Source organism: Neorhizobium huautlense (assembly GCF_002968575.1).
GTDB classification, from domain to species: Bacteria; Pseudomonadota; Alphaproteobacteria; order Rhizobiales; family Rhizobiaceae; genus Neorhizobium; species Neorhizobium huautlense.
In genome coordinates this window covers 57672-115342 of the sequence record NZ_PVBM01000016.1, presented here as the reverse complement: position 1 = coordinate 115342, position 57671 = coordinate 57672, and the positions used below count along the sequence as shown (strand labels likewise).

Below are 57671 nucleotides of genomic sequence, written 5' to 3'. Positions count from 1 at the left end.
CGCGATTTTGCGCGACAAGGTTGGCCCGGAACGTTTGACGCGAGGGCCTGGAAGGACAGGTATGCAACACGCAAAAATCGTAAGGACCCAACACTCCGTAGGCCATGGTGGGTTCCATACAGGGTCAATCACCACGACCGAAATCTCGGCTCCGCACACGATGTCGGCGTTCGACCGCCCGACAGGCGTTTTCCATTATGTTTATGATTGCGGATCCGAACAAAGCGAAGCCTTCAACGCAGAGCTTTCGCTTTTTCGCGAGCAGTCGGGCGGTGCGACGGGCATTCTTTTCGTTTCCCACCTTCACGCCGACCATATCAACGGAATTGACCGGTTACAGGCAATGGCGCCGGCCCGAAAGGCCGTGGTGCCCTATCTCGATGATATTGAGCGACTGCTCTTCGTCCTGTCCGACTTCGAACGAGGGCAGCGTCGCGCTCGTCTCTTGACTATTTCAGAGATCCCATCGCCTGGTGGCTCGATCGCGGCGTGGAGCAGGTCATCTTTCTGCAGCAGGGCGGACCAAACGACACACCCCCGCCCCGTCCAGCAGATCCCGACTTGCCGCCCGACGATCCGGGAGAGCGGCGCCGCGCGCTCCACTTGGAGGATAGGGATAAAAGGAAGCGCCCCGCCAGTCGATTGAAAGATCATCTCAAACCGCCCCATGGCGGAGGCAGCGAGGGGCTTACTCCCGCTAATACGACAGGTGTAGAACAGGAACGTGCTATACTCGCAGCGTCCGGATCCTTTTTTCAGCTGGAGTGGCGAACTTACGCCGACGAGCCCTGGTACAGCGCCGACTGGATCCTTCTGCCTTATGTCCACCCCGTCGATGACGCCAGCCGCAAGCGTTTTGTGAAAGACATGAGAGCCGCGTTGGGTGCTCGCCGAACTGGCAACACCAAGCTAAGAGAGGCGCTCCTTGCACGGCTAGGCTCGATGAATACGATAAAGGAGCTTGTTGCTATCTATCAGCGCCACTTTCCCGGCGGTCATAACGCAGTATCGATGTCACTTTACTCCGGCGCACTCGCCCAAAGACCCACCGCCCCCGGCCGGCCCACAAGCAGGTGGGCGACGTCGATCGGCTATCCGGAATATCGACACCATTTCTGGCAAGACGATGGCATGGGGTGGCTGGGCACTGGAGATGCCGCTCTTCTTCAAGATAAATGGCGAAAGCCGTGGCGTGAATTTTACGAGCCATTCGGCGATTGCGTTGGGATCATGACGCTTCCTCACCACGGATCAGCCCACAATTTCCATCCCGACATATTGGAGTTTGGCGACATTCGCTATGCACTTGCAACGACCGTAGAAGCCCGCAACCGCGTAGCTCGCTTGAGGGAGACACTCAGCTCGGTAGATGCGAAAGGGATTCGCACCCACGTGGTTGACGACTTGCGTCATAGCCGGTTCCGCGTCACATGCGAGCGCGTAATGCCATAACGGGCTCGTTGTGGAAACTGGGCCGAAAGGTGCCATCGTTGCAGTGTCGAAGTTTTAGAAAGCAAGGAACTTCAATCGCTTCCTTCGATGACCACGGTCAACGCTTCGTGGAGACTCAGAAAGCGGGGTAGGGCCGAGATCAACACTGTTGCGGACGTCGGCACGGCATGATCTTCATCTCACCCTGCCTTCATATCTGTTTGAGTGTTCGCTTTTAGCGCCGCCATTACCATCGGACCGAGGGAAAACTCGCCTCGTGTCGAACGTCGGGTGAGGTCGCGCAGATACGCTCCTGGCGAATTGATCAGGTTGGCGCGTTCGAGGATGCATGCGATTGCCACTGCTGCACTCTCCGGCCCCATAATTTCGCAGGCCTCTTGGTAGGCCGACGGACTGACACCGAGCATCGATCTGATCACCACAGCGGCTGACATCAAGTCGCGCCAGCTGTCGACCGTGCTGCCAGGGGCATAATCCGACACCTGCGGGCAGGCTTTCAGCACCATGGAAAGCGGGAAAGTCTTTAGCGGCTCGCTTAACTTTCCGGTCTGCCTCGCCTTCTCGCCTTGCTCCTTTTCAAAGCGAGGTTCAAGTTCAGTAATGAATTCTGGTTTTGAATTCTGTATGTGGCGCTCAGTTTGGACACCATTGGTGCTAGAATTTTCGATATTATGATTGTTTTCGAGGAGGTTGAGTATTTCGTCCTTCAGCATTTCCATTTCATCGAGAACGTCGGTCAATTCTGCCATCGTAGGTGTTCTGGACAGCCGTCCGACAATGCCGATATAGGCCTCTTCGATCACTTGCCAGTCTCCTGCGGCGCTTTCTTCCATCGCAGCCGTGATGAGCTTTCGGGTGTCCCGCCGGCAGATAGTCAGCTTTTCTTTCGTTTTGCGATAGGCCATGCGCGCCGCAATGACGTCCTGTGCAAGCATGGCAAGCTCTTCCGCCCGAAGGAGGAGAGGGGAAAGATCAAAACCGAAAGCCTGTTCAAGAGAGCCAGTCTCGTCCTTTCTGGAAAAGCGCTTACCGTTTGCGCTGTCCCGTCGGACGATAAGTCCCGCCTCAACTAGGATGGAAAGGTGCCGTCTCAGAGTGGAGCCTGGCATTGAATGGGCGCGCAGCGACAATTGCAAATTGGATGGAAAGACGACCATCTGCGCATCTTCACGCAGTTCGTTTTCCGGATAGAAACTCAGAAGGGCATCCAGGACGGCAAGGCTGTTCGATTGGATCTGGAGCGCTTCCTTTGCTGCGGACGCGTCCCGGAAAACCTTCCACTTATCGACGGTTTTGCCTACCCGAATGAGCTTTGTCGCTTGTTGACGCCTCATCAACGCGAGCGTCATCGGCCGCCGCCCGAAGGGCGTCGTCACACTTTCCGTTTGCATCGTCTTTCACCTTTCAGCAGGCAAAAGAAATTCGTTCGCCAAAACGACGCCTGGACTCTTGACGATGATTCCCGGAAATGCGATTCTATCTTTGCTTAAGAGATAGGGGGCTTCCGAGGCGGCGACGTTTTGGGGCCTCTTTTCTTTTGCGGTTATGCTTCCTTCTTACGTTGACTGATGGCGCGGCGCTCCTCGAAAAGGGCCACCGCATCGTTTAACAGGAATGCCGCGAAATCGGCCGCTTCTGTCCGATCGATCGTGATTTCGAGCTTGGTCTTGCTCTGCCTTATGTGGGCGAGACGCTCCCCGGACTTTGCCGACAGCACATTTGGCAAGCGGGCGGCTCGACGCGGCTTGAGCTTGGCGACAACGGCCTTGAAACGATCTTGCGAAGGCAATTGCTGAACACTTTCGCTTCGAACGATCGCGATCGCATCCTCGCCGGACGATTTTTGGACGAGTTCCGCCAATTCCTGCCAACTGCGCCGACCCACGCCCGGAGCCGGGCCAATTGCGTCAATCAAATCCGCCGGAAGTTGGTCGATGATGGCAAACATGCGAGAGATTTCTGCCTTGTCCAATGACATGGCGGAGATGATGACCTCACGCGGGAAGCGCTCCTTGAGATAATGCGCAAATCGAGATTTCTCGATGTAGGAAAGATCCTCGCGCTCGTTGTTTTCCTGTCCCTGAGCGATCACCAGTTCTTCGTCAGTCAGATTCCGAACGATTGCCTTGATCTGCTGACCAAGCTCTTGAACCGCGCGCAAGCGGCGATGACCAAAAGCGACCTGGTAACGGCCGGCATCCGTCGGATGCGGACGAACGAGAATCGGGACTTGCTGACCCTGGTCGCGGATCGATGCAAGAAGGCCGGTAATGTCGCCAGGCATACGATCGCGTACGAAAGATGATTCCACCAATGAAGGATCGAGCTCGATGACCGCCTGACCCTCAGCAAGGCGCCGCTCGATATCATCAGCACGGGCCTGGCGGGCCTTCTCTTCACGCACGGAGCTCGCAACTTGGCCGACCAGCTTGTTGTCAGATGCTGGCGCTTTGTTGGGCATGTCTGCGTCAACCTGAATGAGGTTTAAGAGGTTCTTCCTGCTCATGTCGGTCTACCCCAAGCTTTTTTGATGAGCGTCTCGATTTCGTCATTCACGCTATTCATGGACTCAAGTGCCCGATCATAGGTGCTGCGGGTGAATTGGCCGCGCTCGACTTCATAAAGGGTCTGATTGGTTAGTCCCGCGTCGGAAACCGCCGTCGATTTCAACATCGGGAAGTTCAATACGTGTGCGCCAAAAATGGATCGGAGGTATCCCACCATCTGGTTCTGTGGGCCGTCCGACGGTTCAAATCGGGTTACGAGATATCGGAGCCAGGCGAAATCGACGTTTCCACCGGCGGCGGCTACTTCCCGAAGCAAATCCGCGACCATTGCCAAGAATTGGTTCATCGACATAACGTCCAGCATCTGAGGATGCACGGTGACGAGAACCGATGTAGCTGCTGTGAGGGCAGAGAGCGTTAGGTAGCCCAGTTGGGGAGGGCAATCGATAATCACGACGTCGTAGTCTGCGCTCACCTCATCGATCGCATCGCTGACACGCTGGAAGAACATGACGTCGCCGACTTTTCGGGTCATGAGCGCGCGCGGGGTGTCGTGCTCGAATTCCATAAGTTCGAGGTTGCCGGGAACGAGGTCCAGGCCTGGAATATAGGTGTTCCGGACGAGTTCCCTGAGTGAGCGACGCCGATCATCGTAGCGGATTGCGCCGTACATCGTCTCGTTGTCTTTAACATCGAGCTCCGGCTGGTGTCCGTAGAGCGCCGACAAACTGGCCTGCGGGTCGAGATCGACTGCGAGGACTCTATAGCCGCGCAACGCGAGATATTGAGCAAGGTGCGCGGACGTCGTGGTCTTGCCAGATCCTCCTTTGAAATTCATGACGGAGATAGTCTGCAGTTCCTCGCCATCCCGTCGATGGGGGAGGTAACGGCGATCCGCTCGCCCAACCTTGTCGAGATGCCGGCGTATCCTATCGATATCCTCAACGGAGTACGATCGGCGACCGCCCGGCGTCGTGCTGACTTCAAGTCCATCAATATCGTTGGAAACCTGGCGGAGGTAAACTTCCTTCACGCCAACCAGCTTTGCCGCTTCCGATGGCTGAAAATGGCGTATACCCTTCTGCGCGGTTGGTGGAAAAGTACTTAGATGGTGAGCCTGAAGCTGCACCGCGAGTGCTGATGAGTGCCTGTCGATAAGGCTCACCAAAGTCTCGCGAGGTGATGTAATGGCTTCAGCCTTCTTCTTCATATTCAGCCCAAAAATCACAAACAGCGTTTTCTTGCGGCGAAATCAGTATCGTCCGCTGTTGCAATAAGACCCGATTCTGAGCGTTCGGCAAGCTATTTAAGGTTAACAGATGCTTAACGCGGACAATGCGATACATGATGAGGAGGCGAAGACTCCTTGTAGAACAGCCCTTTGATGCCAGAAGGCCCACCTCAGAGCGAGTAAACGGCCGACAAAAAAAGAGTCGATAACCTTCGGTATCGTTCGGAAAAGCATGGCTTGGACCATTTGGACCGAATCGCCGAGGGGCTGTGGTCGCCCAGCGTGCGCTTAATGGAATTGGAGGCCTGCTGGACAGAGCGATGCCGCAGTCGCTCCAATGCCTCCGGCAGCCAACACAGGCGCGGGCGGAAATTTCTGCGTGCTGGCGCAGCGTTGGTCTGACCGTCATGGCCCCGGCCGACTCCAGCCACTACAAAAAACGTGCTGCCCGGCCGCTTCTGCGCGTCGCGCTGTTGTAATAACTAGAGGCTTGTTGAACGGAGCGATGCCTTGACTGCTCCATTGCCTCTAGCAATGAGATGTTGCGAATGGCAGCCTCGGTTAGATAACCCGACCGCAATCCATGCGCGGAAAAATCTTTCACCTCCAGCCCGGCCATCTGGACCCGCTGCTTGATGATCGCATTGACCGACTGCGGGTCGAGCGCCCGCTTTGATACCGTTCCGAACCGACCAATCGCTCTGAAGATGCTGCCCTTGTCGATTTTTGCGATCGACAACCAGGCATTCAGCGCTTCCACCGGCCGACCGGTGAGATAGACGACGTCATCCTGCTCGCCGGTCGTCGTTTTGGTGCGGCCAAGATGGATGGCCAAAGAGGGGAGGGGAGGGCCGTCGGGCACCTCGATCGGTGGCTCGACCGTCAACTCCTCGCGTCGCAGTCCGGCAATCTCGCTGCGCCGGCGACCACCGGAGGCAAACGCGACCATCAGGATGGCGCGATCCCTGACATCACGCAGGCTGTCGGTTGCGCAAGTGGCGAGGAGCTTTGCCAAAATATCGCCGGTCACGGCTTTCGCGCTCTTGCGGCGCCGGGTCCGGGGGACCGCGCGCACGGCCAGGCGGATGGCGGATTTGAGGGCAGGGGAGGCGAAGGCGGCATCGAGCCCACGCCATTTCGTCAGCGTCGACCAGTTCGCCAGCCGCCGGCGTACCGTTGATGGCGCGTGCGGACCAGCGGATCTCAGAAAACCCTGGCGCCGAAGGTTCTCGTCGACATCATCAGGCATGCCGTGATCGGGATCCGTCTCGCGCCGCTGCGGGTCCCAGAGGTGATGGGCGACGAATTTCAAAAGCAGCGCCTCGGGCGCCGGCCAGGGCAGGGAGCGTCCGGTGGCGGCCATGCCCCAAGCTTCGAGATAGGCGAGATCCGAAGTCAGGGCGCGCAGCGTATTGTCACCCATGCCCTGGTTGACAAGATGGCGCAGCGTCTCGACATCCTGGTCGGTCAAAAGTTCGGCCAGCTCGTCGCGCCGCTCGATCGGCAGCACGGCGGCGATGGTGTCGAGTTCTTCGGCGCGGCGCTCGACGGCGGTCAGTGGTGTCTTCGCTTTAGCCACAGGCGCTCCAAAAGGACGGTTTCGGCGGCCTCTGAGACCGTGATTTGCCCCGATTCTTGCTGATTTGCGAGTCCAGATCAACAACCATCGATAAGCGATACTTATCGGATGTTAGAACGCCAACCACCAATCATACCATGTGGCGAACCACAATATTCTCATAGAGTTCCTTTGAGAAATCATTTACTATAATTTCAATGGCTTACGATCTTGCTAAAATCAGCATAAACGCCCTGATGCGGCCGGCCTTCGAGGCCGGTACCGCGCTTACGCGTCTGGACGAGCGTATTGCCCGTTCAGCGGTCGGGAGTGGGTGGATCGAACGTCAAAATTTCGCTGACGCCTGCGCCTCCCTTTGGATCGACGGCGAGCTCGTCCATCTCGAAGACCTCGTCCTCCATGACGCCACCCGCGATATTCGCACACCCACCCATGAGCTGACCATCGCCCGCGACGTGCTGCGCACCCGCCGGCGCATCGCCGCCCAACTCCCCGGCTGGGCGTTGTCGAGCGACGGTCTCCGCGCGCTGCGGAAAACCTCGGAGATCGGGTCGGGAGGCGGGGACGAGGCGACGATGGCCGGAAGTATTCGGGCGGCGGTCGCGATCGACGCGGAAGGGGAGAGGGATGATGGTGACGACGTCAAAGATCTGCCAGGTGTCGACTATGCCGCCATCGATGCGATCCTTGCGCGCTCTGACGCCGCGATCGAACGAGCCAAAAAGCCCGGCCGGGCTCCGGCCGATCCATTGCTCTATGATCTCGACTGGGACGAAGATGCTCGGCTCGACGAATGGCGTCGTGTGCTGCGCGAGGTCGAGCATCTGCCAGCGGTGCTGCAGGCGATCGTCGCTCTCGATGCCTGGAACGAAGTTTCGGTCCTCCAGCACGCGCCCTGGCTCGGCCGGCTACTTGCCGCCTCGATCCTGCGCCAGGCCGGCATCACCACCGGCGGCCACCTCGCGGCGATCAATCTCGGCCTGAAAACCATTCCGGTCGATCGGCGTCGGCACCGTGATCGGGAGACCCGGCTGCTCGCCATCGCCCACGGCTTTTTGGCGGCAGCCGAGATCGGTATGAAAGAACATGACCGGCTGACGCTGGCGAAGTCGATGATGGACCGAAAACTGGAGGGGCGGCGAACCTCCTCGAAATTGCCGGAGCTGGTCGGGCTGGTCATGGCAAAGCCATTGGTGTCGGCCGGGATGGTGGCCAAAGCGCTGGACATGACGCCGCAGGCGGCGCGGCGGATCGTTTTGGAACTGGGGCTCAGGGAGATGACCGGGAGGGAGAGGTTTCGGGCGTGGGGGGTGGTTTAGCATCTGTGAATGGAGCGACTCAGCCCGATGCTGAGTTTGGACAAGTTAGGAAAAACAGCCGCCGGTCACCGCTTGCTTCGCGTATAAATTGGTGGCTTCTTCACCTAAACGGGGTTTGAGGACCGATGTTATTTCCGGATCAGCTTGAAGAACTTGGAAGAAATCCGCCCGGAGAAGCCGTCGCCCGAGCTCTGGCGGAGCTAATAGAGACAGACGAACATCTACTCCGCATCGACGCCAATGAGCGCTCCATTACGTTCCGCTTCGCTCTCTATCTCCAAGCGCATCTGTCCGATTGGACGATAGACTGTGAATATAATCGTGACGGGGTAGAACCCAAGAAGCTCGGGCATCTCAGACTGTATCCCGACAGCGAGGACGATGATGCCAAGACAGTGTTTCCCGACGTTATCGTCCACCGTCGGGGTAGTCGAGAGAACTACTTGGTGATCGAATTTAAGAAGTCCACCAGTCGCGTTGACCGAGAGATCGATCTCGCTAAGCTGAAAGGTTACAAGGAGCAGCTTGGCTATCAGTTTGCACTGTTCGTTGAAGTTGGGACATACGAGCAAGCTGTTGTTACTCAACTTCGATGGATATAATCCCTAGTGCGACGTAGCCCTTCGATTCACGCTTGGGGATTCCCCTTCCCCCATACTTGTAAACTCGCGCACAGCGTGCTGAATCTCTAAAAACACGTTGAGGGATTGCCCTGGCTGAACTGCGCCCCATCTCTGACGATTACGAACGCGTGAACCTCCACGTCGTGTTTGTCCATGGCCTTTCCGGACATCCGAACACAACTTGGCAAAGTTCGGATCCTATGGAACCGATGTGGCCCAAATGGCTTGAGGGCGACATTCCAGGGGTCGGTCTATGGGTTGTGGGCTACCCCGCAGCAAAGACCAACTGGGGTGGCCATAGTATGCCTCTCGCCGACCGCGCGGGAAACATTCTGGCATTGTTGTTGGCAGAACCGCGGCTGGCTCAGGGAAATATTGCGTTCGTGACTCATAGCCTCGGCGGGCTGGTCGTTGAGCAGACCCTCCGAACGGCGGAACGGGACTCCGAAACCGACCGTCGGGCGCATAGTTTTCTTTCCCGTGTCAAGAAGGTCGCCTTTCTCGGTACTCCCCACCGAGGCGCGCTTCTGGCGAGCGTTCTCACAAAAATAGGGTCGATCGTCCGTGCATCGGCATCCACTCGAGATCTCATCACGAACAATCCTCAGCTCCGGGACCTGAACCTGTGGTATCGCGCCTTCAGTGCCAACAACGGCGTTGAAAACCTGCAGCTCGCCGAAGGTCGTCCTGAGACGATCATGGGGATCAGGCTTCCTGATGTGATAGGTACAATTGTTCAGCCGAATAGCTCCGATGCCGGTTTACCCGAACTTCCCATTTTCGTTGACGAAAGCCATCGGACGATTTGCAGCCCGGCAAGTCGCGGCAGCGAGGTGTACATCCACGTCCGCGACTTCTTAGGAAGATCGCCTGCGCCCGCGCGCGGCAGATCGCGGCTAGTTGAAGCGGTCGAGACCAACACGACGACGCTCCAGGAGCTGATTTCGAGTGATAGGGAGAAGATCGAAAAGCTGGGTAATATCGAGCGATCCATTGAGAACCTGTCCTGGCAGCGCCTTAACCCGGCACTGGTCGACAGTGAAGTCGAGCGCCGGCTGCAGATACTTAGGAAAACGCGGATGTTCGGCGGCGCGGACCCGATAGCCGGGGCGCGCAAACTTGCGGCTGACTTGCGCACCGGAAATCTTTCGGCATGTAGTGCTCCCGTCAAATCAACAGCGTTGGCCTGGTGCGCAAGACTTCTCGCGCTCACCAACCCCGAGGAGGCAGACGGCCTCCTCTTGTCGATTGACGTGCCCGATTCGGAACTTGTCGGTATCGCGCGCGGCCTGGTGACTGCGGCCCAAGGCAAACTGGATGACGCACTTGCCAGTCTGACATCGATGAATACGGAAAAGGCCATTGGCTCAGCCTTCATCCTGGTTCTTCGTGACAAGGGATGGCCAGATGCGGAGAAGTGGCTTCATGCGTCTGGGCTCGATGTCTCGAAGCTCGATAGCGACGCCAGATTCTACTATATCAAGTCGGCGCTGGACGGCGAGGACTGGGAGACGGCTTACGAGGAGAGCCAGAAGCTGTCGGAGCCGGATCTGAAGCGAACCCCCGCATTGCTGTCCGTCCGCGCCGATGCCACCCTGATGCTGGCCGTTCCGGAGGAACTCAGGCTTTTTCTCCTCCAGTTCATGCCGTTCGACCTCTCCACCTACCCACTTCGTGGCGATCCAGCGTCATTCGATTTGCGGCGACGTGCCGTCCAGTATTATGAACAATTGAGAGATGGGATGCGGGAGCTGGGCCTGTCCGCTGTCGCTGCGAACGCTGACGACAAGGCGCTCTGGCTTCGATTGATGGATCCCGAAACCAGAAATGAAGCACGCGACGATCTGCGCAAAAGCCTTCAAGATCCTTCTGTTCTCCTTCGGCGCCTGAACTTCGCCCTCCGCTTTGGTATCGCGGTCGATCTCGACCAAGTTGAGCAGGAAGTTGACCGACAGACCGCGCTGTCGGGGGGCAGCTCTGGGGAGGCCGCGTTCGCTCGTTATGTGCTAGCACATGCCAAACCCACTGCCGCGGAAGCGGCCGCATATCTCGATCGGCATCGAACCCAGCTTCTTCGACATCTCGAGTGGAAGGCTGTCTACTTCTTCGAGATTGAGGCACTCGCAAGAGCCGGAGAGCGCGCAACCGCCGAGGAACGGTTTGCCGAGGCAACTAGCCGCGGCTTGACTGAGCAGGAAACCGCCCAACTGCGGAGGTTGCTTGAAGCGCCCGCTAACGACGATCCTATCAACCATCTGATGAGCACCTTTAAGGCTTCAGGGCTGCTTTCCGATCTCAGAACACTGGTGGTCGAGCTCGACCAAGCCGAGGACTGGGAGAAAATCGCCGAATATGGCAAGCTGCTCCTCGATAAAACAGACGACCTCACCGATGCGCAGCGTTACGCCGGCGCTCTCTATAACCTGGAACGCCAAGAAGAAGTCCTCAAGGTCTTCGATCGCTACCCAGCTCTTCTAGCCACGAGCCCAAAGCTGAAGCTTCTACACGCTCGCGTGCTTGTGGAGCTTGGATATCTTGACGAAGCGCGAACGGCAGTCAGCGCCCTCAGATCCCATAGTGACTCGGAAGTGGCACGCAATCTGTCGGTGACGATTGCCGTCGTCTCGGGTGACTGGGAGGCCCTACAAGGGTTTGTCGAAACGGAGTGGACAGAGCGAGATCATCGAACCGCTCTCGAACTCCTGAGAACGGGTCAACTCGCGCAACAGGTCGGAGCCGCGCGAGCGAAGGAATTCGTGCGGGAAGCAGCAATGCGCAGCCCGGACGACGCGCAGGTTTTGATGGGCGCATACCATATCGCAACTTCTTCTGGCTGGGAAAACACCGACGAGGTTCACGGATGGTTTCAGCGGGCCGCGCAACTTTCGGAAGGAATGGCTGACCCTCCCGTCCTGAAAATGTCGATAGAAGATCTTATCGACGAACAGCCGGAATGGGGCAAGCGAACTTCGGACACATGGGATAATCTTGTTGCAGGCAAGATACCTCTATTCGCTGCGGCTCGCCTGCTGGGGCGCTCGTTGGTTAGCCTTCATCTTCTCCCTGCTGTCGCCAACCTTGTCGAAAGGGATCCCAGAAAGAGGTCGAGCATTTACAGCTTCAGTGGTGCGCGGCGGCCGACGCGGTTTCCACTCCGCGTCGTGGCCATGGATATCACGGCCCTTTTGACAGCCGCATTTCTTGACGCTGTCAACGAGGTCCTGTCTTCGGTCGAGACCGTCTTCATACCGCATAACACGCTGTCTCTTCTTTTCGAGGAGAAGTCCAAAATCCTGTTCCACCAGCCAAGCCGTGTGGCGGAGGCGCAAAAGCTTCGTCGATTGATTTCAGACGGAAACCTTCGTGTCTTCGAAAGCACGACTGCTCCTCCCGAATCCCTCGCGCGCGAGGTCGGAGATAGCCTCGCTGAGCTGCTTGTAGAAGCTGCATCGCCTCATCACGACGATGGGCGCCAAAGGCTGGTGGTGCGGGGCGGCCCGATCTACAGGGTCAGCACGTTCATGAAAGAAGAGGCTGATCTGCGAGATTACACCGAGCAGTTATGCAGCTGTCTCGACATCGTGGAAAAGCTATCGCAGAAGGGCCTACTTCGAGTTCAAGAGGTTGAACGTGCTCGCGCCGCCCTCAGCCTGCGTGAGGTGCCATGGGAGCCACCGCGCCTGATCCCTGATGGCGCTGTTCTCTATCTTGATGACTTAACGGTCGCCCATCTTCAGTTTCTTGGATTGTTGAACCAGCTCCATAAGGCGGATCTTGTTCCTATGGTCCACTCCAGTGAGGTTGACGAAATTGATGCCCTCATTGGTCATGACGCCCTTGGCGACGAGCTCCTTGCAGTGGTCGAAAAGCTCAGATCGTCAGTCCGGGAGGCTTTGGATTCAGGGAAAATCAAACTCGGAAAAGCGGTCCGGGTGGACGAAGAAGGTCCACGAGCCGCCATGGCCCACCCAACGCTCGGGGTCCTGCGTTTCGCGGGGCACGTTGATGCAGCCGTCGTTGATGATCGTTTTATCAATCAGCATGCATGGCACAATGATGACGGGAGCCAAAAGCTTGCTATCGTCACCACGCTGGATGTTCTCAATCACGCGTGCGATCAGGGCACTATTTCGCCGGAACGACTGAGCGAAGCACTGACCAAACTTCGCCAAGCCGCGTTCTTGTTCATACCGATCACCCTCGAAGAGCTGAGTTCGTTGCTCCGCGTAACGGAAATCATCGATGGAAAGGTCATCGAACGCGCTGAGCTAAGAGCGTTGCGGGAAAGCATATTGCTCGTGCGAATGAGAGACGTCTTGCAGGTTCCCGGAGAGTTGGCCTGGCTCGAGGACCTGCATGCTGCCATGGTACGTACCCTTAGTCTGCTATGGCAGGAGCCGCTGGACGAATTCGCGGCAAAGGCGCGCTCGGACTGGCTCTTAGACCTGGTCGATGTGAAGGGCTGGTCCCATCGCCTCGACGAATCCAGCGCCGAAACCATTGATCGTTACCGAAGGTGGATCGCCGGCCTCATGCTTCTGTCAGCCTCGCGTTCGGAAGAGATCAAAGCTTCATACTGGGATTGGCTTCAGAAAGGTGTTCTGGACACGATCCAGAGCGAAGACCCGGAGACGTTTGCCTTTTTGGTCAATCATGCCAAAGAGGTGATCACCCAGTTGGTCTCCGATCTGGAAACTAAAATTGGAGCCCTCTCGTGAACGACATCCGGCGAGACCTGATGGCAGAGATTGCTCTCAGTAACATACCTCCGAGCATCGTTCGTGAATTGTTGGACGATGCGGCATTCGTCAATGAATGGCAGATCCCGATCACAATCAAAATTGCAATCGGCAACAACGGTCCGACTTTCGAGAGGGACCAGTTGCTCAATGGGCTCCGAAAAAGCGTAGACGGCCCCGAAGTCGCACAAAAAGTTGTCGATACGAACGGAGAGCCATGGTCGGTTGTCGCAAATGCCGTGGATGGTGAGGTCAGATTCTTTTTGAGCGATGCGACCTCGAGGTATCGCTTGAAGTCTTATGCCGCCTTAGCCGCTGATCCTGAGGTCCGACTAAAATGGTTCGGCGCCACCTGCGCCGAAATGAACATCCACGGTGAGCTAGCAGAACTTTGGAATTACAGGCTTGCCCGGCCAGATGCCCTTGGTGACGACGAATTCGCCAAGCTCGTTGGCGAACTCGCGCTGATACCAGCAGGGGTGTATCAGGGCTTGAACGCTAGCCTTATGGAGGGGACCGCGGAACTCTCCAATCTCACCCCATCCGATTCCCGGTACTACGAACTCTTGATTGGCAAGATCAACGAGCACGCCACCCTCGATGAATATATCGATGAAGCCTCCCGGATGATCGGCAGATGGCAAGCCTGGAAGCCGGAACAGGGCTTCCGGTTCGCGCTCTCACTGTGCTCGCTTGGGTCAATTTCCAAAGCAGTTCAGTTGCCCGATGTCGGAGAAGAGATGCTCGCCGAGATCTTTTCCAGGATTGCGTCAGACGATGATCCACTCTCGAAGGTCGCGGCAGTAGAAATTGCGCTCGCGCACTGCGATACGCAGCCCGTACTGGCATCCTTTATCGAGGCGGTGGTCGGGGACATAATCTCCGACGATCCGCACAGGGACGAAAGCGAGTTTGCGCTTCTGTCACGGATGACGGTGCTCACCGCATCCGAGCTTTCCAGGAAAAAAATCTTTCCTCGAAGCCAACCCTATTATCGCAAGCAAGCGTCTCTCGCTCAGGCCTCTGTCATCTTACGGGCTTTCAGCGGCACACCCGTCGATCGCACCGCGGTCGTCCGGTGGGCGGACGGGCTTGGATGGTCCCACGATTTCTACCTTCAAGGTCTCGTCGATTTGCGGCTCGAACCGCGTTGGCTGCCTGACTTCATAAGTGCAGAGCAGATCCGGGCAGATTTTATCGGTCGGATCAGGAACGCCGTAGCAGCAAACGACGACAGAATTGCATGCGACCGTCTTCGCACGCTCCTTGTTGGTCCTGATTCACCGCTCGCAAAGGCGGTGGACTGGCCCTTCGCGAGCCTTCCCAGTCCTTTGGAGGGCTCGACAACGCCGCAAGGGAGAGTGCCAGAACATATTTTGGATCAAGTCCGCGCCTCTCTCGAAGCGGAAACCCTAAGCGCGAACTCATTCGCAGGTCTCGTGAATGTGTCGCTCGTAGACGTCCTACCGTCGGAACTTTCCGCGCTAGCTGCAGCGGGCCTCAGGCGTGTGAAGTTCTCGATAGAGAACCTGGACGATGACGCGGGCGTCTTCAGTCTTATAAGCGGGCTGGCAATTGTTGCTGCAGTCAGTCGAAGTGGTGAACTTGCCGATACGCTTCGTATCCTGACTCGCATATTGCGCCGACGGAAACGCTTTAAACCGAGCGCGAATGATGAAGTTCGGGTGGCGATGATCGCGGCAGCATCTCGCTCCGACCTGGCCCAGTGGTCATCCTTTTGTGGTGAGTGGCTGACCGAGGTCGCATTCGAAATTATCGACAAGGTGGAAGCCTCGAAGCTACTTTTTGTCTTGCGTCAGATCCAAGACCTCGAGGCATCACTCATAAGCCCACTATCTAAAGCAAACGCCGCCCTCGAGGCTTACTCGTCATAATATTTGCGGTCGTGGGAGGAGAGATCTTACCGGAATCCCCCTCCCAAAAACGGAGGCGGAGCTCCGGAGTTCTCTCTACTTCGTCGGCTGGTTCGCCGAAGAGGTGGAGGCCCGAGTACGCGTGGAGTTGGATGGTACCTGCATGGCCGAGCTTATTGGCCCTCGCCGGGACCGCCAACTTGATTGTTCGACGACCAACGCTGGAGTGATCCGGATGATCGGTTGGGAATGTGCGGTGCTCGAGGCTACGCTTGCTGCGGTCGGTATCCCGGTTGCAGATCAATGAGAACCCTGTCGCAAAAGGCCCGCCACATTTCGGTGGCGGGCCTTTCCGTTATCCTCCCCATGGGCTCCTCAACTGCTGCCAGCCGCGTCACCACAACACTCATTTCGCAGCATCGTGATCGCGCGACCACCTTCCTGGGGTGCTCACGGGCCGATCATGGCCCGAAAACCGGGATGAAAAGACTTTGGTCGGCAAACGCCGGCGCCAACGATGGTCGAGCGTAGCCGGCGAGGCGTGAGGTAAAGGATCACGCTCATCTCGCGCGGTTGGAATTTTCAGGTGACTGCTCTGCGGCCTGGAAATTAGAGATAGCGGTCGTCTGCTCGCCGATCAGCGCCTGAAATGCCTCGAAAGCCGCGTAGCAGAGATCGCGTTCCGTTAAGAGGAGATCTGCGATATCTGCCAGGGCAAGCGCTGGCTTTCCACCAAAAGCATAAAGCAGGATCAGCGCCTCGGATTGCCGGCTGCAAACCTCATCTGGCATTGCGACGCGCCCATTCGACCACGGAATCAACAAGGTCGGTGACTGCCGGGCTCCCGACGGTGATGTCGGCATGAGATTCTATGTGGTGATAACTCGCGAGCGGTATCGTGCCGGCAACAAAACCTGTCCTCCTTGCCAATATATTCTTTGTTCTTCTGTTTTCCTGCCAATAGGTAACGACAGCCCGGTCTTTGGAACTCGGCGCCGATCCAGGATGGATTGCCTGGACGGAAGGAAAAGGCAGATGGCGATGGTGGGCGTGGAGCAAGGTCACATCATACAGGCGTGCGACCAGAGCACGCATTTCGTCAAGGCTTCCGTCGGTCCCTACGTCCTTGCATTCTATCGCCACGCGAGGACGGCCAATGGGGCTTCCGCCTGAAAGGCGAAGATCCGCGCCTACGCTTTGAGGCACGATTGCAACGTCGATTTCGTGCATCGCCCGGCTGCGTCCATAGAACTGGATCCCATTCCAGATTTCCCAGGCCGGGCGTGTTCTCCAACGGAAGCCGATCACGCTGGCGTTGTTCGGACCTGCAGCGGCTGGGGCGACGCCCGTTGGCGCGCCGCCGCGTTGGATGAACCGACGGTTCGGGTCAGTGGGCAGGATTGTGGTGCCATCCGAGCGTTGTAACCAAACGGAAAAGCCGCTGGTTCGCAGACCGAGCGCCACTTCTGTCATGACGAAGAGTTCAAACGCTCTGCCTGCGCCAGAAGCGTTCGCAAGTGTAGTCGCCCTTCCTACGATGGCACTAAGGGCGGTGGAGACGCTTGGGATCATGACTACACCTGCCCACGAACTTGGGCGGACCAGGCCTCGAGCTCTTTGCGAAGACCCGGCAGTTCGGTCGACGCCGCGACAATGTCATTGCGCTCGAGCTTGCGCGACCCGTCGCCGTCGGCGAGCTCTATCATAACCTCTTGCGGCCCCTGCTTGGCAGTGCTTGTGGCTTTCGATGCGTTCCCGTTGACGATTATGTCGAGATTGGCGGCCGCTCTGCCAAGCTCTGCAAGCGTGGCGTCCAGGCGATTCGCGACGTATTCAACTGCCCATTCGATCTGGTCGTCACCTGAAATCGGAACCGCTTCGGTTGTAGGGCCGAAATCAAACTCGGGCGATCTGTCGGATCGAACATCGCGACGTGCCTGAGCGAGGGCGTCAGGAGATTCGCTGGGATGCTTTCCTGCCTGGATGCCTTCCATAAGCTCAAAAATCAGCCAGTCCAATTGCGACGATCTTAGTGTTTCGAAGAGATCGAAAAGGCGAGGGTCAAGTATTGCCATTAAAATTCCGGGTGGTCTCTGGCGTGTCGGCGTAATATGGTTACAGTATGCATCAATTAATTGTATTCATTGGCAACATGCAAGGTTGTGTCATGAGCCGAAGCATTTTTTTGATGGGCCAAGCGAGGTGGCGGCAAGATGAGCTTGAGTATGCCGACGGCGTGGCGGTTTGGCTCCCCTGGGGCTATGGAAATCGAGGCCGTGAATGCCTTCAATTTGCTGGTCCATGCTATTGCCAGCCAAAGCGGATCGTCATGGGATATATTTGAACTGTTCAAGGCAAAGTTTAGCGGTGGCTACTCGGTGAGTTCGAGCGAGAGCTGGGCAATCAGCGATCTGCAGAACTATATGGTCGCAGCCTCCAGCAATGCTGCAACCTTCATTTCTGCCTTTTGGGACGGTTGTGAGCAGATCAATGTGGAGCATCCCGGCATCGGCCTCCCGGATGCGGATGTAGTCAACAGAATATTGTTCGAGCATGGGCTTCCCTTCGAGGTACGCCCTCCATCGTTGCTTGCTCGAAATCCACAAACGCCCGTCGCGGTCCAGACACCGCAAAAATCTATCGGCGAGCGAGCAACCGAGCTAATACACACATCTCTTGATGAGGCGGATCGGCTTTTGCTCGAACAGCGGCCACGGCAGGCTGTCCAGGAAATTCTCTGGTTGCTGGAGACGGTTTCGACTGCGTTTCAAGGGCAAGAGAGCGGAACCGGGACTGTCGAAGGGAAGTATTTCAACGAGATCATTCGGGCGCTCCGTAGCAATAATCGGGGCAGTGTTTTGTCGGAGGCTCTTGGTTGGATGACGAAAATGCACGGGTTCCTCTCTTCACCCGGTGGTGGCGGCGTCCGGCACGGCACCCAATTGGCAGCAGGAATATCTCCTTCGATTAAGGAGGCCCATTTGTACTGCAACCTGACGCGAAGCTATATCAATTACCTGCTTGCCGAATTGGCCGATGGATATGATCGGTCGTCGAATTAGCTTACACTTGCAAAGGATTGCATATTGCCGGGACTTAACGATCTACTGACGAAAAGCCAGATTGCGGAAATAAACAATTACTTTGACCCGGCACGGGGGCGCCATCCAGCCTGGTCCGTCATCAATGCATTTGATCGTGCCGTCGATTACTCGCGTTCGCCCAAGGATTTCCTTGTAAACAAGGCTGTTGACGGCATCTGCCTGGGCAAGGAGGGCAAGTCCTGGCTGACAGGTACGCTGAAACGTGTCACCCAAACCTCGGATTTTGAAGAGGCGGTCTCGTCGATCGCCGAGATATGCTGCTACGGCGCAATGCTGGAAGCCGGTTTTGATATCCAGCCCATTCCGACCGTTAAAAATGCTCCGACACCGGACTTCAAATTCGACCTTGATGGCGCATCCGGCATCGTCGAGGTGACGGCGAAGCTTGAGCACGACGAGCAGGTAAAACTGGCTCGGAGAATTGCCGGCGGTGAGACTCCAGACGGAGTCGAGCGCTCAACTTTTGAAAGCAAGAATGGAAGGGCCGACTTTACCGCATCCGTCTCGCATCCTTTCGGCGCGCCCGATGCAGGAAAAGCCGGCGACACGACGCAGACCAACGCGATCAGCCGGATCTGCCAGATCAAGGCAAAGGAGACGCAGTTCGCTGACGGGAAGCCAAGCCTGCTGTGGATTGATTTTCGGGATCTTGGGAAATGGCCTGGTGTCTTTCACGAGGAGCAAAGTTCACCACTGATCAGCGGGCACCATGGCGCGCTGTGTTCGGGGGCCATCTGGTACGCCTTTTATGGCTGGAAGGGGGCGCCGGTCTTTGATGATAACGTGGGCGTCGGATACAAGATTACGCCGATGGCCCATGAAGGGCGTTTTTCTGCTCATGCGGCAAAAGTCAGCCGTTATTCCGCAGCGATCCTCTGCCTTGAGAAGGCAACTATTCTCTTGGAGAACCCACGAGCGCCGACACCATTGTCAAAGACGCAACGCGGAGCATTGACGCTGCTTCCTTGGTTCAACATCCACTATTCCGTCGCAGACTGGGAAGAAGGCGATGTCGATCGATCCTGCGCCCTTGCTCGCTCGATGATCGAGGCAATCCGCGAAAGCCGCGAAGGCCAATAACAGGAGCGGTTCCTTTGACCTACGGCACAAAGCTATCGCCTTGCGCGGATCCGACACGGGTAGATATCGAGAATTACTTCCGCAAGGAAGCAGAGGGGCGGTTGCTGTTATAGGTACACGCGTATGGTCTAAGAGGGAATCTTGCTGTTCGAACTGCTCCCGGTGAGCCCATCAAGATTTCGCTGTGATATTGAAGATGTAGGCGGCAAGTCCGCCCAAGAGGGTATGGTCCTGATAGAAACAGCGACCAAATCTTGGCGAAAATCGATGGACGACCACCTGCAAGAAGACGGCTAACGGTCTGCAGCTCTTTGCCGGCCTCATGCTGTAGGCGAACTTTCGAACAACTCTTTGATGCAACGTCAAAATCTCTGGGTCTCACTACCTTTCGATTACGGGTCATAGGTTCACATCCCTTCAAGGGGAGTGAATCACAATCCGCGCGCTACATGAACCCCGTTTATGGGGACTTGGCCTAGTAACCACATAACGAGAGACTGTCCTGGATGACGAACTCGGCTTGATCGTCGGAGAGATTTGTAGAGTGCCAGCAGCACTAGGATCTTGAACATCAACGCTGCCGGAAACGGCGGATGCCCGCCCTTCGATTCTGCGGATCGCTTAAGCGCTTAAATCAGCGGCTTTTCGAACACGAACCAGGGAATGATGCTGTTGAGCTTCTAAAGAGGGTCGCCAACGGCACTCGGCCGCTCGTACCGTTCGTCTAAATCCCAAAAGCCTGGTTGCCCGCACATCATCAGTTCCCTGCAAATCACGCAAGCCGGATTGAAGCATGAAAACAGGCGAAAGGGGAGGTTTCTAGAGCCTCCGATTATCGTGCAAGGACCGAGACTTCCTGCCACGTTTGCTGGGCAATAGCCCCGCGATGATCCGCCATTCCATATCCGTCAGGTCGCCGCCAGCCAAAACCGCCTCCTAGAAGGCAGTATTAAATCACGCTTCCACTGATTTGAGAATGCACTTTGTCAACAGGACCTAGCTGTCACGCTTCTACAAGTTGGAGCTAATTGCGCTTTTAGCTCAACCGCATGATTAGGGTGTTTTAATATCCCTAAATCGCACTTATCTAGGCTAGTCCCCAAGTGGAACTGTGACTTGCATCCATAATCTGTCGCCCCGGGTACTATATTTGTTACCGAACTCGTGTTGCCACTTCACGGCGACTCCGCCGCCGCGCTCAAAAGCGTATGTGATTTGTGGGCCGATCGCAAAGCCTTGCTGCCTGAAGCCGTCGCCCACAACAGCGCCCCCTACCGTGTCGTCGGTCACTTGTGTAATTGCATATCCATTGAGGCCTACCGCCAGTTGTGGTGCCGACGGTGCCAGATGATAAAGGACCGCCCAATCGGCCATCAGCAGTGTGCCAGAACGATATTCTGTTTCACTGTTGCGTGTGTGGAACTCGGCAACGCCGGTCAAATTAAGTTCCAACTCCGGAGTGGGAAACCATGTCATGTTGACGATAGGGTTGATCGAATAAAAGTCATTTGAGACCTTGGTTTTGGTGGGAATGATGAGGTCCACACCCGCATAGGCGAAAAACGTGTGTTCGGGATTGGACCAACCAAAATAGGCTGGTGAAACAGTGACATCACCGACAGAGAAACTGTGCTCTTTTCCGGTTAGGGCGTTAGTTGTGTCGATATTGAAAAACGGTGCCGCGAAAGCCGAGCTGATGCTGAATGGTCCTATTGTGACCCCATCCCATGTATGAAACAGCTTCAATGCGTTTGCAGAAACGCGAGCCTCAAATCCGGGGATCAGACTGTTTCCATCTTCGTCGGAAAACTTTGTGGATGTATAATAGGTCGAAAAGTTCTGCAACCAAGTCTGTCCCGGCTTTGGCACCATACCCGAGGCTACGGTGTTTACTCCAATCGGGTAGGCTATTCTTCCCTGTTCGGTTGCACCTGCGTTTAGTACGTGAAACAATATGGCCGTCAATGCTGCCGGCACGAATATTTTCGCGTTCATTTCGTTCCTCCTCCCTTCAAAGACAAGATGTGCCGAATATCTCCACAAGCGCTGGCCAAGAAATCCGATCAACATGATTTTGGATTGACAGGACGGTGGCCGCGAGTTGTAGGGACAATCGTTTTCTGCCGCTGGGGCATCAATCAGCACTGGTGATAGAAGCACGCATCTCGCTACCGGCAACTTGCTGCTCGTGTAGCTGCAGATAAGGACATGCTGAAGCCGCAACCATACGTGGCGTCTTGTGCTGGCCTTTTATGTCACCTTTCTGACGTGCCCGTTCAGGAACACTGAGCTTTGGATCGGGAAGGATATTCATCGCCAGCCACATGTTGAGCTTCACCACGCGTTTGATCGCCCATGCCACTAGCGGGTTTGGATCTCCCATTTCGTGCAAATCGCGGGCGCGCTTGTCTGTAAACGTCAAGATCATTTGACGTCCAAGGCCCCAAAGCGGTTTTGGGAAATGCCGCTCGCTAAACTGGCCGATCACATCTGGAACGATTGCACGTGCAACTTCGGATTTTGGCCATTTCTCATTATTGAAGTCTTCTACGAACTGTTCCATCGCGTCAAAATTTTCGGGAAAATCAACAATGTAGCCTTCCTCGCTTCGCATCTTTGCCATGATATTTTTCCAGAATAGGTGCGAAGCCCTCTTCTGTTTCTCGCTGAAACCGGACAGGCCGACCATTTTGGCGAAACGATGCGGACCCGTTCCAAGTGAACAAGGGGCATAAACATAGTCGCGGAGGGTAAACGCCTCTGGCATAACTTTAGTATAGAGAGCATGGTGAATCCGATTGACCTCTTCAATTGCGCGGATCGTGTCGACGTGATTAGGTCCATTTTCCCACCAGTGCCAGAAATGAGATATGGTGTCGTCCGAGCGCTGCTGCTTCAGCTTCGTAATCTTGGCAGTGCGGCGGAGAATTTCTGCGCCATCTGGATTCTGAATAAGGCCAGGTAACCCAGTGGAATAGCTGAGGTTCAAAACAAAATCGTTGGTGTAATAAAGGGTGCTCAACGCCCAAATTCGCGCGTAATCTATTTCTGGATCGAGGCGCTCGATTTCTCTAGCAATCCACTTATACCCTTTCAGCGGTGTCAGTGAACTAGCACCCGCGGGAACTCCCGAAGTGATCTGCTCCATCAGTCTCCTCCATCTAATCCTCACAAAAGAAGATGGCAGGTCACGTTTTTCAGGTATACAGATAATGATAGATATGCATTATTAGTATAATGGATTTTCGTTCTATTGACTTGAATCTCTTGCTTGTCCTGGACGCAATGTTTCGGCTTCGCAGTGCGACCCTTGTCGCGCGCGAACTATTGATCAGTCAACCAACGGTTAGTTTCTCGCTCAGGAAGTTGCGCGAGTATTATGAAGACGAACTTTTCATACGCACCGCCGCTGGCATGCAGCCAACGCCTAGGATGTCGGAACTCGCTGATCCCGTAGCGCGGATGATCGGTCTGGTGAACGAGGAAATTCTCAAAACACAAACGTTCGACCCAGCGCAAAGCGCCCGAAGCTTTGTAATCAATATGAGTGATATTGGCGAAATCGCTTTTGGTCCAAAGCTCCTTAAGCGTCTGCAGGCCTTTGCCCCAGGCGCCAGGATTGAGATCAAAACGTTGACTCCCGATGCGTTGACAGAAGCCCTCAGCCTGCAGAAAGTCGATCTCGCCATTGGTTATCACCCGGAATTGTCCGGGTCCAACATCATGGTGCAAAGCTTGTTCGAGCACCCGTTCGTCTGTCTGGTTCGCGCCGACCATCCGGCAATCCATGCCGAGCTCACTCTCGATCTCTATCGAAATGCTGACCACATTGCCTTAGTGGGCGAGGGGCACGCGCAGACACACTTTGAGATGATGATCCGAAAAACCGGCATCGAGCGGAACATCGCGTTCCAGACACCATATTTCATGAACGTTCCGTTTCTCATCCGCGAAACCAATTTGGTGGCGACCGTCCCCAAGGCAATTCCTTACATGTTTAAGGAAATTGGCGGACTTCGTGTTTTTAAACCTCCAATCGAACTGCCGCTCATTCCGGTCAAGCAATATTGGCACCGAAGTGTGCAGAAAGATCCTGCACAAATCTGGCTTCGGCGGACCGTTGGCGAGCTGTTTCTAAACCGCGATCCAAGCCTCAGCCTGCCGCTCGAAAGTCTATTCGAAATGGGACGGGGGCGCTCGAAGCAGCGTTACAAATGACACAGCTGGGCGCATTTTCGAGAGTATTATCTCTTTGGCCGGCGCTGCACCCATTGCAGCGTCCTGATGTCGCTTCTCACATCTTCGGCATCGCTAGTGGAGTGGCGCCTAGTAGGCTAAGCGGCAACTGTTGTTGATCTCCAGTTGTGCCGACAGCGCAATCCTGCCTTTGATCCGGAAAGCACGATACCTGGCGCCATGAAATGCTCTTATGGCTTGGCGATGTGATAGCCCAAGACTGTCTCAATGACCGCCAAAGCGTCGCAATTATCGTCTCCACGCCAAGCAACAACCTGATCTGGGCGTATGAGCACCAGTGGTTCGCGATATAGGTCACTCATATTAGGCAGCTCGATATCCAAAACTGCGAGTTCCATCCCAGTGGCATTTGCAGCGGCAATCAACTCATCACCTGACGAAGACGGAGGACTTAGCCTCAATAGCGTCCATTCAAACCCAAACTTGTCGAACAGCGAAGTTTGAGGATCCAGCCAAACGTGTGGTGCTCTGCCACCGGGTGCAGCACTTGGAACATAGACATCCGGTTGATCGGGGGTCTGTTCTTGTCGCTCTGATAAAATGACCGGTGACTGATCATAACGCGCGCCGAAAGTCACACCCGGTATGTTAAATTCAGACCGACCATGGGCTTCCAGATAGAGGCCGGCCTCTCGGCGCAACTCCTGTCCGAGATCCGAATCTACCTCAAGGTTTGGCCGTGGTAGGTAGTTTCCAATAGATTCTGCGAACCTCTTGGCGAAACCCGTGTTCCTTATTGCGACTGGACGCCTCTCAAGTTCATAACTGTCGAGAAGGTCGGGTGATGCAACTCCCTTGATCACCGATGCCAGTTTCCACCCCAAATTGACCGCGTCGTCAACCGCGGTATTGTATCCTAGGCCGCCAGCTGGCGTGAAAAGATGCACGGCATCCCCACCGAGCAAAACCCTCCCTGCTTGAAACCTGTCAGCGACCAAAGCAAACCCTGCCGTCCAACTGCCGCGAGAGAGGATCTCCGCTTCAACGGGGAAACCGACAACCGACCTGAAGATCTGCAGCGCTTGCGCGTCCGATATATCTTCCTCGCTTTCGTCGTCCTTCAGTTGAGTATGAAAAGCGAACTCACCCTTGCCATCAACTGCCGCCATGAATGCTCGGCGTTCAGAATTGAAGGCGACATTCATCCATGCGGGCGCGAACGGAACGACTTCGTAGAACTGAGGGCATCGAAGGTAGAGCGCGAACATTTTCCCGCCGAAGAAATCCCTCACAGCACCGCCATCTCCCTGATATCGAATGCCGAGTGTTCGGCGTATGAAGCTTTTCGCTCCATCGCCGCCTATGAGGTACTTGGCCTTAACCGAACGGGTGCTTTCAGACCCAACTTGGCTTGCGGTCACCGTTACCACGTCCGCAAGTTCCTCGAACTGAGATATGCGCCAGCCGTAGTTCACCGAGACTTTGGGCAGGGCTTCGGCATGCTTGCGCAGTACGCGCTCGACAAATTTCTGGGAGACGCGATGTGGCAACTCGGCAGCGCTCCAAGAACCCGTCATAGTCAAGACCTTTTCGCGCGCCTCTTTTGCGGAAGGAAGGCGAAAGCGAGCGAGTTCATGACGGGCAAATCGTGTGAAATATGCGATATCTGTGGGAAAATCTTCAGGCATCCCGAGCGCACGGATTTCATCCGCAAATCCCAGGCGTCGAAAATGCTCCATTGTCCTTGCTTGAGTCGCGTTGGCCTGTGGGTTGAACGCTGTCGATGACTTCTCGTCGAAGAGGACGGCTGAAACGCCTCGTCGTCCAAGCTCATTGGCCAGCATCAGCCCAAACGGACCACCGCCCGCGATGACGACGTCATAAATTTCGTGAGCCACGGTAAACCTCCCAAGTCCGCCCGCGCGAAAATAGTAAGGAAACCGGACGATTGTCAATTGGCTTAATCAACGCCTTTCTGGACCTGGCCCTCCACGTACCTTCCGAGAGCTTCGACCATAAGATCGACTAGGGCGGGCCCAAGTTGCTCACGCATTTCATTTTCCGCTACCTCCAGGCTCTGATGAAAGGCTTCAAGCCAAACCAACCCTTTGTCCGTGAAGCAGACGAGCTTGGCACGACCATCGTCTGGATCTCGGCGCTTCTCGATTAGACCGGTTCGCTCCACCTGATCCACCAATTCACTCATTGACTGCTTCGTTAGGGCGGCGCGACGCGCGAGCTCGGTCAGTCTTGTCCCGTCCTCGTCGAGGTTCCGGGTCAGGTTGATATGCGCTGCAGTAAGCTCGGTATGCCCCTTAGCTTTGAGATTTTCGATGATTCGGTTCTCAAATATCCTGACGGCCTCATTCATTCGGCGCCCAATGTTACTTCTGCGCCACGCGTTTTTTAAAATCATCTCATACCACCTCGGATCAATGAGTTTACACGAGTAAGCCCGCTGCAACTATTTTTCCAGCCCTTGCACTAATTCGGTTGACATAAGCCAACTACGCCAAATATGGTCAGGATACCGTACTAAATAAACGCCTTGGAGGAGGCGGTGCGGGAGGTGAGGGCTTTTACACGACCGCTGGACCAGCGCGCCTTGCAATAGCGCATCTTGTCCGCGTCACTGTCGGGCCATCTGGCTCTTTGGCACTTCATCCATGCGCAGTCAAACAGCTCGGCAGAGCGGACGATAAGAGGAGGTTGCTCAAGCAATGGTAAAGTCGAACGGCGGACGGTCACTTCAGGATCTGGTTAGTGAGAAATCCAATCTCGTCCAGTATTTTCACAACGATACCCTGGCACCTCACTATCGGGCAAGAACCGGCCTCACCGCGGCGTTCATTCCCCCTGAGTTTACCAATTGGCGGGATGAGCAACGCGCATGGCGAGAAACTGCGATATTGTTCGATCAGTCGCATCACATGCCCGAGTTAATGCTGAAGGGGCCGGACGCATTCCGGCTTCTTGAGAAGCTCGGGATCAACAGCCTGGCGAATTTCACGATCGATAGGGCGAAGCAATTTGTCGCTTGCACGCCTCGCGGCCATGTCATTGGTGACTGTGTTGTCTATCGACTTGCTGAGGATACTTTCGAGCTGATCAGTGGGATGCCCGTACTGAACTGGGTGCAGTTCAACGCGGAACGCGGTGGCTATGACGTGACGATCGAGCGCGACGACCCGACACCTTACAATCCAACTGGCAGGCGGTGGTTCTACCGTTTCCAGCTGGAGGGCCCGAATGCTGGCCTGATTTTCAATGCTGCTGTCGAGGGTGGAGCCCCGGAGATTGCGTTCTTCAGAACGGCGAAGGTGAAAATCGCCGGTTGCGAAGTACTTGTATTGCGGCACGGAATGGCGGGGCACCTCGGCGCCGAGCTCTCTGGTCCCTATGAGGACATGGAAAGGGTACGCGGCGCATTGCTCAAGGCTGGCGCGAAACATGGCCTGATGCAAGGAGGAACGAAGACCTATTTCAGTACGATCTTCGAATTCGGCTGGATGCCTTACCCGCTGCCAGGAATTTATACGGGCGAAGAGTTGCGTGAATTCCGGGAGTGGCTGTCAGGTAACGGTTGGGAGGCGAACGCGCAGCTCGGCGGCAGTTTTGTCTCGGATGATATTGAAGACTACTACGTTACTCCTTGGGATCTGGGCTACGGCCATATTTTGAAGTTCGACCACGATTTTGTTGGGCGTCAGGCACTGGAAGCCCTTCCCGTCGAAAAGCGCCGTCAGAAGGTCACGCTGGTGTGGAACCATGAGGACGTGGCGGCAATCTTTGCATCTGCGCTGGGAGAGGGGCCGCGGTATAAGGCCATCGAGTTGCCGGTCGCGTATTACGGCTGGCCGCAATTTGACGAGGTGCTCGCGACGGACGGCACCCTTGTCGGACATTCTTGCCACTGTGGCTACAGCAACAATGAAGGCGAGATGCTGTCTCTCGCCATGCTTGATGCTCGGAGTGCCGCGCCAGGCACCGAAGTGACGGTCGTGTGGGGGGAGCCTGGTGGCGGCTCGCGAAAGCCGCACGTCGAACAGCACCAGCAGTTCCATGTCAGAGCGGTTGTGGCTCCTGTTCCCTATGCAAGTTCAGTTCAGAAGATGAAGCGCGCCGCGATCAGCTGATACCGCGTGCGGTGATCGCCGAGCACTTCCGCGCCTTTACGGACATCGTACTATCCCGGCTGCAGCCTTTTGGCTGATCAATGTGCTGCGCCGGTGCCCCGTTTCTTTGTGCAATGGAATCCTCCTGTGGGTACGCAGGTGGAATGGGATTTTTTGGCCATGTCACACGCGTTAGATCTTATCGACCGGAATGATGCCCTGCGTGACTTTTCTGTCGAAGTAACCTCGAAAGATGCACTGCAATTGGCCGCGTTCAGCAGCGCAATCCCAAAAGGTACAGTTGTTTCTATACCTTACCTGCCAAACGAGACTGATTTCCAGCGGATCGCTGCCTCCAGAGCGGTCCGGCTAGCGGGATGCGTGCCAATGCCTCACATTGCCGCCAGACGGTTAAGTTCGGCGACTGAATTCTCCTCACTCCTTTCTGGGCTTGTGACCGAGGGGCATGTCAATCGATTGCTCATAATCGCAGGTGATGTCGACCCTCCCAAGGGCCCGTTCGAGGATACCGCTGCAATTTTGCGCAGCGGTATCCTCGAGCACCACGGCATCACGCATGTCTCGATAGCTGGGCACCCGGAAGGGCATCCCGCCCAGGATGCTCGAAGGCTGAGGGAAGCGCTGCTGGTGAAACAACAGATCTTGGAAAAAGCGAGCATCGACTGGGCCGTATTCACTCAGTTTGCTTTCGCTTCTGCGCCCGTGTTGACCTGGATTGACGAATTGCGCCGAGCGGGTATCGACGTTCCGATCCATGTCGGTATTCCAGGGCCGGCGACTGTGAAAACCCTGTTGAAGTTTGCAGCAGTTTGCGGTGTTTCCGCCTCAGCGGCTGTCCTCAGAAAATATGGGCTGTCGATCACCCAATTGTTGTCGACAGCTGGGCCCGACGTTCTGGTGCGTGAATACGCTGAAGCTTTTCGCAATCCTCGTTACGGTCACGTGCGCCTGCACCTCTATCCGTTCGGGGGGCTCGGCAAGTGCGCTGACTGGTTGACAAGCCACCACACCGTAGAGCCGCTCGGCCGGTAAAATTATTCGATAACCAGACGAATTTTTAAGTCCAGTTTCCGCAAAAATAGAGCAAACCCCGCCTTAAGAGGCGAAATGTTGACTTTATAGTACGGAAACCGTACTAATATTGATGGAGGAGTGGCGTTTTTAACGCTAGGCGTCCGGACGCTTTTCCGGGACGGGAGGAACGACATGAGGATTACGCACTATACGGTCTGTCTAATCGCATCGGCGGCGTTTTCGATGGCCAGCACGGTCGCCCAGGCCGAGACTGTCAAGGTTGGGGTCATCGCCACATTTTCAGGGCCCAATGCCATCTGGGGGAAGCAGTTTCGTGAAGCGATCGATGTCTATGTTGCGCAGCATGGAGATCAAGCGGGCGGTCACAAGATCGAGTTCATCTACAAGGATGTCGGCGGACCAAACGCGGATGCCAGCAAGGCGGCAGCCCAAGAGCTTCTGGTCCGCGAAGGCGTCAAGTATCTCGCCGGGTTCGACTTCACGCCGAATGCTGTGGCAGTTGCACCTCTGACAAAACAGGCCAAGGTGCCGGCGATCATTTTCAATGCGGCGACATCGTCGATCAACAAACAGTCGGACTTCTTTCTTCGCACCAGCTTTACATTGACCCAACTCGCCCAGCCAGCCGCCGAATGGGCGGCGAAAAATGGCGCCAAGAAGGTCGTCACTGCCGTTTCCGACTATAATCCAGGCATTGATGCGGAAACAGCCTTCTCCGCAACGTTCGAACAAAATGGCGGGGATGTTCTGAAAAAAATCCGCATGCCCCTGCAGACGACCGACTTCGCTCCGTTCGTCCAGCGTATCAAGAATTCCGGCGCTGATACCGTCTTCACGTTCCTGCCAGTCGGTCCAGCGACATTCGCCTTCACCAAGGCCTACAACGAAAATGGCTTGAAGGGCGCCGGGATTTCCTTCCTCGGTGGTGGGGAGACTGACGAGACCACACTCGACGCATTGGGCGACCAAGCCATAGGTCTGGTGACTGCATATCACTACTCCGATGCCCACAACTCTGAACTCAACAAGAGCTTTGTTGCAAAGTTGCAAGAGCTGCATCCAGGTTCGCGCGCCAATATGGCATCGGTCGGTGCCTATGACGGCGTCGAGTTGATCTACCGAATGGTCGAAGCTGCCGGCTCAGACGGAGCAAAGGCCGTTGAGGCGGCCAAGGGCATGGAATGGGAGAGCCCCCGGGGACCGGTGAAGATGGATCCTGTCTCGCGCACGGTAGTGCAGAACGTCTATCTTCGGCGCGTTGAAAAGGGCGCGGACGGCAAGTTGTTCAATCAAGAGTTTGCGACCGTTCCGAACGTACCGGACCTCGGCTTCAATCCCTGATCCACGGCGGGTGTGGCGGAAGCGTTCCGCCACACATCTCCATTTTTCCAATGTCAGGTTCGAGATGTCTCTCATTTTAAGTATTGCCGTCGATGGCATCGCCTACGGGATGATACTGTTCATGATTTCGGTCGGGCTTTCGATCACAATGGGGCTCATGCGCATCATCAACCTTGCCCATGGAGCATTTGCCTTGCTCGGTGGGGCGGTGGTTCATCTGCTCACCACACGAATGGAAGTCGCTTTCATTCCTGCCCTCCTGGTAGCCGTATTCGCGGTCGTGTTGATTGCGGTCCTTCTTGAACGTGTGCTTTTTCGGCAAATCTACGGCTTTACCGAACTGGGACAGGTGCTGGCGACCATTGGCATCGTCTTCATCATGATTGCGAGCATCAATTTCTTCCTGGGCTCTACAATTCTTCCCATCGGCGTTCCTGCAATGTTTACGACCTCGGTTGATTTGGGATTCAGAACGCTGCCGTTCCACAGGCTTGTCGTCATTGTGTCCGGTCTGCTCGTGCTGGGAGGTCTGTGGTTGCTGATGGAAAGGACACGATTCGGCATTTATCTACGGGCAGCCGTCGACAACAGGGCCGCGGCTGCATCACTCGGCATCAATACACCCTATGTTTATCTCGTCGCATTCGCCATCGGTGCCGGGCTGGCTGCGGTGGGAGGCGTCCTCGGCGCCGAACTGCTGCCGATAGAAGCCTATTATCCACTTCGCTACATGGTGCTGTTCCTTATTGTGGTCTCCGTCGGCGGACTTGGGAGCATTTCCGGGTCCTTCTTCGCCTCGATCGGCCTTGGAATACTGGATACCGCCGGTCGCTATCTTCTACCGGGCATCGGTACCATTTTCTTTTTTGTGGCGATTGCGGTGCTGCTCGCGCTTCGACCAAACGGTCTAATGGGGAAAGCGCAATGACGATGCCGGTTCTTTCTCCGCCGAAGCCAAGCCGAGTGCATGCCGTCCTCGGCGTTCTGATGCCGTCCGTCTGCGTCTTGATCGGTGCGATACTCGCCTTCCTGATGTTCCCGTATGACCTGTCTTTTCTGACCCGCATCGTCATCATGATGATCTTGGTCGTGTCCTTCGACCTGATCCTTGGGCAGGCCGGCATCGCTACGCTTGGACACGCAGCGATGTATGGCTGCGGCGCATATATGGCCGGCCTCCTGGCGCTTAATGTGACGCAAGATCCGCTGCTTGGTCTGCTGGCCGCCGCATTGGCCGGCGGACTAGTAGCTTGGCTATCCGGGCTCGTCCTGCTTCGCACGCATGGCGTCGCTCTCTTGATGATTTCAATCGCTGTAACAATGGTCCTTCAGGAGGTCGCTTCTCAGGCCCGATGGCTGACCGGTGGAGCTGACGGCCTGGCCGGTATCACCATCGGACCGCTGCTGGGGCTGTTCGAATTTGATTTTATTGGCCAGGTAGCGTTCATCTACAGCGTCTGTGTTCTCGCAGTTATTCTGGTGTTCTGCCAGATCTTGATCCGTTCACCGTTCGGCCTAGCTCTCCGTGGTATCGACGGTAGTGCCAGTCGCATGCGGGCAATCGGCACGCCGGTCTATCGCCGAAAGGTGACAGTCTATGTTATCGCCGGCGCAATTGCCGGGATTGCCGGCGCGCTTGCGGCGCAGGTGACAGGCTTGGTCGGCATCGAAGTCTTCAATTTTTCCCTGTCCGCCGATGTCATGGTGATGCTGATCCTGGGAGGAGCCGGGCGTCTTTATGGCGCGCTGATCGGTACATTGCTATTCATGGTGGTTCATCACGTCGCGGCAAGTATCGATCCCTTCAATTGGCTCTTCGTGATCGGCCTTATGCTTCTTCTCGTCGTGTTCGTACTGCCGAAAGGCCTAGTTTCGTTGCCAGGTCGTGTGACGCGATTGTGGAGGAGGGCGTGATGGGCGATGGACTGGTTATTGCTGGACTTTGCAAAAATTTCGGGGGCATTCAGGTCGCGCAGGACCTGACCCTCACTTTGTCGCAAGGCTCGCGCACCGCGTTGATCGGGCCGAATGGTGCGGGCAAGACGACCTTTGCCAGTCTCCTCACCGGTATTCTGAAGCCGACATCGGGCAAGATCGTGCTGAATGGTCACGATATCGGCTCGCTTAATGAAGCGGCTCGGGTGAAGGCAGGTGTCGCGAAAACCTTCCAGATCACCAATCTGTTTCGCGACCTCACGGTTCGCGAAAACCTGCGGCTTCCGATATTGGAACGGGAAGGGCGCACGCATCACACCTTTCGCCGGGCGGACGGGTGGCCGGATATCGAGGCTGAAATTTTCCGCTTGTTACAGGATCTCGATATCCAGTCATTGGCCGACAGGCCCGTGGGCGGCCTTGCCTATGGGCAACAGCGACTGGTGGAACTGGCGCTGACGCTTGCGGTAAAACCGAAGGTTCTCATACTGGATGAGCCGGCAGCAGGCGTCCCCTCCACCGAGAGCCATCTGATCGTAGAGGCCATTAAGCGGCTTCCGCCGGACCTGTCGGTTCTCATCATCGAACATGACATGCAACTGGTGTTTGAGGTTGCAGACCGCATTATCGTGTTGGTGAATGGGGCAATCCTGATGGAAGGCACGCCCGCCGAGGTTGTCGCCAACACGCAGGTTCGCGAACTCTACCTGGGAGCGGGCCATGTCTGACATTCTTCTGGAACTGAATGGTGTTGTTGCCGGCTATGGCGACACGCATGTCATCCGCAATGTTTCGCTACGCATTCCAAAAGGTGAACGATTGGCGATCGTGGGGAGAAACGGCGTTGGTAAAACCACCTTGCTCTCCACGATCATGGGTCAGACGCGGCAACACGCCGGAAACGTCAAGCTCAAGGGGACTGCGATCGATGCGATTGCCGCGCATCAGAGGGCGAGACTGGGAATCGGCATCGTACCACAGACCCGTGACATCTTCGGCTCATTGACGGTCGAGGAGAACCTCATTGCTGGACTGCGCAATGGTTCGACACTCGACGACGCATATAACCTTTTTCCAAGGCTGAAGGAGCGCAGATCCAACAGTGGACGCCAGCTTTCCGGAGGCGAACAGCAGATGCTGTCGATTGCCCGGTGTCTTTTGGGAAAACCCGAGATTATTTTGCTGGACGAACCGCTCGAGGGGCTGGCGCCGGTAATCTGCGAAATGCTGATGGAGGTGTTCCACAAGCTTGCCGACAAAGGCCATACGATCGTGCTGGTGGAGCAGCATGTCGGCATGGCGCTCAAGTTCGCAGAGCGTGTCATTGCGCTTGACCAGGGCAAGATCGTTTTTGAGGAAGAGGCGACAAAACTGGCCGGCAATCGCACCGAACTCGACCGATACATCGGGCTTTCCGCGCAATAACCAATGTGGACCGCAGAGGACGCATGACGGCTTTTCACGGCTTCGGCAGGTTGAGGTGCTTGGTGGCAAAATCGGTGAGAACCTGTTGAAAGGCCATAACGGATACGGGGATGGAATGAAGAACTATGTCTTGACGGTTTCGTGCAAAACCACCCGCGGCATCGTCGCCGCAATTTCGAGCTTCCTGGCGGACAAGAGCTGCAACATCGTCGACAGCTCACAGTTCGATGACCTGGACACGAACAAGTTCTTCATGCGCGTCAGCTTTATTTCGGAGGAGGGCTTATCGCGGCCCGAACTGTCGACAAGTTTCCAAACGACGGCAGACGCATTCGACATGAAATGGGAAATCTTCGATGCGCAGGAGCGAATGAAAGTGCTTCTGATGGTGTCGCGTTTCGGTCATTGTCTCAACGACCTGCTATACCGCTGGAAGATTGGTGCGCTGCCGATCGACATTGTCGGAGTCGTGTCGAACCATTTCGATTACCAGAAGCTGGTGGTCAATCATGACATCCCCTTCCACCACATTTCGGTGACGAAGGCCAACAAGCCTGAAGCGGAGGCGCGCATGATGGCGATTGCTGAGAGTACCGGCGCCGAACTGATCGTGCTCGCCCGCTACATGCAAATTCTCTCTGACGCAATGTGCCAGAAAATGTCGGGGCGGATCATCAACATCCACCACTCGTTCCTGCCAAGCTTCAAGGGCGCAAACCCATACAAGCAAGCCTATTTGCGCGGGGTGAAGCTTATAGGCGCGACGGCACATTACGTCACTGCCGATCTTGATGAGGGTCCGATCATCGAGCAGGACACCGTGCGCATTACACATGCCCAGTCGGCGGAAGACTATGTGTCGCTTGGTCGTGACGTAGAGGCGCAGGTGCTCGCCCGAGCCATCCATGCCCACATCCATCATCGCACCTTCATCAACGGAAACCGCACTGTCGTTTTTCCGCCAAGTCCGGGAAGCTACGCGTCGGAGAGGATGGGATAATGTCGGCGTGCATCATCAACGGCAAGGAAGTTGCAGAAACGGTAATCGCCGCGGTGCTTGAGGCGACGACTTTACTGAAACGAAGGACCGGCATCAGGCCAGGCTTGGCTGTGGTGGTCGTCGGCGATGATGCGGCAAGCCATGCTTACGTGAAGGCTAAGGGCACAATGGCCAAGCGATGCGGCTTTCATTCCAGTCAATTTACGCTTCACGAGCAAACGACACAGGATGATCTGGAGGTGCTGGTCAACGAGCTCGCTGCCGATCCGGCTGTTCATGGTATTCTTGTCCAACTGCCCCTCCCGAAACACCTCCATACCGAAGGCATCGTCAGGCGCATTCCACCTGAAAAGGACGTCGACGGTTTGCATGTCGTCAACGCCGGCAAGATTGCGACCGGCGATCTTTCTACTGGCCTCATACCCTGCACGCCTGCGGGAGCGATGCTTTTGGTCAGGCGCAGGCATGGTGATGATCTTTCAGGTCTGAATGCCGTGATCATCGGACGTTCCAACCTGTTCGGCAAGCCTATGGGATTGCTGCTTTTGGCCGCGAATGCGACGGTCACCATCGCACATTCGAGGACAAAGGACCTCAAGGCGCTCTGCCGCAATTCGGATATCCTCGTCGTAGCAGTCGGCCGGCCCGAGATGGTAAAGGCCGACTGGATAAGACCCGGTGCGACCGTCATAGACGTCGGCATCAATCGCGTGCCGGCGATGGGCGAGGGAAATGGCCCTACCTGTCTTGTCGGTGATGTAGATTACAGTGCCGCGTCCAAGGTGGCCGGAGCGATCACGCCCGTGCCCGGCGGCGTCGGACCGATGACGATCGCGATGCTGATGAACAATACATTGATCGCTGCTCGGCGGACTGTCTGTGGATGATTGGAAGATTCGCATTCGAGGAGAAGAATATCATGCGCGAACCCTTCATCTATAAAGGCACCATTCCTCGCATTGTGTTCGGTGTGGGTACAATTTCCCAGCTGAGCGACGAATTACTCAATCTTGGACGGCGCCGGGCTCTTGTCTTATCTACCCCGTTCCAAGAAAGGGAGGCAAAGGAACTTGCCGAACGGTTGGGATCCTTGTGTGTGGGGGTGTTCAGTGGTGCCGTTATGCACACTCCAGTCGAGGTGACGCTCGAAGCGCTTCGCGTCTTCTCTGACAGGGGCGCGGACAGTGTCATTTCATTCGGTGGAGGCTCAACGATCGGGCTGGGCAAGGCGATCGCCTACAGGAATGATACCGACCAGATCGTCGTTGCCACGACCTATGCGGGCTCCGAAGTTACTCCGATCCTCGGACAGACAGAAAGCGGCATCAAGACGACGGTGCGTGATCTATCGGTTCTGCCGGAGACGGTAATTTATGATCCGGAACTAACGTACACCCTGCCTACCAACATGACGGTAACGAGTGGTCTGAATGCCATCGCGCATGCCGTTGAAGGGCTTTACGCACAGGATCGGAATCCGGTTTCATCGATGATGTCGATCGAAGGCATAGCCGCTCTGTACAGGGCGCTGCCCGCCATTGTAAGTGATCCCGAGAATCCAGCAGCGCGTTCGGATGCGCTCTACGGCTCCTGGCTCTGTGGTGTAGTCCTGGGTACCGTCGGAATGGCACTTCATCATAAGATGTGCCACACGTTGGGCGGCAGCTTCGACCTACCGCACGCGGAAACGCATGCGATCCTTCTTCCCCACACTGTGGCATATACGGAGGCGGCTGTGCCTCATCTGCTGGAGCCAATCGCAGCCTTGATGGGGGCGGATCGCGCGGCCGCGGGGCTTTTCGATTTCGCCCGCAGCATCGATGCTCCGTGCAAGCTTCAAGACCTCGGAGTGACAGGCCAAGATCTGGACAAAGCGACGGATATCGCCCTGCAAAACCCTTATTGGAACCCACGGCCCCTGGAAGCCTTGGCGATCCGGGAGATGCTGCAGATGGCATGGGAAGGCGCACGGCCTGGGACGTGTTGATTCGTAAAGAAGATGAGCCCCTCAAGATTAAGTGCTCTGCCCCGCGGCGTTATGGCGCGAGAGGAGAGCAAGGGAAAAATGTCATCCGCGGAGGAAAAGCCATGATCAAATACTTTACCGAAGAAGCGTCTGTTGAAGCCGTCAACGGTCGAATGGCCGAGGATACAGATCCTCGCTTGAGGGAGGTGATGGCCTCGCTTGTGAAGCACATTCATGCCTTCATCAAGGAAACGCGCATTAGCCAACAGGAATGGGAAACTGCTGTTCGGTTCCTGACGGATACCGGTAGGCTTTGTACGCCGGAAAGACAGGAGTTCATTCTTTTGTCCGACACGCTTGGCGTCTCCATGCTTGTCGATGCGATCAACAATCGCAGGCAGATGGGTGCTACAGAGAATACGGTGCTGGGACCGTTCTACGTTCCTGGGGCTCCCCGTCGTGCCATGGGCGATCGCATCACCCTTGATGGGAAGGGCGAAAGCTGTGTCTTTGAAGGCACGGTGGTCGACTTGGAAGGGCAGGCGATCGAGGGCGCAATCATCGATGTCTGGTCTGACAATGCCGAAGGATTTTACGATGTGCAACAACCCGATATTCAGCCGAAGTGGAACAATCGCGGGTCATTTGTGACGGGTGCCGATGGGGGCTACAGCTTTATCGGGATCAAGCCAGTATCGTATCCCATACCCGACGACGGTCCAGTCGGACAAATGCTGAAGCATCTCGGACGACATCCCTTCCGGCCGGCGCATATGCACTACATAGTAAGCGCAAACGGCTTCCAGAAGGTTGTGACTCATACCTTCGTCGGCGACGACCGCTATCTATCATCTGACGCAGTCTTTGGCGTCAAAGCCACGCTGGTTGCACCATTTGAGCGTCTTTCAGGCGAAGAAGCAGAATGGCGTTCGCGGTTCGACTTTGTCCTCAGCCCGATGTGAGATCATCGTCATGCCGAATATGAAGATACATGTCGATCGCTCATTGACAGAGCGAGCTCATCGCGACATCGAGGCTAGCTTGGGACCGTTGAGCATGTTGTTGTGCGAAAGGCTGAACGTCAACATTGACGCCTGCCAGCTTGCCGTAATCCGAGTTTTCGGGACGGCCAATCAACCTGCAGTGAACGTCGAGCTATCTATCTTGCCAAAAGCAGATAGGACACGTCAAAAACTGGTGGAGCTCGCGGGCGAAATTCAGCAGTTGCTCGCGGCTGCTGCGACCAAGGGAGTTGCGGTGCGGATATCGCAACTCGACCCAGCCACATACATTGCTGCAAAGTAACCGTGCACCGTGAGATTGCTTCGCCGTTTGGCAACAGGCCGTCGTGTTGTGAAAGGCCGGGGGTGAGGCTGTAGCGCAAGACCATACTCGTCTGGTGCTGCGCACAATGGGCAAGCCATGCGCAAATATGGTCAAGAAACGCGACTTATTATTCCTGTATATTTTGGCCGGAATGCCTGATGGGCGCGCAATGTGCGGCAAATCAGCGGGAGTGCGTTGACAGCAAGAATCCAATATGGTCAGTTATCCGAACTAAAATGGGTGCCGGAGTTACTGGGGAGGGTGGCGCGGCATCTAAGCAGTAATGGTGCGCAGAGCGCCAGAGGTCGGCCATGGCGTGAATCTTGCCGGCGTTGAATTCTTTTCATGTGCCCGGTCCTGACAAGCAATGCGAGCAGGAAGTGGCAGCCTCAATACTCAGGGAGAAGTACAAGATGAGCAGTATACATGCACACCGCGGCCGCGAAAAGGTTCTCGAAACTGGGCTTTTTATCGACAACCAGTTTCGCAGTGCATCAGATGGAGCAGTTTTCGAGCGCGCTAATCCCATTAGCGGCGAGATTGTGAGCACCGCCCCCGCGGCCACCGAGGCGGATGCAACTGCGGCAGTCAGGGCCGCGCAGAAGGCTTTTGCGTCATGGGCTAAGCTCGGACCTCACGCGCGCCGCAACATGCTGATGAAAGCTTCGGCGGGGATCCGCGCTCGGCATGCCGATTTTGCCGACGCCATGAAGGCCGAGATCGGCGCGACCCAAGTCTGGGCCGATTTCAACGTGCATCTAGCAGCTGATATGTTGGAAGAAGCTGCCGCCATGACCACGCAGATCGGTGGCGAAGTCATTCCCTCGGACGTGCCCGGTTCGCTGGCGATGGCAGTGCGGGTTCCTGCAGGTGTGACTGTGGGCATTGCGCCTTGGAACGCACCAGTCATCCTCGCGGTCCGGGCGATCGCGGCACCGCTTGCTTGTGGCAACACCGTTATTCTCAAGGGTTCGGAGCAATGCCCCCGCACTCACGGTCTGGTCATCGAGGCGATGGCCGAAGGTGGACTGCCTCCAGGCGTCGTCAATTACATAACGAATGCACCGGACGACGCTAGCCGGATCTTTGAGGCGATGGTCGCTGATGCGGCTGTTCGTAGGGTGAGTTTCACCGGTTCGACGAAGGTGGGTCACGCGGTAGCCCTGACCTGCGCCAAATATCTCAAGCCAGTCGTGCTGGAACTTGGCGGTAAGGCGCCCTTGGTTATCCTCGACGATGCCGACGTCGACGCAGCGGTGCAGGCGGCAGCTTTCGGCGCATTCATGAACTCTGGCCAGATCTGCATGTCGACGGAGCGGATGATTGTCGACGAGAAGATCGCCGATGACTTTGTTGCAAAACTTGTCGAGAAGACGAAGACATTGCCTGCAGGTGACCCCCGTCAAGGGCCAGTCGTCCTAGGTTCGGTGGTCAATTATTCGACGGTGGAGCGCTGCAACGAGTTGATCGACGATGCAGTCGCCCATGGAGCTAAGGTGGTTGTTGGTGGAAAGAGCAACTCGACCCTGATGCCTGCAACCCTCATCGACCATGTTACACCGGAAATGCGTATCTTCCGGGAGGAAAGCTTTGGGCCAGTAAAACCGATCCTTCGGGTAAAAGGTGTGGAAGAGGCGATTGCCATTGCCAACGACTCTGAATACGGCCTCTCGGCTGCGGTTTTCGGTGCTGATGTAGCGCGGGCCTGGCAGGTTGCTTCGCGAATCGAAAGCGGCATCTGCCATATTAACGGACCGACCGTTCATGACGAAGCGCAAATGCCGCTCGGCGGTGTAAAGTCGTCCGGCATGGGACGCTTCGGCGGGCGCGCCGGCATTGCCGAGTTCACCGATTTGCGTTGGATGACAGTACAAACGGAAGAACGGCATTACCCGTTCTAATGCCTCCAAGGGTACAAAGCTTGTTGAAACGCTCGTCACCTAACATGGATTTCTGAATGATTGTTACGCAGATCAAAGGCTGCGTAACAATCGTCGGGAACTTTATCTGGGACCTCCAATAGGTGGCAAACTCAGCCCTGAATATCCGTAAAGAAGCGCATGAAACGCTTGCGTGAGCGCTCGATATGATCGCGCATTGCCGTCTCGGCCGCCTTGGGATTCCTATTTTTTATCGCGACCAATATCCGCGCATGTTCCCTATTTGCATCGGAAGTTGCCCGAGTATGGAAATAAAGACGGAAAAGATGCACATGGGTGTGAAGACGCGCGAGGGTGTCATGGATGAGCCCATTTCCGCTTCCGAGGGCGATCAGGTCATGGAATGCACCGTCGCTTTGCGCGAAGCGACTATAGGCTGATCGAGCGTCCTCATCACGGACCTGACGCATGTCCGAATCAATTGTTTCAAGTGAAGCGATGGCTTCCTCAGGCATCAGCTTTGCCGCCTGAGCTGCGGCAAAAGGCTCCACCAGCATACGCAGATCGTAAAGTTGCTCGAGGCCCGAGAGATCCATCTGGGGCGCTGCGCTATACCCAATCAGATGGGTTTTCACCACCAGTCCCTGAGCTTCGAGTCGTGAAAGAGCTTCCCGAATGGGGGTTTGCGAAACTCCGAGTTCACGCACCAGATTGTCAACGGCAATGCGACCACCAGGCGGAATCTTCAGTGACATAAGCTGCGAGTAGATGGCGCCGTAGACCTCGTCGCCGAGCCGTGTCGGGCGGCGTAGCAGTCCTGTGTCGCTGTGCTTCAACTCGCCTGTTCGATTTGTCATTCTCAAAAATCCTTCTTGACGCAGGCAATTCTTAGCAACATAGTGCGAAAAATGCAATCAGATATCCGATCGGATTTGATCCATGATTACAGTTTCGGTGGATAAACTTCGCGACGCCGCTTGGCGAGCCCTCAAAAAGGCCGGCGTGCCCGAAAGCCATGCGTCAGAACAGCTTGATCTCTTGTTGGAAGCCGACTTGAGGGGGGTGCCCTCCCACGGGCTGCTGCGGCTCAATCGAATCATTCACCGGATTCAGAATGGCGTTACGGACCCGCAAGCCCGGGGCGAGCACAGCTGGCGCAAGGAGGCATTCCTCGCCGTTGACGGTCAGCGGGGCCTGGGGCCTGTTATTGCGAACCGGGCGATCAATGCGTTGATAGAGCGCGCACAGGTCACCGGCATTGCCGTTGCTGCCATCCGCAATTCCAATCACATCGGGATGCTTGGCTGGTACGCAGAGCGTGTTGCAGAAAGCGGCCTATCCATCATCGCGCTGTCTACGAGCGAGGCGCTTGTTCATCCCTGGGGCGCGCGCAAGGCCATGATCGGGACCAATCCGATCGCAATTGGCGTGCCGACGGGTGGCGCGCCATTCATGATGGATACCGCTACCAGCGTCGTATCAATGGGCGAGATTCACGACCACGCCAACCGGAACCAGCCAATTCCCGCCCATTGGGCGTTGGACGAGAACGGAAATCCCACCACAGACGCAGCCGCTGCGAAGAAGGGGGCAATAGCCCCGTTCGGGCAAGCAAAGGGCTATGCGCTGGGACTTGCTTTCGAGCTTCTTGTAACAAGCCTTGCGGGCGCTGCGATCGGACGAGACGTCACCGGAACACTTGATGATACGACCGTCTGCAACAAGGGCGACCTCTTCATTGTCATTGATGGTCCGCAGCGAGACCTTCAAGCCTATCTGGAGGCACTCCGCTCGATGGAGCCGGCAGATGGTTTTCCGGCGGTCGTCATACCTGGAGAGCGGGGCCGGGCTTGCCGCGACCGGCGCCTGAAGGAGGGCGTGCCGATTGCAGATGAGGTCTGGCAGCAAATTCAAATTCTAGCCGGCCGTGATGCCGCTGAATGAAACGGGAGGTTTTGTTGACCCTTTTTGGAGCCCTGCGCACTCCGCGCAATCTTGTTTTCGGGGCCGGCCAACGCGCCGCGCTACCAGGCCACGCTGCAAAGCTCGGTCGTCGTGCGCTTGTCGTCACCGACGCCCGCTTGAGCGACGAAGCAGACTTTCGCATCATCGTCGACGGTCTGATGTCGTCAGGTGTGGAAGTCCGCGTTTTTGACGGCACCATTGCTGAACTCCCGCTTGAATGCATTGCGCAGGCAGTAGAAACCGGCCGCGGGTTTGGCGCAGATCTGGTCATTGGAATCGGCGGTGGCAGTTGCCTGGATGCGGCCAAGGTGTGTGCACTGCTCCTGACGCACAGCGGTAAGGCCAGCGACTATTATGGCGAGTTCAAGGTGCCGGGTCCCGTTTTGCCGCTGATCCTGCTTCCAACCACCTCTGGTACTGGTTCCGAGGTAACGCCGGTGGCGGTCATCACGGATCCCGACAGAGCTGTCAAAGTCGGCATCGCAAGCCCGGAACTGATTTGTCATACTGCGATCTGCGACCCTGAGCTGACCTATTCCTGCCCACCGGGCCTTACCGCAGTCTCCGGAGCCGACGCGCTCACGCATGCAATCGAGGCTTACACGACGATGCGTCGCGAGCCGACCGCTACTATCGTGCATGATCATGTTTTCCTGGGCAAAAACGCTCTGAGCGACGCCTATGCTCTGATGGCCATATCTCACATCTCTTCCAGCATTAAACGTGCTTATGATCACGGTGACGATCAAAATGCACGCGAGCGGTTGATGCTCGGCGCGACGACAGCAGGGCTTGCTTTTGGGACAGCCGGGACAGCGGCGGCTCACGCCGTGCAGTATCCGATTGGAGCCATGACGCATACGGCCCACGGAGCGGGTGTTGCCGTCATGATGCCCTACGTGATGGAGCTCAATCGCAATTTCTGCGAGCCGGAACTGGTTGAGATTGGCACTGCCATGGGCCTTGATCTCTTGGGTCGATCCTCGTTCGACGCTGCCAGCGAGACGATAGATGCGGTTGCCGCACTCTTTGCGTCGATTGGAATCCCGAAGTCAATTCGTGATCTAGGGATCGTGGAGACCCAGCTGCCGCAAGTAGCCGAACAGGCGATGGGCAGTGCCCGACTGATCAAGAATAACCCGCGTCCTCTCGATCTGGCAACCATGACCAGTCTGGTCAACGCCGCTTTCAGCGGTGATCGAAATGGACTGAGGAACGACGCAAGAGCACGGAAAGAAAATTGACGATGACACAGACAATCACCTCCCGAATTGGCTTTGACCTCAAAAGCGTACCTACTGACCTCTTCATTGCCGGAAAGTGGCGCCGTGGAACATCGAGTAAGCGAATCGAAGTTCTTGACCCGTCTACAGGTCTCGCCATTTCGGACGTTGCCGATGCTACGGTCGAAGATGCCCTGGACGCCGTCAAGGCGGCTTACGATGCGGGACCGGGCTGGGCGGCGACCCCCCCGCGGAAGAGATCGGAGATTCTGCGCCGCTGCTTTGAACTGATGGTCGAGCGAAAGGACATGCTGGCGGAGTTGATCAGCCTCGAAAACGGGAAGGCCTTGAGTGACGCCTATGGCGAGGTCACCTACGCCGCCGAGTTCTTTCGCTGGTTCTCCGAAGAAGCCGTTCGCCTCAATGGCGAGATCTCGACTGCCCCGTCCGGGGCGAACAAGATCGTCGTTCAACATCAACCGATTGGCGTAGCGGTCCTGGTGACACCCTGGAACTTTCCCGCGGCTATGGCGACACGTAAAATCGCCCCGGCCCTTGCTGCCGGATGCACTTGCGTGCTGAAGCCGGCGACGGAGACGCCGTTGACTGCCTATGCCCTTGCCGCACTTTATGCCGAGGCTGGAGTGCCGGATGGCGTAGTCAATGTCATTACGACGGAACAGTCCGGAGCTGTCGTCAGCAAGATGTTGCATGATCCGCGCGTGCGCAAATTGTCATTTACCGGATCTACTGAAGTTGGTCGAAAGCTCCTTCACGAAGCGGCCGACACGATCATCTCTTGCTCAATGGAGCTTGGCGGCAACGCACCATTCATTGTTTTCGATGACGCTGACCTGGATGCCGCCATTGAGGGTGCCATGGTCGCTAAGATGCGCAATGGTGGGGAAGCCTGCACGGCTGCCAATCGCTTTTACGTGCAGAAGGGCATCGCCGAAGCTTTCTCCCAGAAGCTTGCTGAGCGCATGGCGGCGCTGAAAGTTGGACCGGGTTACGACAAAGGGACCCAGTGCGGACCGGTCATCAACAGAAAGGCGCTCGAGCGGATTGGTGGCCTTGTCACGGACGCGACCGAACGCGGGGCGAAGGTGCTCACAGGAGGCGCAGCACTTGATCAGGGCGGCTTCTACTTCCCGCCCACGGTGATCCTCGACGTCCCAGCTGATGCGGCGATTGCCAGAGAGGAAATCTTCGGGCCGATCGCCGCCTTGAGCAGCTTCGAAAGCGAAGATGAGGTTATCGCTGCTGCCAACGACACTGAATACGGCCTGATTGCCTACGTATTCACGCGTGATCTTGGCCGCGGCCTGCGTGTTTCGGAACGGCTCGAGGCTGGTATGATTGGTCTCAACCGCGGCCTGGCCTCCGATCCCGCCGCCCCGTTCGGAGGCGTCAAGCAGAGTGGGCTTGGACGAGAAGGCGCCCATCACGGAATACTTGAATTTTGCGAGACAAAGTACATCGCCGTTACCTGGTAGCAGCAAGCGTCGATTCTGAGATTGCTCAGCGGAACGAATTAACGGAGGACAACATGGCTCTGCCAAATCCTATCAGATCTGAAATAGCCGAGGAAGTGTTTCGTACGCGTGGCGTCCTCGCCGAGGTCGTGCCCTTTTCACAGCGCCATCCCGACTTCGAACTCGCGGATTCCTACTGGGTGGTGGAGGATATCCGCCGCCGGAGAGAAGCAAATGGCGAAAGAGTTATCGGTCGCAAGATCGGATTTACAAACTCTGCTGCCTGGGAAGGTTACGGCATAACTGGACCTCTCTGGAATTATCTTTACGATTCAACAACCTTCGAACTGAGCGAGACGAAAACGCTTGACGTCCGCAATTGGCCCAATGTGCGCATGGAAGCCGAGGTTGCGCTCGGTCTGAAGGCCGCCCCGAACAGCCAGATGAATGAAGAAGAACTGCTGGAATGTGTGGATTGGGTCGCTCTCGACTTCGAGGTGTGCACTTCAATCTTTCCGGATTGGCAGTTCAAGGTCGCCGATGGTGCTGCTACTGGCGTGCACGTTGCCTTGCTTCTTGGCGAGCGACACCAGATCGCCGGTGATCGTAAGAAATGGGCGCTCCAACTTGAGAGCTTTTCCGCCACCTTGTTTGGCGACGAGGGGTCTTCGGCGACGGGAGGTGGGGCTCAGGTCCTCGGAGGTCCGATCAAGGCATTCCGCTATCTCGTGCGTGAACTGGAGCGCTTTGGTGGTCAGCCGCTGGCGTCCGGCGACATTGTTACCACCGGAACCCTGACGGTCGCATTGCCCGCGAAGTCCGGCCAGCGATGGAAAGCGACAACCTCAGGCATAGCGTTTGAGGATATCTGTCTGGAGCTTGTCTAACGGACTCACCAGCCAGTTGGGATTAACCACGGCAATCAAGAAAAGGAGAAAAGGGGAATGACCTATTTTTCAAAATCCGAAATGATGCGACGCATCGACGCGCTGCGCCAGAAACTTGCGGCGGCAAACATCGACTTCGCGTTCATGCACACGGCTGACAGCGTCTTCTACATGAGTGGCGTCCCTCTCCTTTCTGAGTGGGGCCGGCCCATGTGGGCCGTCTTGCCCGTCTCAGGCGCCAGTGCCGTTTGCGGTGCGGCGCTCGAAAAAGAGACCATGGAGGCTCATAGCGTTTTTGACGAGGTGCTTGCCTATGGAGATGATGAAAATGTCGTTCATAGCAGCCTCAAGATGTGCGCCGATTTCATTGCCCGAAAGAGCTCAGGTTCGGTTCGGATCGGGATCGAAGAGGCGCTGATGCCGGTCGGCGTCCATCGCGCTCTGAAGGCCCGATTCTCAACGGCCGAATTTGTTGAAATCAGTCCTCTGATAGAAGAACTGCGCCTCATCAAGTCAGACGAAGAAGTTCGTCTTCTTGAGCTCGGCGGCCAATTGGCAAAAATTGGCGCAAATGCTTTCCTGGAAGCCCTCCATGAGAACGTTACGGAACTCGCCGTTGCCGCGCACGCGGTTGCTGAGACCAACAAGGCCATGGGTGCATTGTCGATCAATGGCCTCACAAGCACCTATGCTTACGCTCAGTTTGGCGATCATACACTCACGCCGCATCTGCACCCCACCAGCCGGCGCCTGAAGCGCGGTGATCTGGTTGCATTGAACGTCTTCCCCGTCATGTGGGGCTACTGCACCGAACTTGAGCGCACCTTCGTATTCGGCGAACCGACGCCTGCTCAGAAGAAGCCTCTTGATGTCGTGAATGAAGCCTTCGATACGATCAAGGCGGCTCTCAAGCCCGGCGTCACGATGTCGGACATGGCCCTCATGGAGCGCGAGATTTTTCGCAAGTTCGACCTTGACGGATACGTACGTCACGGGACCGGACATGCTCTTGGTATCATGATTGGCGCTGGCGGACGCGAAGAGCGCGGAGAACTGCGGGTCTACAACTCCGGAAAGCTCATGGCCAACATGGTGAATTCGGTGGAGCCGGCAGTCTACATCCCGGGCGTCGGCGGCTTCCGTCACTCCGATGTGATGCTTATCACGGAGACCGGCGCCAGAAATACCACGGACTTCCCGCGTGACATCGGCTTCTGAGATCTCACCGCAACCAGTGGCGTGACGAGGAACCGCGCCAGTTTGAGCGAAGAAGGAGGTAAAGGTGACGCCGCCCAAGGCGTCTGTTGCAGCGCATCTTAATCAGCATAAATTCAACAGAGGGAACTCCAAAAATGACAAATGCAGAGATGAAATCCACTGGCTGGGCAATGTCTTCACGACGTCTCTTCCTGGCAGCCTGCGTCAGTGCAGCGGCCATTGGCGCTTTGCTCGGCCCGAGCCCAGCGGCGGCCGACGACAGCGAGATCGTGTTGGGGGCACTGATGCCTCTGTCTGGTGCTGGTGGCCCTTTTGGCCAGGAAATGCTGGCTTCGGCGAAAGTTGCACTTGAGGAGATCAACGCGGCCGGCGGACCCTTGGGTCGCAAGATCAGACTCGTTGAGGAGAACGACGAGACCAACGCTGAAGCGGGCGTTCGCGCTGCGCGTAAGCTCGTCGACGTAGACAAGGTGAGCGCAATCTTTGGAACCTGGGCAAGCAGCGTCACGCTTGCCGTAGCACCCATTGTCCAGGAAAAGGGCTTGATCCTGCTGTCCAATTCGGGTGCGAGCCGTATTACGGAAGTCCAAAAGAAGGGACATGTCTTCCGCCTTGAACCGGACGACCTTCTGTTCGGCAAGGCTTACGCCGAATACGCCGCCCAGGAAGGCTGGAAAAAGGCCGCGGTCCTCGGCCTCAACGTACCCTTCACCCAGAGCACGGTCGACGCTCTCAAGCAGCGCTTCGAAGAGCGCGGCGGCCAGATCACGAGCTTCGTCACGTATAACGAGGAGCAGACGACTTTCACCACGGAAGTTGCGCGCGTCCTGTCTGACCAGCCCGACTTCGTTCACATCTCTGGCTATGAACCGGACACGATCGCGATCTTGAAGGCTGCTTATCAGTCCGGTCTCACCACCCGATTCATCGTCCCGGGCTTTTCGGTCAGTGCGGACCTGATCAAGAATGCAGGTCCTGCTGCGGATGGGCTGCTTCTGGTCGAGGAGGGTGTCTCTGAGGACTCGCCCGCCTATCAGAGGCTGGCAAAACAGCTGGGCTCTGATCGCTACTATTCCTTCGGCGCTCAGGCCTATGACGAAATGGTCATTCTTGCGCTTGCGATTGAGGCGGCAAAGTCGACAGACGGCAAGGCGCTCGACAAGGCGATCCGTGAGATCACCGGCACTGGCGGCACCAAGGTCACGTCGTTTGCCGAAGGGGTGGCAGCGCTGCGAAGAGGCGAGCGCATCGACTACGACGGTGCTTCAGGCCCACTCGACTTCGATGCCAACGGCAACATTGCAAAGGCGAACTTCCGCGTTTCTGAAGTCAAGGACGGCAAGACCGCTCCTGTCGGCAAGATCAGCGAAGTGCAGTTTTAATCGCATCGATCAAGGCGCCGCATTGGTGCGGCGCCTTCAGCCGAAGGTAACGCCACGATGGAATTCAAGATCTACCTCATCTCGGCGCTCGTGATGGCTGCGATATGGAGTCTGCCGGCGGCAGCCATCTCGCTCATCTACGGTGTGCTCCGCTATCCCAATTTTGCCATCCCCGAGTTCATGACGCTCGGGGCCTATCTCACGCTTCTTCTCTGCGGTTTCTCATTGCCGCTGTGGGCGGCTGGGCTTCTGGCGGCGGTCGTTACAGGCCTTATCGCGCTTGCGGTCGACCAGACGGCTTTCCGCTTCGTGCGGAAGGCTGGAATTCTCCCGCCGGTGTTGCTTTCCTTGGGGCTGATGCTGGTCCTACAAAATTTCGTCCGTTTCGGATGGGGCAACGGAAACCTGCAGTTCCCGATCCTGCCGATGCGTCCGTTCATCATTGCCGGCTTCATCATCACGCCGGTGCAAGCTGCAATTATCGGGCTTGTCGTCGTCATTCTTGCAGGGGTTTTTCTAGGTCTGCGCTACACCGAGTTTGGTCGCGCGGTAAGAGCGACGTCGACCAATCCCGAGCTTGCCATCGTGACAGGCGTCCAGCCTGAACGGGTTTATGGCGCCGTCTTGTTCGCAGCCGGCTTCCTCGCTGCCGTAGGCGGAATTGTGCTGGCCACCGAGACGTCTCTTAATCCGCTTCTTGGCTGGCGCGTCCTGATACCCCTTTTCGCAGTCGCGATTCTGGGCGGTCTTGGGAGCGTTGTCGGTGCAGCACTTGCCGCGGTACTGGTGGGCCTGACGTCAGAGTTCAGCCTCTTCATCCTGCCATCGAGCTACAAAACCGCACTGGCATTTCTCGTACTTACCCTCGTCTTGCTGGTTCGCCCAAGCGGCCTCGTGAAATCCAGGAGCTAAGCCATGATCGACTATCTCATCGCTATCCTGATTTTTGCCGGCATCTACGGATTTGTGGCGCTCGGTCTCAACATCCAATGGGGCCTGACCGGGCTTATCAATTTGGGTCAGGTCGCATTTTTCGCAGTCGGCGCGTACACGTTCGCCCTTCTTTCGAAAGCGGGTGTCCCCTTCTTGCTGGCGGTCGCAGTGGCGACGACCTTGAGCGGTGTCTTCGGCGCCGCCGTTGCAATGTTCACACCGCGTCTGCGGGAGGATTATCTCGCCATCGTAACACTCGGTTTCAGCGAGTTCGTCAGGTTGGTCCTGCTGAATGAGAAATGGCTGGCAGGGGGACCTGACGGGGTTGCAGGCGTACCGCGTCCAGCATCATTTCCCGGACTTGGATCGGAGACTTCCTTTCTGATCGTCACGGCACTCGCGCTTGCTTTCGCATTCTGGTTCACCCGGCGTATCGAGCGTTACCCCATCGGGCGGACGCTCAAGGCGATCCGGGAGGACGAGGGCGTCGTCACCTCCGTCGGCAAGGTCGCCCTGGCATACAAGACAAAAGCATTCCTGTTGGGGGCAGCTTTGGCTGGCTTGGGTGGTGCGTTTTTTGCCAGCTACCTCAGCTACATTTCGCCGGACATGTTTGGTCCGAACGTGAGCATTTACGTCCTTGCGGCCGTGTTGATTGGCGCCCAGGGCTCGAGCGTGGCAACTCTCCTGAGCACGGCTCTGGTTGCTGCGCTTCTTGAAGGGACGCGCCTCCTCAAGGACTACATCACATTTGTCGATGGTGTTGAGTTGGCAGCACTGCGCCTGATGGTGCTCGGACTTGCACTGATCGCGATCGTAATGGTTCGCTACCGCCCGGGGAGGCCATGATGAAACAGATACTCGAGATCAAGGACGTCAGCCGGCGTTTTGGAGGCCTGCAGGCCGTCAACAAATGTCGGTTCTCCGTCCGCGCCGGCAGCATAACCGGGCTCGTCGGGCCAAACGGAGCCGGTAAGTCCACCCTTTTCAGTTTGGTCAGTGGTTTCGTTCGCCCCGACAGTGGCGAGGTCCTGTTCGATGGGAACCACATCGAAAAGCTGAGTGCACACGAAATCGCCCGGCTCGGTCTTCGCCGCACGTTTCAGATTCCGCGCGAACTCAAACAGATGACCGTGCTTGAGAACCTCCTGCTGGTGCCCGAGCGGCAGTTCGGCGACCAGGTGCGGTCGGTCCTCTTGCCCGGCAAGCGCGTGCACGAGGAAGAAAGGATCAACCTTCAGAAGGCGCAGGGTGTCTTGGAAATGGTCGGCTTGGGTGAAAAGGCTCAACACCCTGCAGCCCTACTTTCTGGTGGTCAGAAGAAGCTTCTTGAACTTGCCCGCTGCCTGATGGCTGACCCCAAGTTGTTGCTGCTCGATGAGCCTACCGCGGGCGTCAATCCGACCCTCATACGGCATTTGATGTCAGTTCTCAGACGCATTCACGCCTCTGGTGTGACCCTGTTGATCATCGAGCATAACATGACTGTCATCATGGAGCTTTGTGAGCGGGTGATCGTCATGGACAGGGGGCAGGTGATTGCCGCGGGCACGCCTGCTGAGATCCAATCGAACAAGGAAGTGCTGGACGCCTACCTTGGAGGGGTGAGCGCATGAACGAGAATATTATTTTGACGGCAGAGGCCCTAGTCGCCGGTTACGGCGAGATGCAGATCCTGCATGGCGTGAGCCTCAACTTGGCCGCGGGTGAGATCGTCACCATCATCGGTCCGAATGGCTGCGGCAAGTCAACCATGTTGAAGACGCTTGCGGGTCTGTTGAAGCCGAAAGGTGGAACCATCAGGCTGAAGGGGATCGACATAACCAATGCCCCCACCCGTGACCGCTTACGATCCGGTCTCGGCTATGTCCCCCAGGTGCGCAATGTCTTCGCCACGATGAGCGTCGAAGAAAACCTGCGCATGGGCCTGTTTGCCGTCCCGGGTTCCGTCAAGGAGCGGCAGGCGGCGGTGCGTGAAATATTGCCCAGCCTGGCCGACTACTGGACCGCGACCGCCGGCAAGCTCAGCGGTGGCCAGCAGCAGGTCGTGGCACTGGGCAGGGCCCTTATGGCTGGCCCTTCGGTCTTGCTGCTCGACGAGCCGAGTGCGGGTCTGTCTCCCAAGGCAACAGATGAAGTGTTCCAGCACATACGCCAGATAAGCCATCGACAAGGCGTGGGCGTGTTGCTGGTCGAACAGAACGCTCATAAAGCGCTCGAAATCTCGGATCGCTGTTACATTCTTGCTGAGGGAAAAAATCAAATCGATGGGAGCGCCGAGAGCATCATGAACAATCCCGTTGTCGGCAAAATCTATCTGGGCGCCCACGCCGAAGCAGTCTGAGAACGACGAGTTGAGGGCTGCTGCCGGCTTGCTTCCCAAGTTTTCGTCCATACGTCGAGAAGGAAGCGGCTCGACCGCCGAATGATCAAGCGGCTACCCTGACAGCCGCTCGATCAGCTCGTTGTGAACGGACTGCCTTTCAGCAATGCGTGGGACCACTTTCTTCAGGATGGTGCCTCGCAAGCACCGCGATCAATCATCTGTCACGACTTCCCCCGACACGGACCTTTGAACCCAGAAGTTATTTGGAGGGCAGAATTCAGTCTTCATGAAAGCGCCTGGAGATAGCGTACGGTCCTTCCACCGCTCACCGCTTGAGCCGCGTGCATGATTGCGTTGGTATCGAGACCATGATGCCGGTAAAGATCCGCGATTGTCCCGGTCTGCCCGAAATGCTCGACACCCAAAGACTTTACACGGTGACCATAAACGCCGCCAAGCCAGGAGAGCGTAGCGGGATGCCCGTCGATGACCGTGACAATCCCACAATCGCGTGACAACGGCGCCAGCAGGCGTTCGACGTGGCTAATCGCGCCGGCAGCGCCGCGCTGCCGGGCGCGCTCTGCTGCCTGCCACCCGGCATTGAGCCGATCTGCTGACGTGATTGCCAGCAATCCGACATCGCGTCGATCTTCGGCGAGCAGACCTGTCGCGGCAATCGCCTCGGGTGCGACGACACCCTGGTAGGCAATGATCACGCTGGCATTTGGTCCGGGCCGACGCAACCAGTAGGCTCCGTTGATGATGTCTTGTTCCAGGTCAGAATTCATCGGTCGTGCTGGCTGTTCCAGCGGGCGTGTCGAGAGACGGAGATAGACGGATCCGCCCGTCTGATCGCGCAACCACGTTGTCTCATCCGGATCACCGTCACCGTCGCGCTGCATGTAGTCGAAGGCGAACCGCATGATGACAGATAGCTCGTCAACAAATGCGGGCTCGAATGCACAGAGCCCGTCCTGAGCCATCCCGATCAATGGCGTGCCGATCGACTGGTGCGCTCCGCCTTCCGGAGCAAGCGTGACGCCGGACGGGGTCGCGACCAGGAGGAAGCGCGCATCCTGGTAGCAGGCGTAGTTCAATTGATCAGCGGAGCGGTAGATGAATGGATCATAGACAGTGCCTATGGGCAGGAGCCGGGCGCCGTTGATCGAATGCGAAAGACCGAGAGCCCCGAGCATGATCATCAGGTTAGATTCAGCGATACCCAGTTCGAGATGCTGGCCTTTTGGACCGAACTCCCAGCTATAGGTCGACGGTATCCGTTCTGACTTGAAGATGTCGGCCATACTTTCGCGGGCAAAGAGACCACGCCGATTGACCCAGGGGCCAAGATTGGTCGAAACTGTTACGTCTGGGGAGGTCGTCACAATGCGCTCGGCAAGCGGTGTGTCATCACGCGCGACATCGTTGAGGATCTGGCCAAAGCCCATTTGGGTTGACAGCAGCTTGCCCGGCTGGCCAGGCGAAGTGAGTGCAGGAGGGACGGGGATAGCCGGGGCGGAGAGCCTACGGCGGCCCTCCCTGAAGAACGGTACTTGAGCGACAAACGCGTCGAGCTCATCAGCCGGAATGGTGGCCGCGGCCCATTTTTCCCACTCCTGCCCAGGCTGAACAGCCATCCGCTGGCGAAAATTTTCCATCTGACCTGGGGTCATTTGCCCGGCATGGTTATCCTTGTGGCCTGCCAGTGGCAGGCCGTAGCCCTTGATCGTGTAGCAGATAAAACAGACTGGACGGTCGTGCCGCGAGGCCTGTTCGAATGCTTCAAGCAGGCACGGCAGATCGTGCCCCCCGAGATTGACCATGAGCGCATGCAATTCCTCGTCGGAACGTCGCTCGATGAGCGCAGTCACCGGCCCCTGGTCGCCGATCTCGTCCAGCAGCCGCTTTCGCCACGCCGCGCCACCCTGGAAGGTCAGGGCTGAATAAAGCTGGTTCGGACACTTCTCGATCCACTGCCGCAGCTTGTCCCCACCTGGCTCGGCAAAGGCAGCTTCTTGCAAAGAGCCGTGGCGCAGGATCACGACGTCCCAGCCAAAGTTTCTGAATATCTGTTCGAAGCGCTCCCAGAGCCCTTCGCGGACCACAGCGTCCAGTGACTGGCGGTTGTAATCCACGATCCACCAGCAGTTCCTGAGGCCGTGCTTCCACCCCTCGATCAGGGCCTCATAAATGTTGCCTTCGTCCATCTCGGCATCGCCGATCAGGCTAACCATTCGCCCTTCGGGCCGATCGTTCATCCAGCCATGTGCCGTCACATAGTCCTGAACCAGGGAAGAAAACAGTGTTTGCGCTACCCCCAGGCCGACGGAGCCAGTGGAGAAATCAACGTCGTCGACATCCTTGGTCCGAGACGGGTAACTCTGCGCACCCTTGTAACCCCGGAAGTTTTCAAGTTTTTCACGTGTTTGGTTGCCTGCGAGATACTGGAGAGCATGAAAAATCGGCGCTGCGTGGGGTTTGACCGCGACCCGGTCCTGGGGACGGAGCACCGAGTAGTAGAGTGCAGTCATGATCGTGCTCAGCGAAGCGGACGAAGCCTGATGCCCGCCCACCTTCACCTCGTCTCCCTCGCGGATATGGTTGGCGTGGTGGATCGTCCAGGCGGCAAGCCATAAAACGCAGCGCTCTATTTCGTTCAAATAGCTGATCTTCGGGTCCATCTCTACCTCCACATTTACAGGTCGAGTTTCAGAACGCCCGTCGCGCGTGACACGCACGGGATAAATCGATGGCTGCGAGCCTCGTTCGAAAGCACCGCATCGCGATGGATCGGCTTGCCCTCCAGATACCCGCACTGGCAGGTCCCACAGACGCCATTCTCGCAGGATGCCATCAGCAACACGCCGGCGGCGCGAATGGCCGAGAGCGCCGATGCGTCGGCAGGAACCGGAACCACCGTCCCGTTGCCAAGGACGATCGTGAACGGTTCCGGTGGTGTATCGTCCTGGACCGGCGGCTGAAAGGCTTCGAAATGGACCGTACCATCCGGCCAGTGTTCCGAAGCCCGTGCGACCGCCGCCATGAAGCCGGGAGGTCCGCAGTAATAGAGCTGCGCGCCGCTCGGTCTTTTCGACAACAGGCCCTCAAGGTCCTGTCGGGTTTCGACTTGATCGTCGAAGTGAAGTCTCAGGCTCTCGGGGCTGATGGTCTCCTCCAAGGTCCCCAGCAAAGGGGTCAGGCTTCGGCTCCGGGTAAAATAATGGAGTTCGAAGGGCTTGTCCTGCCGACAGAGAGCCTGAGCCATTGCAAGGATCGGCGTGATGCCGATCCCCCCTGCCAGCAGAAGGAGCGGCCCGTCACTCGCCTTGAGTGGGAAGTGATTGCGCGGGGCGGACACAGGCAGCTCGGCGCCTGGCTCCAACTGATCATGAATCCATGCCGAGCCGCCCCGGCCGCCGGTCTCGCGCTTCACCGCAATCGTGTAGCGGCTGAGATCTGCGGGATCACCGCAGAGCGAATACTGGCGTACTTTCCGGTCGGGGAGGTGGACGTCGACATGCGATCCTGGTTCGAAGGCCGGCAGGAAAGGCCTGTGCCGGTGCCTCAGCTCGATCACGCGGACGTCCCCGGGTTCGTCGCGGACGCCTGCTACTATTAGTTTCATTATGATACGTGGGGATCCCATGTCGCGTCACTCGTCCATTGGCAGGATTGGATCGCCGGGGCGGATGATACCACCGACCTCGATCGAACAGTTGAGACCGGAGCGGTTCAGTAGTCCCTCGTATAGGCCTGGCATACCGAGGAGCTCCTCGATGTACTTGCAGGGGAAATTCATTCGTGCCGCCCGCAAAACTGTTTCCCCAACCCGGAAGCGCTTGCCGACCAGATGATTGAGCGGAACGCCGCGGGTCGTCAGATTGCGCCTGTGATCTTCGGGTTTGAGCACGCCCTTGAAACCAGGAATCTTGGGCTCTCCGTTGGCGATTGCTTCAAGAACCTCGATTTCGATCAGCGTGACTTCACGAATGTCAGGCTTGGGAGAATAGGTGCCAGTACCGAGATAATAACGGTCACCGACAATTCCGCGCCCGGCGACGAGCTGCGCCTCGGCAAGTTCTTCCATTTCGTAAGACGCAGCCGGCGCGACGTGAATGTGGAGTAGACTTCCCTGCCAAGCCATAAATTCCCTCCCGCGATGCATTGCCTTTGATCAACCTTAATCCCTTTGCCGGCGCCGAGTAGCACTTGCGATCACTCACTGCACGTCACACCAATTCCGGCGGATGGTGAAACCTGCCGCGAAACTGGCTGCATCAACAGAGCCAGTTTGCGGCGATATTTCCAGTCCAGTTTGAGAGAATTTCCGCTAGTTGGCTCAGCTGAGTTTGATTCTTGTAAACCCCGAAAAGCGGTTCCTACTGGACGGACAGATGTCGTATCCAAATTTCGCATGTCGATCCAATATGCGTCTCAAGATTGGCGGAGCTGCTTAACAGGCAGCTTTCCTTAATGTTTCCTGCCTCTAATCCGGTCTGTTGCCGTGCGCTAAACGGCGTTGATGCCTCCACCGTGCGGCACGACTGCCTCCACCGGCCATTGAATTCTCCTGCTCGAATGAATCGTGTGGGTCTTCACAAGCTCCGATCAGACGTATGAAACCTCCGATCACCGCGAACGGGATAAGTCACATGAAGTCGTCACCCATCTCGCTGCAAGCACAGCCTATGAAGGGGCGCTCCAGCGAACCCTCGGCGTCCGGCGAGTTGGCAGTAGAGCTTGCTGCCTTTTTGGGGCTCAGTCATGCCAACGACGCTATAGCGCTGCTTTCGGCTCTGCGACAATCTCTTCACGAGAACGTCAGCCTCGATCTTCAACTGAACCTTTCATCTGATGATGTCTGCCACGCAGTGTGCCTAAACCTTTGGTCTCATGCCCCGGGCGCCCAACTGAGAGTGTCCACTTGTACGTCTGTCAGATATGGCACTACACCGCAGCATCATCGGAATGAGGCGGTAGTCTATGAGGAGAACCTTTTTGAGAAACTGCTCGAGGCTCTTCCCATTCCGGTCATTTACAAGGATCGGCAGGGGTTTCACATAGGCTGCAATAGTGCATTCGAGGATTTTTTCGGCCATTCTCGCGAGAAGGTCATCGGCACAACTGTTTTTGACCTGGCTCCGGCCCACAGCGCGACGTTGCATGCAGCAAGAGAGCAGCTTCTCTTCGAAGGGCTTGATGTCCAGCGATACGAATCAAAGATCAAGATGCCAGGTGGCAACGAATTCGAGGCGGTGTTCAACACGGCTGTTTTTTTCGATGAGAGCGGTGAACCGGCAGGGTCGATCTGCGCCATGCAGGATATCACCGAACTCAAGCAGACCGAGCAAAAGCTGAGGGAAGCGCTGGAATTCGCCGAAGGGGTAGTGGCCGCCATCCCGGACATTCTGTTCGAAGTGAATTCGGAAGGCCGGTATCTCCAGGTCTGGACGAAAAATCCTGACCTCTTGGCGCAGCAGCGGGAAGCCCTTCTTGGTAGAACAATCGAGGAAGTCTTGCCGCCAGACCAAGCCGCGACCGCTATGGAAGCCATTCGCGAGGCCGATGCAAGCGGCACTTCCTATGGAAGTTGCCTGCACGTGACTCTCCCGAGCGGAGAGTCACGTTGGTTCGAGCATTCAATTGCAAAGAGATCTTCAAGCAGTCGTGGTACCTCTACATTTCTCGTGCTGTCGCGCGATGTGACCGCCCGCAAAGAATCGGAAGAGGCGCTGAACGAAGTACGTGCGCAACTTCAAAGCGTGCTCCAAACCATTCCAGACATTGTATGGCTTAAGAGCATCGATGGGCATTATATGCTGTGCAATCATGCGTTCGAACGATTGACTGGCTATACGGAATCAGAGGTCGTCGGCAAGACTGACTTCGATCTCTTCGACGTCGATAGGGCGCGATACTTCCGCGATCTGGATAGAGAGACTGTGGCCGCCGGTCGCCTCATCGTCGAGGAAGAATGGGCCACCCACAAGGATAGCGGCGAGCGTATCCGTCTTGAGACGAGAAAGGTTCCAATGCTAGGTCCCGAGGGGACAGTGACGGCGATCCTTGGCGTCTCGCGTGATGTCACGGAACTGTACTGGTCGCGTCAGAAAGTTCACCAGATGGCGTTCTTTGATCCGCTCACAGCATTGCCAAACCGGGCGCTCTTCAACGACCGTCTGCAGCATATGATCGCAGGCGCCGCATCGAATGGTCAGCGGGCAGGCGTAATGCTGATTGATCTTGATCATTTCAAGGCGGTGAACGACACGATGGGGCACCCGGCCGGAGACGAGCTGCTCCGTCAGGCCGCGGATCGACTGAGGGCGAGCGTGCGGAATTGCGACACCGTTGCGCGGCTGGGCGGGGACGAGTTTGCGATCCTTTTACCGGAAATCCGGCAGGAGGAGGACATCAACCGAATCGCCAGTAGGGTGCTGGAAAAGATCAACGAGCGCTTCGAGATTGACGGCAAGGAAGTGTTCGTTTCCTGCAGCGTCGGCATCGCGCACT

47 protein-coding genes and 1 pseudogene (1 of these 48 only partly in view) are annotated in these 57671 nt (G+C 56.7%); 34 read left to right on the top strand and 14 right to left on the bottom strand.

Translation table 11 applies throughout. The features are described 5' to 3' along the window. Nucleotides 1-61: 61 nt before the first annotated feature. Nucleotides 62-424 (top strand): annotated as a pseudogene (locus C5L12_RS29240) (MBL fold metallo-hydrolase); the annotation flags it as partial. Nucleotides 425-489: 65 nt separating this feature from the next. After that, nucleotides 490-1452, top strand: a complete 963-nt coding sequence (locus C5L12_RS17860; protein ID WP_157949079.1) for a hypothetical protein — start codon at nucleotides 490-492, stop codon at nucleotides 1450-1452. Nucleotides 1453-1631: 179 nt separating this feature from the next. Here the strand turns inward: C5L12_RS17860 and repC are convergent, their stop codons facing one another. The 4 genes from repC to C5L12_RS17840 all read right to left on the bottom strand — a co-directional run bounded on the left by repC (nucleotide 1632) and on the right by C5L12_RS17840 (nucleotide 6769). Beyond that, complete coding sequence (gene repC / locus C5L12_RS17855) at nucleotides 1632-2843, bottom strand: plasmid replication protein RepC (RefSeq protein ID WP_105373393.1); 1212 nt, start codon at nucleotides 2841-2843, stop codon at nucleotides 1632-1634. Between the two features lie 152 nt (nucleotides 2844-2995). Then, nucleotides 2996-3958, bottom strand: coding sequence for a plasmid partitioning protein RepB (repB, locus tag C5L12_RS17850; protein WP_105373392.1), 963 nt, complete (start codon nucleotides 3956-3958; stop codon nucleotides 2996-2998). Then, complete coding sequence (gene repA, locus C5L12_RS17845) at nucleotides 3955-5169, bottom strand: plasmid partitioning protein RepA (protein ID WP_105373391.1); 1215 nt, start codon at nucleotides 5167-5169, stop codon at nucleotides 3955-3957. The genes repB and repA overlap by 4 nt, the downstream gene beginning before the upstream one ends. Before the next feature lie 451 nt (nucleotides 5170-5620). After that, on the bottom strand, nucleotides 5621-6769 hold the full coding sequence (locus C5L12_RS17840) for a site-specific integrase (protein ID WP_105373390.1): 1149 nt from the start codon (nucleotides 6767-6769) through the stop codon (nucleotides 5621-5623). A 197-nt stretch (nucleotides 6770-6966) separates the two neighbouring features. Between C5L12_RS17840 and C5L12_RS17835 the strand changes: the two genes are divergently transcribed. The 4 genes from C5L12_RS17835 (at nucleotide 6967) to C5L12_RS17820 (ending at nucleotide 15345) form a co-directional block, all read left to right on the top strand. Beyond that, the gene (locus C5L12_RS17835; RefSeq protein WP_105373389.1) at nucleotides 6967-8088 is read left to right on the top strand and encodes an RHE_PE00001 family protein; all 1122 of its coding nucleotides are present in this window, start codon (nucleotides 6967-6969) and stop codon (nucleotides 8086-8088) included. Nucleotides 8089-8213: 125 nt separating this feature from the next. Then, entirely contained in the window at nucleotides 8214-8690 is a 477-nt protein-coding gene (locus tag C5L12_RS17830; protein ID WP_105373388.1) for a hypothetical protein, read from the top strand. A 149-nt stretch (nucleotides 8691-8839) separates the two neighbouring features. Continuing rightward, entirely contained in the window at nucleotides 8840-13429 is a 4590-nt protein-coding gene (locus tag C5L12_RS17825; RefSeq protein WP_157949078.1) for an HTH domain-containing protein, read from the top strand. Beyond that, nucleotides 13426-15345, top strand: coding sequence for a hypothetical protein (locus C5L12_RS17820; protein WP_105373386.1), 1920 nt, complete (start codon nucleotides 13426-13428; stop codon nucleotides 15343-15345). The genes C5L12_RS17825 and C5L12_RS17820 overlap by 4 nt, the downstream gene beginning before the upstream one ends. Before the next feature lie 539 nt (nucleotides 15346-15884). Here C5L12_RS17820 and C5L12_RS17815 read toward each other — a convergent pair. Next, a complete protein-coding gene (locus tag C5L12_RS17815) occupies nucleotides 15885-16115 on the bottom strand; it encodes a hypothetical protein (protein ID WP_105373385.1) in 231 nt (76 codons plus the stop codon). Between the two features lie 244 nt (nucleotides 16116-16359). Between C5L12_RS17815 and C5L12_RS28180 the strand changes: the two genes are divergently transcribed. Beyond that, nucleotides 16360-16497: a hypothetical protein gene (locus tag C5L12_RS28180; RefSeq protein ID WP_157949077.1), complete on the top strand. Its 138-nt coding sequence runs from the start codon at nucleotides 16360-16362 to the stop codon at nucleotides 16495-16497. 401 nt (nucleotides 16498-16898) lie between these two features. On the opposite strand, the gene C5L12_RS17805 is transcribed toward C5L12_RS28180, so the two are convergent. Next, nucleotides 16899-17342 (bottom strand): hypothetical protein, encoded by a 444-nt coding sequence (locus C5L12_RS17805; RefSeq protein ID WP_157949076.1) that lies wholly within the window; start codon nucleotides 17340-17342, stop codon nucleotides 16899-16901. Nucleotides 17343-17537: 195 nt separating this feature from the next. On the opposite strand from C5L12_RS17805, the gene C5L12_RS17800 reads away from it, so the two are divergent. Next, on the top strand, nucleotides 17538-18386 hold the full coding sequence (locus C5L12_RS17800) for a hypothetical protein (protein WP_105373382.1): 849 nt from the start codon (nucleotides 17538-17540) through the stop codon (nucleotides 18384-18386). A 24-nt stretch (nucleotides 18387-18410) separates the two neighbouring features. Further along, nucleotides 18411-19508: a hypothetical protein gene (locus C5L12_RS17795; protein ID WP_105373381.1), complete on the top strand. Its 1098-nt coding sequence runs from the start codon at nucleotides 18411-18413 to the stop codon at nucleotides 19506-19508. Nucleotides 19509-20600: 1092 nt separating this feature from the next. Here the strand turns inward: C5L12_RS17795 and C5L12_RS17780 are convergent. Beyond that, nucleotides 20601-21503 carry a SphA family protein gene (locus tag C5L12_RS17780; RefSeq protein WP_157949075.1) on the bottom strand — a complete coding sequence of 301 codons (903 nt, stop codon included), beginning with the start codon at nucleotides 21501-21503 and terminating at the stop codon, nucleotides 20601-20603. 139 nt (nucleotides 21504-21642) lie between these two features. Beyond that, a complete protein-coding gene (locus tag C5L12_RS17775; protein WP_105373379.1) occupies nucleotides 21643-22656 on the bottom strand; it encodes a DUF2236 domain-containing protein in 1014 nt (337 codons plus the stop codon). 89 nt (nucleotides 22657-22745) lie between these two features. On the opposite strand from C5L12_RS17775, the gene C5L12_RS17770 reads away from it, so the two are divergent. Then, a complete protein-coding gene (locus C5L12_RS17770; protein ID WP_105373378.1) occupies nucleotides 22746-23726 on the top strand; it encodes a LysR family transcriptional regulator in 981 nt (326 codons plus the stop codon). Nucleotides 23727-23935: 209 nt separating this feature from the next. Here the strand turns inward: C5L12_RS17770 and C5L12_RS17765 are convergent, their stop codons facing one another. After that, on the bottom strand, nucleotides 23936-25603 hold the full coding sequence (locus C5L12_RS17765) for an FAD-dependent oxidoreductase (RefSeq protein ID WP_105373377.1): 1668 nt from the start codon (nucleotides 25601-25603) through the stop codon (nucleotides 23936-23938). Between the two features lie 62 nt (nucleotides 25604-25665). Continuing rightward, nucleotides 25666-26076 carry a MarR family winged helix-turn-helix transcriptional regulator gene (locus C5L12_RS17760; protein WP_105373425.1) on the bottom strand — a complete coding sequence of 137 codons (411 nt, stop codon included), beginning with the start codon at nucleotides 26074-26076 and terminating at the stop codon, nucleotides 25666-25668. A 349-nt stretch (nucleotides 26077-26425) separates the two neighbouring features. Between C5L12_RS17760 and C5L12_RS17755 the strand changes: the two genes are divergently transcribed. The 13 genes from C5L12_RS17755 (at nucleotide 26426) to C5L12_RS17695 (ending at nucleotide 39770) form a co-directional block, all read left to right on the top strand. Continuing rightward, nucleotides 26426-27841 carry an aminomethyltransferase family protein gene (locus C5L12_RS17755; protein ID WP_105373376.1) on the top strand — a complete coding sequence of 472 codons (1416 nt, stop codon included), beginning with the start codon at nucleotides 26426-26428 and terminating at the stop codon, nucleotides 27839-27841. A gap of 126 nt (nucleotides 27842-27967) precedes the next feature. After that, a complete protein-coding gene (locus C5L12_RS17750) occupies nucleotides 27968-28873 on the top strand; it encodes a methylenetetrahydrofolate reductase (RefSeq protein WP_245422963.1) in 906 nt (301 codons plus the stop codon). 174 nt (nucleotides 28874-29047) lie between these two features. Further along, entirely contained in the window at nucleotides 29048-30217 is a 1170-nt protein-coding gene (locus C5L12_RS17745; RefSeq protein ID WP_105373375.1) for an ABC transporter substrate-binding protein, read from the top strand. A 64-nt stretch (nucleotides 30218-30281) separates the two neighbouring features. Next, nucleotides 30282-31145: a branched-chain amino acid ABC transporter permease gene (locus tag C5L12_RS17740; RefSeq protein ID WP_105373374.1), complete on the top strand. Its 864-nt coding sequence runs from the start codon at nucleotides 30282-30284 to the stop codon at nucleotides 31143-31145. Next, nucleotides 31142-32131 carry a branched-chain amino acid ABC transporter permease gene (locus tag C5L12_RS17735; protein ID WP_245422962.1) on the top strand — a complete coding sequence of 330 codons (990 nt, stop codon included), beginning with the start codon at nucleotides 31142-31144 and terminating at the stop codon, nucleotides 32129-32131. Before C5L12_RS17740 ends, C5L12_RS17735 begins: the two co-directional genes overlap by 4 nt. Continuing rightward, entirely contained in the window at nucleotides 32131-32880 is a 750-nt protein-coding gene (locus C5L12_RS17730) for an ABC transporter ATP-binding protein (protein WP_105373373.1), read from the top strand. The genes C5L12_RS17735 and C5L12_RS17730 overlap by 1 nt, the downstream gene beginning before the upstream one ends. After that, nucleotides 32873-33577 carry an ABC transporter ATP-binding protein gene (locus tag C5L12_RS17725; protein WP_105373372.1) on the top strand — a complete coding sequence of 235 codons (705 nt, stop codon included), beginning with the start codon at nucleotides 32873-32875 and terminating at the stop codon, nucleotides 33575-33577. The genes C5L12_RS17730 and C5L12_RS17725 overlap by 8 nt, the downstream gene beginning before the upstream one ends. Nucleotides 33578-33692: 115 nt before the next feature. Further along, on the top strand, nucleotides 33693-34577 hold the full coding sequence (gene purU, locus C5L12_RS17720; protein ID WP_105373371.1) for a formyltetrahydrofolate deformylase: 885 nt from the start codon (nucleotides 33693-33695) through the stop codon (nucleotides 34575-34577). Then, on the top strand, nucleotides 34577-35464 hold the full coding sequence (folD, locus tag C5L12_RS17715) for a bifunctional methylenetetrahydrofolate dehydrogenase/methenyltetrahydrofolate cyclohydrolase FolD (protein ID WP_105373370.1): 888 nt from the start codon (nucleotides 34577-34579) through the stop codon (nucleotides 35462-35464). Before purU ends, folD begins: the two co-directional genes overlap by 1 nt. Before the next feature lie 32 nt (nucleotides 35465-35496). Beyond that, the gene (locus C5L12_RS17710) at nucleotides 35497-36564 is read left to right on the top strand and encodes a maleylacetate reductase (RefSeq protein WP_105373422.1); all 1068 of its coding nucleotides are present in this window, start codon (nucleotides 35497-35499) and stop codon (nucleotides 36562-36564) included. A gap of 101 nt (nucleotides 36565-36665) precedes the next feature. Beyond that, complete coding sequence (locus C5L12_RS17705) at nucleotides 36666-37505, top strand: dioxygenase family protein (protein ID WP_105373369.1); 840 nt, start codon at nucleotides 36666-36668, stop codon at nucleotides 37503-37505. A gap of 10 nt (nucleotides 37506-37515) precedes the next feature. After that, complete coding sequence (locus tag C5L12_RS17700; protein ID WP_245422961.1) at nucleotides 37516-37848, top strand: hypothetical protein; 333 nt, start codon at nucleotides 37516-37518, stop codon at nucleotides 37846-37848. Nucleotides 37849-38282: 434 nt separating this feature from the next. Then, entirely contained in the window at nucleotides 38283-39770 is a 1488-nt protein-coding gene (locus C5L12_RS17695) for an aldehyde dehydrogenase (RefSeq protein ID WP_105373368.1), read from the top strand. A gap of 131 nt (nucleotides 39771-39901) precedes the next feature. Here C5L12_RS17695 and C5L12_RS17690 read toward each other — a convergent pair whose 3' ends face one another. Beyond that, complete coding sequence (locus C5L12_RS17690) at nucleotides 39902-40606, bottom strand: GntR family transcriptional regulator (RefSeq protein ID WP_105373367.1); 705 nt, start codon at nucleotides 40604-40606, stop codon at nucleotides 39902-39904. An 82-nt stretch (nucleotides 40607-40688) separates the two neighbouring features. On the opposite strand from C5L12_RS17690, the gene C5L12_RS17685 reads away from it, so the two are divergent. The 10 genes from C5L12_RS17685 to C5L12_RS17640 all read left to right on the top strand — a co-directional run bounded on the left by C5L12_RS17685 (nucleotide 40689) and on the right by C5L12_RS17640 (nucleotide 51176). Then, entirely contained in the window at nucleotides 40689-41693 is a 1005-nt protein-coding gene (locus C5L12_RS17685) for an Ldh family oxidoreductase (RefSeq protein WP_105373366.1), read from the top strand. Between the two features lie 14 nt (nucleotides 41694-41707). Then, nucleotides 41708-42958 carry an iron-containing alcohol dehydrogenase gene (locus tag C5L12_RS17680; RefSeq protein ID WP_105373420.1) on the top strand — a complete coding sequence of 417 codons (1251 nt, stop codon included), beginning with the start codon at nucleotides 41708-41710 and terminating at the stop codon, nucleotides 42956-42958. 2 nt (nucleotides 42959-42960) lie between these two features. Then, nucleotides 42961-44433 (top strand): NAD-dependent succinate-semialdehyde dehydrogenase, encoded by a 1473-nt coding sequence (locus tag C5L12_RS17675; protein ID WP_105373365.1) that lies wholly within the window; start codon nucleotides 42961-42963, stop codon nucleotides 44431-44433. A 53-nt stretch (nucleotides 44434-44486) separates the two neighbouring features. Further along, the gene (locus tag C5L12_RS17670) at nucleotides 44487-45299 is read left to right on the top strand and encodes a 2-keto-4-pentenoate hydratase (RefSeq protein ID WP_105373364.1); all 813 of its coding nucleotides are present in this window, start codon (nucleotides 44487-44489) and stop codon (nucleotides 45297-45299) included. Between the two features lie 57 nt (nucleotides 45300-45356). After that, on the top strand, nucleotides 45357-46517 hold the full coding sequence (locus C5L12_RS17665) for a M24 family metallopeptidase (RefSeq protein ID WP_105373363.1): 1161 nt from the start codon (nucleotides 45357-45359) through the stop codon (nucleotides 46515-46517). A 134-nt stretch (nucleotides 46518-46651) separates the two neighbouring features. Next, nucleotides 46652-47899 carry an ABC transporter substrate-binding protein gene (locus C5L12_RS17660; protein WP_105373362.1) on the top strand — a complete coding sequence of 416 codons (1248 nt, stop codon included), beginning with the start codon at nucleotides 46652-46654 and terminating at the stop codon, nucleotides 47897-47899. 57 nt (nucleotides 47900-47956) lie between these two features. Then, nucleotides 47957-48811, top strand: a complete 855-nt coding sequence (locus tag C5L12_RS17655; protein ID WP_105373361.1) for a branched-chain amino acid ABC transporter permease — start codon at nucleotides 47957-47959, stop codon at nucleotides 48809-48811. A 3-nt stretch (nucleotides 48812-48814) separates the two neighbouring features. Beyond that, nucleotides 48815-49681: a branched-chain amino acid ABC transporter permease gene (locus C5L12_RS17650; protein WP_105373360.1), complete on the top strand. Its 867-nt coding sequence runs from the start codon at nucleotides 48815-48817 to the stop codon at nucleotides 49679-49681. After that, nucleotides 49681-50448 (top strand): ABC transporter ATP-binding protein, encoded by a 768-nt coding sequence (locus C5L12_RS17645; protein ID WP_105373359.1) that lies wholly within the window; start codon nucleotides 49681-49683, stop codon nucleotides 50446-50448. Before C5L12_RS17650 ends, C5L12_RS17645 begins: the two co-directional genes overlap by 1 nt. Next, the gene (locus C5L12_RS17640) at nucleotides 50445-51176 is read left to right on the top strand and encodes an ABC transporter ATP-binding protein (protein WP_105373358.1); all 732 of its coding nucleotides are present in this window, start codon (nucleotides 50445-50447) and stop codon (nucleotides 51174-51176) included. The genes C5L12_RS17645 and C5L12_RS17640 overlap by 4 nt, the downstream gene beginning before the upstream one ends. 266 nt (nucleotides 51177-51442) lie before the next feature. Here C5L12_RS17640 and C5L12_RS17635 read toward each other — a convergent pair whose 3' ends face one another. The 3 genes from C5L12_RS17635 to C5L12_RS17625 are packed head-to-tail and all read right to left on the bottom strand — an operon-like array spanning nucleotide 51443 to nucleotide 55302. Further along, nucleotides 51443-53839: a transketolase gene (locus C5L12_RS17635; protein ID WP_105373357.1), complete on the bottom strand. Its 2397-nt coding sequence runs from the start codon at nucleotides 53837-53839 to the stop codon at nucleotides 51443-51445. A gap of 14 nt (nucleotides 53840-53853) precedes the next feature. After that, complete coding sequence (locus C5L12_RS17630; RefSeq protein ID WP_245422960.1) at nucleotides 53854-54783, bottom strand: PDR/VanB family oxidoreductase; 930 nt, start codon at nucleotides 54781-54783, stop codon at nucleotides 53854-53856. Between the two features lie 27 nt (nucleotides 54784-54810). Further along, nucleotides 54811-55302, bottom strand: coding sequence for an MOSC domain-containing protein (locus C5L12_RS17625; RefSeq protein WP_105373355.1), 492 nt, complete (start codon nucleotides 55300-55302; stop codon nucleotides 54811-54813). 508 nt (nucleotides 55303-55810) lie between these two features. Between C5L12_RS17625 and C5L12_RS17620 the strand changes: the two genes are divergently transcribed. Then, on the top strand, nucleotides 55811-57671 hold the 5' portion of the coding sequence (locus tag C5L12_RS17620) for a sensor domain-containing protein (RefSeq protein WP_245422959.1). The gene runs 908 nt beyond the window's last position; 1861 of the gene's 2769 nt are visible here — the first part of the coding sequence; the start codon lies at nucleotides 55811-55813; the stop codon falls past the right edge of the window.

Excerpts from the sequence above, each read along its gene's own strand:
- C5L12_RS17635 (WP_105373357.1), bottom strand. The coding sequence starts at position 53,839 with ATGGACCCGAAGATCAGCTATTTGAACGAAATAGAGCGCTGCGTTTTA.
- C5L12_RS17710 (WP_105373422.1), top strand. The coding sequence starts at position 35,497 with ATGCGCGAACCCTTCATCTATAAAGGCACCATTCCTCGCATTGTGTTC.
- C5L12_RS17760 (WP_105373425.1), bottom strand. The coding sequence starts at position 26,076 with ATGAATGAGGCCGTCAGGATATTTGAGAACCGAATCATCGAAAATCTC.
- C5L12_RS17800 (WP_105373382.1), top strand. The coding sequence starts at position 17,538 with ATGAGCTTGAGTATGCCGACGGCGTGGCGGTTTGGCTCCCCTGGGGCT.
- C5L12_RS17690 (WP_105373367.1), bottom strand. The coding sequence starts at position 40,606 with ATGACAAATCGAACAGGCGAGTTGAAGCACAGCGACACAGGACTGCTA.
- C5L12_RS17660 (WP_105373362.1), top strand. The coding sequence starts at position 46,652 with ATGACAAATGCAGAGATGAAATCCACTGGCTGGGCAATGTCTTCACGA.
- C5L12_RS17645 (WP_105373359.1), top strand. The coding sequence starts at position 49,681 with ATGAAACAGATACTCGAGATCAAGGACGTCAGCCGGCGTTTTGGAGGC.
- C5L12_RS17670 (WP_105373364.1), top strand. The coding sequence starts at position 44,487 with ATGGCTCTGCCAAATCCTATCAGATCTGAAATAGCCGAGGAAGTGTTT.
- C5L12_RS17725 (WP_105373372.1), top strand. The coding sequence starts at position 32,873 with ATGTCTGACATTCTTCTGGAACTGAATGGTGTTGTTGCCGGCTATGGC.
- C5L12_RS17775 (WP_105373379.1), bottom strand. The coding sequence starts at position 22,656 with ATGGAGCAGATCACTTCGGGAGTTCCCGCGGGTGCTAGTTCACTGACA.
- C5L12_RS17815 (WP_105373385.1), bottom strand. The coding sequence starts at position 16,115 with ATGCCAGATGAGGTTTGCAGCCGGCAATCCGAGGCGCTGATCCTGCTT.
- C5L12_RS17755 (WP_105373376.1), top strand. The coding sequence starts at position 26,426 with ATGGTAAAGTCGAACGGCGGACGGTCACTTCAGGATCTGGTTAGTGAG.
- C5L12_RS17780 (WP_157949075.1), bottom strand. The coding sequence starts at position 21,503 with ATGAACGCGAAAATATTCGTGCCGGCAGCATTGACGGCCATATTGTTT.
- repA (WP_105373391.1), bottom strand. The coding sequence starts at position 5,169 with ATGAAGAAGAAGGCTGAAGCCATTACATCACCTCGCGAGACTTTGGTG.
- C5L12_RS17700 (WP_245422961.1), top strand. The coding sequence starts at position 37,516 with ATGCCGAATATGAAGATACATGTCGATCGCTCATTGACAGAGCGAGCT.
- C5L12_RS17830 (WP_105373388.1), top strand. The coding sequence starts at position 8,214 with ATGTTATTTCCGGATCAGCTTGAAGAACTTGGAAGAAATCCGCCCGGA.
- C5L12_RS17665 (WP_105373363.1), top strand. The coding sequence starts at position 45,357 with ATGACCTATTTTTCAAAATCCGAAATGATGCGACGCATCGACGCGCTG.
- C5L12_RS17675 (WP_105373365.1), top strand. The coding sequence starts at position 42,961 with ATGACACAGACAATCACCTCCCGAATTGGCTTTGACCTCAAAAGCGTA.
- C5L12_RS17735 (WP_245422962.1), top strand. The coding sequence starts at position 31,142 with ATGACGATGCCGGTTCTTTCTCCGCCGAAGCCAAGCCGAGTGCATGCC.
- repC (WP_105373393.1), bottom strand. The coding sequence starts at position 2,843 with ATGCAAACGGAAAGTGTGACGACGCCCTTCGGGCGGCGGCCGATGACG.
- C5L12_RS17625 (WP_105373355.1), bottom strand. The coding sequence starts at position 55,302 with ATGGCTTGGCAGGGAAGTCTACTCCACATTCACGTCGCGCCGGCTGCG.
- folD (WP_105373370.1), top strand. The coding sequence starts at position 34,577 with ATGTCGGCGTGCATCATCAACGGCAAGGAAGTTGCAGAAACGGTAATC.
- C5L12_RS28180 (WP_157949077.1), top strand. The coding sequence starts at position 16,360 with ATGGCGATGGTGGGCGTGGAGCAAGGTCACATCATACAGGCGTGCGAC.
- C5L12_RS17695 (WP_105373368.1), top strand. The coding sequence starts at position 38,283 with ATGAGCAGTATACATGCACACCGCGGCCGCGAAAAGGTTCTCGAAACT.
- repB (WP_105373392.1), bottom strand. The coding sequence starts at position 3,958 with ATGAGCAGGAAGAACCTCTTAAACCTCATTCAGGTTGACGCAGACATG.
- C5L12_RS17650 (WP_105373360.1), top strand. The coding sequence starts at position 48,815 with ATGATCGACTATCTCATCGCTATCCTGATTTTTGCCGGCATCTACGGA.
- C5L12_RS17640 (WP_105373358.1), top strand. The coding sequence starts at position 50,445 with ATGAACGAGAATATTATTTTGACGGCAGAGGCCCTAGTCGCCGGTTAC.
- C5L12_RS17745 (WP_105373375.1), top strand. The coding sequence starts at position 29,048 with ATGAGGATTACGCACTATACGGTCTGTCTAATCGCATCGGCGGCGTTT.
- C5L12_RS17835 (WP_105373389.1), top strand. The coding sequence starts at position 6,967 with ATGGCTTACGATCTTGCTAAAATCAGCATAAACGCCCTGATGCGGCCG.
- C5L12_RS17685 (WP_105373366.1), top strand. The coding sequence starts at position 40,689 with ATGATTACAGTTTCGGTGGATAAACTTCGCGACGCCGCTTGGCGAGCC.
- C5L12_RS17730 (WP_105373373.1), top strand. The coding sequence starts at position 32,131 with ATGGGCGATGGACTGGTTATTGCTGGACTTTGCAAAAATTTCGGGGGC.
- C5L12_RS17655 (WP_105373361.1), top strand. The coding sequence starts at position 47,957 with ATGGAATTCAAGATCTACCTCATCTCGGCGCTCGTGATGGCTGCGATA.
- C5L12_RS17740 (WP_105373374.1), top strand. The coding sequence starts at position 30,282 with ATGTCTCTCATTTTAAGTATTGCCGTCGATGGCATCGCCTACGGGATG.
- purU (WP_105373371.1), top strand. The coding sequence starts at position 33,693 with ATGAAGAACTATGTCTTGACGGTTTCGTGCAAAACCACCCGCGGCATC.
- C5L12_RS17630 (WP_245422960.1), bottom strand. The coding sequence starts at position 54,783 with ATGAAACTAATAGTAGCAGGCGTCCGCGACGAACCCGGGGACGTCCGC.
- C5L12_RS17705 (WP_105373369.1), top strand. The coding sequence starts at position 36,666 with ATGATCAAATACTTTACCGAAGAAGCGTCTGTTGAAGCCGTCAACGGT.
- C5L12_RS17770 (WP_105373378.1), top strand. The coding sequence starts at position 22,746 with ATGGATTTTCGTTCTATTGACTTGAATCTCTTGCTTGTCCTGGACGCA.